Consider the following 57,671-nt stretch of genomic DNA (forward strand, 5'->3'; position numbering starts at 1 on the left):
CTATACACAAATATATTTAGATGAGGTTTGAATTTGATTACCTAGCGTATTGGTGTGAACTTGTACAAAATGTTAAATTTTCCAACATTAAGTTTATAGAATTTGAACTTTTTTGAGGTTAAGTAAACAATGGAAATGTCCCCCTATATATAGATGTAGGTGTCAAAACGTTCTTCTAAGCGGCAATCTGGTGCAAAAAAATCTAAACAGAAACAAAAAGCTTACAAGCGTCTGATTAAAACTTTGTTTCAGAACGCCGATGATGCGGGATGCTCTGCTGCACCTTTAGCGATCGCACTCATTGATGATCAGGGCTATTTCCTAAAAATCAACACTGCTGCTTGTGATTTGCTGGGTTTAACGCCAAAAAAACTCAAAAAGCAAACCTTATCTAATTTCATCGCTGCGGGATGTAATTGTAACAACCACTCTGGTAGTTTTCTCTTACAACAATCATTGATGGGAGAACTCTTAGTCTCATCTGCTAGTCAGGTGCAGCGAGAGGTGGAGTATACTTTAACACCGAATGTCTTACCGCACCGTCATTTGCTGCTATTACGAGATATTAGTCAGCGTCGGGAAGCAATGCAGGCGGAATTAAGACAACAACAGCAGCGAGTAGAATTATTTTCAGAAGTCACTCTCAAAATTCGTCAGTCATTACAACTCAAAGAAATTCTCCATACCACCGTGACGGAAGTGCAACGAATTTTGCAAGCCGATCGCGTGTTAATTTATCACGTATTACCAGATGGTACAGGTAAAACCATTAGTGAAGCGGTGTTACCAGAATATCCCACACTCATGGATCTGGAATTTCCCCAGGAAGTATTTCCAGAAGATTATCAACAACTGTATGCTCAGGGCAGGGTAAGAGCGATCGCTAATGTCCATGATCCGATGGCTGGCTTGGCAGATTGTTTGGTGGAATTTGTCGATCAATTTCAGATCAAAGCCAAACTGATTGTTCCGATTGTGCAAACTCTCAAGACTCATTCCCAGAATAAGTTATGGGGATTGTTAATCGCCCACCAATGTAACAGCGATCGCCATTGGGTAGATTTTGAGTTGGAATTGATGCAACAATTGGCAGATCAAATCAGTATTGCTTTGTCTCAAGCTCAACTTTTAGAACACTTAGAAGAAGTAGTGGAAGCCCGTACCGCACAACTGCAAGATGCTAATTACAACTTGCAACAGGAAATCAATGTACGGATGCACGCCGAAGCTACTCTGCGACAGAGAGAGGAGCAATTGCGCTTAATTACCAATGCCTTACCAGTGCTGATTGCCTATGTAGACGAGCAACAACAATATCGCTTTAATAATCAAGCCTACCATGATTGGTTAGGGCAATCACCGGGGGAAATTTATGGTTGTCATCTGCGGCAAGTGTGGGGAGAAGATTGCTATCAAAGGATGCAGGTTTATGTAAAAATCGCCTTATCTGGTCAATCCGTCACCTATGAAAATGAGATTGTACTACAGGATGGGAGTTGTCGATCAGTTGATGTTACTTACATCCCCCATCTAGATGAACACAATACAGTCAAGGGATTTTTTGCCTTAACTAATGATATTAGCGATCGCAAAGCCATTGAACGGATGAAAGATGAGTTCATTTCTGTCATCAGTCATGAACTGCGGACTCCGTTAACATCCTTACACAGTGCTTTGAAAATCTTAGCTACCGGGCGATTGGGCAATCTTTCCCAGGAAGGGCAGCAAATGCTAGGAATTGCTGATGAAAGTACCGAAAGGTTAGTGCGTTTAGTCAATAACGTTCTAGATTTACAACGCATTGAGTCTGGTAAAGTAATTATGGAGTGTCAAACTTGCAATGCTGCCAATTTAATGATTCAAGCAGCAGAGGCAATGGAAGCAATGGCACAGCAACACGAAATCACTTTAGTTAAACAACCACAGGATATTTTAGTCTGGGCAGATGCAGATTATATCTTGCAAGCGTTAACAAATTTAATCAGTAATGCCATCAAGTTTTCATCACCAGGGAGAACAGTGTGGCTAACAGTTGAAGAAGATACTTCTACTCAAAATTTCCCCAAACAAATAGTATTTCGGGTGCGAGATGAAGGACAAGGAATCCCATCTGATCAACTCGAACGCATCTTTGAACGGTTTCAACAAGTGGATTCTTCAGATTCCCGCAAAAAAGGTGGTACTGGCTTAGGCTTAACCATTTGTCGCAAAATTATCGAGCAACATAACGGTAGAATTTGGGCTGAGAGTAATCCGGGGTGTGGAAGTACCTTTGCCTTCACATTACCGAACTCAGCTTTAAGTGAGTCTTATTGAACTGTGTGTAGGGTACGGTTAGATGAACTTTGAATCCTCATCTAAACGATCTTGGTCAATCATACCAATTCTGCAAAATCGACCAACAGATCCAACCGCAAAACCGAGATTAAATTTTGAATTTTGAATTGGTATGAGGGGGAATGTATGCCGACTAAACGAATTTTAATTATTGATGACGAAGAAACCATTCAAACCGTTGTGCAGTTTGGCATCAAAATGGCGGCGGGATGGGAAGTGTTCACGGCTAGTTCTGGTTCGGAAGGCATCCAGACAGCCCAAACAGAAAAACCTGATGTGATTTTGTTGGATGTAATGATGCCAGAAATGGATGGTATTGCTACCTTTAAAGAACTCCAGTCTCATTCTGAGACGGAACAAATTCCGGTGATTCTGTTAACTGCCAAAGCACAAACAGCAGAAAAGCGTCAGTTTAATGATTTGGGAGTTAGTGGTGTGATTACCAAACCCTTTAACTCTTTGGATTTGCCGGAGCAAATTACTAGGATTCTCCATTGGTAACTCCATCATGAAAATCTTGCTTGTGGAAGATGATGATGTCTTAATCAAAGTTCTGACTAGGAATCTAGCAACCCATCACTATATTGTAGATGTGGTGAAAGATGGGGAAATGGGATGGACTTATGGTTCTACGTTTGAGTATGACTTGATCGTCTTAGATATCATGTTGCCAAAATTAGATGGCATCAGTCTATGCAAGCGGTTTCGCACAGAGGGGTATGTTACTCCTATTCTCTTACTCACTGCCCAAGACACCATCACCGCCAAAGTGCAGGGATTAGATGCCGGCGCAGATGATTATATGGTTAAACCCTTCGATACCATAGAATTGATCGCCAGGGTGCGGGCATTGTTGAGGCGAGGTAGTGCTAATCCTTTTCCTTTGTTGAGTTGGGGCGATTTGCTACTGAACCCTAGCACTTGTGAAGTCACCTATAATGGCTTGCCCTTAAACCTGACAACAATGGAATATGATTTACTAGAACTGATGCTGCGGGACTGTCAGCACGTATTCAGCACTGAAGAATTGTTAGACAGATTATGGTCGTCTGAAGAATTTCCCTCCCAAGCAACAGTCCGTTCTCATATCCGGCGGGTGCGACATAAGTTAGTAGCAGCAGGTGCGCCTCATGACTTTATTGCTACTATGCACGGACGGGGTTACTATCTCAAAGCTCCTATTACAGAAGAATCGACAGCTTTATCTAAAACACCTCTAGAGCAAAATGATACTGCTGCTCCCAAACAGATTAATACATCTCAAGAAACCGAGAAAAATTCCTCACACCATCCGATTTCAGCAGATTCTCAGCAACAATACTTAGCTTTTCTGAATGAAACGTGGACAAATACGAAATCGAAAAGCCTCGACCAAATGAGAATTTTGTTACAAACTGTGACAGAATTACAAAGCGATCGCCTGCTTCCCCAACAACAAGCACAAGCACAACAAGTAGCTCATAAACTAGCGGGTACTCTGGGAATCTTTGGGTTAAACAAGACAATGCACATTGCCCGGCAATTGGAGTATTGGTTAGGGAGTCGAGAGCCATTACAACCGAAACACGCCCCATTGATGAAAACTCTGGTTACAGCTCTTCAGCAGGATATTGACCATACTACACTGATCCAAATGTCTCAGATTCCCAATGGACAGTTACCCCTATTGCTCATTGTCAGTTCTGATACTGAGTTCAATCAGTCTCTAGTAAGTGTCGCTGCTAGTCGAGGTATTCGGATAGAAACTACTCCAGTAGTGAATGTAGCTAAAACCTGGCAGGAAATAGAGTCTATTTGCGATGTTTTAGGTCAAGAACCCAATTTCATGTTGTTACGTTTGCCTCCTAAAATTTCATCTAATTCGGAAAGCACTGATCAAGTTAGTATCGAGGAAAACAAATTTTGGGAAACATTGCAGACATTTGCCCAGCGTTACCCTGATGTGCCAATTGTCGTGATCAGCGATCGGGATCAATTAAGCGATCGCCTAGAAGCCATGCGCCGGGGTGGAAAATTGTTTCTGTTAGCATCCACTCCACCAGAGCAAATAATTGAGGCGGTAGTCAATCTATTACGAGATCCAGAAACTCCCAACAAAGTAATGATCATGGATGATGATCAAGACTGGTTACGCACTCTCCCCACCTTGCTGAAACCCTGGGGATTTAAAGTCACAACCCTCGCCAACCCCCAACAATTTTGGACAGTACTGCAAGCTGTAACTCCCGATGCCCTAGTCTTAGATGTGAATATGCCCACGATCAACGGATTTGAACTCTGTCAGATTCTCCGCAGTGATCCCCATTGGCAGCGTTTGCCAGTATTATTTCTCAGCGTGCTAACAGACTCCGCCAGCCTCAATCAAGCCTTTACTGTCGGTGCTGATGATTATCTCTGTAAACCAGTCATGGGAGTCGAACTAGCCAACCGCATTCTGAGGCGGTTACAAAGAGTTAAATCAATTCAAAATTCAAAAATTTTGGGCATGGGGCATAGGGCATAGGGCAAGCAGGAAGTGTGGGAGGGGTGGGAGGTGTGGGAGGATAGGGAAGAAATCTTTCCCCCCTCTCTCCCCACACTCCCCACACTCCCCACACTTCCCCATCTTCCCAGTTTCCAATCCCCAATCCCCAATCCCCAATCTGCACATATTTTGCACGAACTATAGGTCAAGGTAAGTATTAATCATATACTCAAAGAGAAGCGTATGTTGAAGTCTATGGAAGCGTCGTTAAGAAGCCGTCAGCATCCTCTAATCCACAGGTTGGCGGATTCTATTGAAGAAATTTGGCAAGAGTATTTGGATCTGTCCCCTTATTCTGTTCCAGAAGGGTTAGGTTATGTTGAGGGACATTTGGAAGGTGAACGACTGATTATTGAAAATCATTGCTACCAAACACCCCAATTTCGGAAACTGCATTTAGAATTGGCGCAGGTGGGCAATGGTTTAGATATTCTGCATTGTGTGATGTTCCCTAATCCCGAATATGCGCTTCCCATCTTTGGCACAGATTTGGTAGGTGGGAGAGGTGGGGCTATTAGTGCAGCGATCGCGGATTTATCTCCAGTTAGTAGCGATCGCACTCTACCCCAACGCTACTATCAACAATTGTCTGTTTTGTCTGATGTCTCGTTTTCCCAGCCCCGAACTTTACCACCTTGGGGTGATATCTTTTCAGAATTTTGTCTGTTTGTACGTCCAGAAGGCACTCAAGAAGAAGATCAGTTTCTTAACCGGGTACGGGAATTTTTAACGATTCATTGTCAGATTGCTAGTACAGAGACACCCCTAACATCAAATCTTGACATCTCCAAGGTGTTGGCAGGACAACGCAATTATTGTACAAAGCAACAACAGAATGATAAAACCCGCCGAGTTCTAGAAAAATCCTTTGGTACAGAATGGGCAGATCGTTACATGAACACGATGCTGTTTGATTATGTGGCTTGAAGTTGTTGACTGTTAACTGTTGAGGACTCTAGATATTTGATTTTTGTCGTACCAGGGCAGCGATCGCAATCCTGGTCATTTTCTTTTATTCAATTAAACATAATATATCTCATTTCAGCAAAATCACTCGTGTAAAAATGTGACTTATCGCATCTAAATAGAGTCTGACTTTTCACGGGTTCTGGAAAACCCCTCTCCATAGCTTGCTTCTCTAACGAGACGCTACCGCGTTCGCCAAAGGCGTTCTCGCAGAGTACCCGCAGGGTACCTCTCCCCTACAAGGGCGTTAGAGGCTTTGAATTTTCCCCCTTCCCTACTAGGGAAGGGGGTTAGGGGGTTAGGTTTCATGTTCGTTTTTCCACATAATGTGAAAAGTCAGAAATAGGGTTAGTTAGCTAAAAAATAAAAATCCCCCTGAATTTCAGGGGGTGATTCACTTCTAGGAGGGCGTTTGATATTTATGTATCACCTGATAGAAGTGAATTTATGCAACCCAGGAAAAATATTTTAGAACTAGGGGAATTGTAGATAACAGAATATCCCAAAGGTATATTTACTGGTTACATTTTATTAAAATTTGTGGTGAATTATAGAAATTTGAGGTTTGTAAGATATGTTGCGGAAATTCCCCCTATTAACCCTAGGAAGTGTAGTTACTTTTTTATCTAGTACATTAATATTATCTACTGCCTGTAGATCACAAGCGAATTTAGATGTAGCACCAACAGCCACTCCGATACTGTTAAGCAAGGCTAGTTTTCTTTCACCTCTAGAACAGCAGGTAGTTCAAGAGATGAACAAAGTACGGACAAATCCCAAAGCATATATTCCCATCATAGAAAACTATCGCCAACGCTTTCAAGGCAATCGGGTAAGAATTGCTAGTAATACTTATCTTGTCACACAAGAAGGAGTCAAAGCTGTTGATGAAGCGATCGCTTTTCTCAAAAAAGTCCGTCCTGTGGGAACATTAAAAATATCCAAGGGAATGTCTCTAGGTGCTAAAGATCACGTTAAAGATCAGAGTCCAAAAGGCACAACTGGTCATAATGGTAGTGATGGTAGCACTCCTGCCAGTCGCATCAGTCGTTATGGCAAGTGGCAAACAACAGCAGGAGAAAATATTAGCTACGGCCCCAACACCGCCCAAGATATTGTCATGCAATTAATTATTGATGATGGCGTACCATCACGCGGACATCGCACCAATATTTTTAATGGTAATTTTAAAGTGACTGGTGTTGCCTATGGTACTCACAAAACCTATAGAACAATGTGTGTAATCACTTATGCAGGAGGCTACATAGAGAAATAGAGAAATATTTAACTCCCTTGTCTCCCTTGTCTCCCCAGTCCCCAGTCTCCAGTCCCCAGTCCCCATCCTCAGTATTTCCGAAAAATGTAACTGTGCCGTTGGAGCTAAATATATCTTGTTGATTTAGCTGCAAGTTATGAACTTACTGAAGCAGGGATTACAATTTTGGCAACTTGTACCGACAATTGCGCCAAAAAGTTCTGAGAAATTGGCACAAACATACAATATCTCACCATTAGAAAAGCTGGTGGTAGAAGAGACGAACAAAGTGCGTATGAATCCCCAAGCATACATCCCTGTCTTGGAAGATTATCGTCGGCGGTTTCAAGGAAATAAAGTTAAACTTGCTGATCATGTTTATTTACAAACCCAAGAAGGAGTGAAAGCAGTAGATGAGGCGATCGCTTTTCTCAAGTCTGCTCATTCAGTAAAATCATTAACTATATCTCAAGGTATGTGTTTGGCTGCTAGAGATCACGTCCAAGACCAAGGATCTAAAGGTGCTGTAGGTCATCATGGTAGCGATGGTAGCAACCCCTTCACTCGTATGAGTCGCTACGGCAATTGGCTGGTGACAGCTGGTGAAAACATTAGTTATGGCTCTCACACTGCCCAAGATATTGTCATGCAATTAATTATTGATGATGGCGTACCATCACGCGGTCATCGCGTTAATATTTTTAACCCAGCTTTTCAGGTGACAGGAGTAGCCTTTGGTATTCACTCCACATACAGACAAATGTGTGTAATTACTTACGCTGGAGGATACACAGATAATTAGCCATTAACCGTCAACCATCAACCCCAAAAAAATCTTATAATCAATTTGGCATTCAAACCCCAAAACTCAGACCATATCTGACTTTCTTAATTACGAATTACGTTAGCGTAGCGGGGCGCAGCCCATTACGAATTACCTCAATGGTTGATAGTTCTACGAAAGCTGTAAACCTAAAAGTTGATATTCAAGGAGAAGGATTTCCGATTTTGTGTTTACATGGTCATCCTGGCTCTGGTCGTAGTCTTGCTGTATTTACCAATCATTTATCAAAACGCTACCAAACTTTTGCTCCAGATTTACGTGGATATGGCAAAAGTCGTTTTCATGGCAATTTTGCTATGGAGGATCATTTAACTGACTTAGAAGCTCTCATAGACTATTTACAGATCGAAAAATGTCTGGTATTAGGATGGTCGTTAGGTGGCATTTTGGCGATGGAGTTGGCTTTGCGTTTACCACAACGTGTCACAGGATTAATTTTGGTGGCGACAGCCGCTAGACCCTGTGGAAATCATCCCCCGATTACTTGGCAAGATAATCTTTACACAGGTATTGCTGCACTGTTAAATTATCTTAAACCTGGCTGGCAGTGGAACATTGATACTTTTGGTAAGCGATCGCTGTTTCGTTACCTGATCCAACAACATACCTATACAGCCTATAATTACATTGCTAAAGCCGCCGTACCAGCTTACTTACAAACTTCCCCCTCTGCAACTCGCGCCCTTTACAATGCCCTACGTTTGGGATACAACCGACTCCCAGACTTGCAAAACATTCTTTGTCCTAGTTTGGTAATTGCCGCTTCTGATGACGTACACATTACAGCTGAGTCTAGCTTAGAAACGGCTCAACACCTCAAATATAGTCAATGGCAATGCTACCCTAACACAGCACATCTTTTCCCTTGGGAAGTACCCCAGCAGGTACTCAGTGATATTGACTGCTGGTTAGAAAATCATAGCAATTCGTAATTCGTAACGATGCTCCCCCCCGCTACGCTCTAAGCGCAGCTATGCCGCAGGCTTTACGTAATTCCTATAAGTTCTTAATTTTGAATTTTGAATTTTGAATTGATTAGCCCAATGCCCTTTGAATCAACCTTAAATATAAGTAAAACTTATAAAATATATTAATTTTATCTATGTCAAGTTGTGTTGACCAATTCGTTACAAATTCGTTACAATAATTTATATAAAGCAATAAGTTGATCTGACAAACTAAAAATTTACTTAACTGCTTATCATTACATCAAGCAGTGAGGTTGGCTAGCCTGAGAAGAAAGGGTTATCTACTCAGTTGTCACCAATATCAGAAATGTTTCTAGTACAGTTAGTTCATAAAGGCTTAATTTGGTATCGGTATCTTCCATTGACATTTGGACTTCTCCTAATCACCTCGGTTTAATTACCGAGGTTTTTTGTTGATTTAGTAAGTTATATATAGGACTGATATTTGATCTTTGTTGGCGTAGCCTGAACTAGCGCATAAAAAACTCAGTACACTTTTATTCCTTCTTGCCCCAAGCACCAACCCTTCCTACGCCAATGATTTCAGGAATAAAAGCGGATTGCTATATTTTAATAAGTTTTTATTTTTTTGGTAGGATACATTAAATTATCTTGCCTGCTGTATAAAAATAGGAAATATTTTGCTAAATAACTCTAAATAATTGCAAATAAAATATGTTTTTTTCTCTAGACAAAGTAAACATTTTTATGGTGATATTTAATGTTTGACAGGAGCGATCGCACTTCAATATCAAGATTATATTTCTCTCATTGTAGTATTTTGTTCAGCATCTTGCAACTAACTGGATCAATCAAATAGTCGTTTTTTTTAAAGAATTGGTAAATTATGCTGTTTTAGTCAGTATTTTTGACATATTCTAAGTTTATCCTGATCATTCTCCAGTATCAGTGAACCCATTATTTATAACTCTGTTGATGCGTAAATCTGAGAAAGTTTGAATAGAAACCAGGAGTTTTACATATAAATATATGCAAACAGAGACAGTTGCACTGATTCTAATTGTAGATGATAATCTGGATAATTCCAGAGTTTTATGTAACTTATTAACCGACTCAGGGTTTAGAGTTTTGGCAGCTATTAGTGGACAAGATGCCTTACAAAAATTAGATTATATTATCCCTGACTTAATTCTAGTAGACGGCATGATGTCTAGAACAGATGGTTTGGAACTTTGCCGTCAAATTAAAAATCAGCAAAGATTGCAAAAAATTCCACTCATTTTGATGCTCGCTAGTAATGAGATGGAAGGCAAATTTGCCCAATTGAATTTAGAATCTGCTGATTATATTAATAAACCATTTCTGCCAACAGAACTTTTAATCCGTGTACGTCTGAATTTGAACCTACTAAATTTAACTCGTTCTCTGAATGAGAAAAATAATCAACTTCATCAAGAAATCGTCGCTCGTCAGATAGCAGAAGCACAATCATACCAACTTAGGGAAGATTTAGAACAAAGAGTAATCGAACGAACGCAAGAACTGACTTTGGTAATCAATGAGCTACAAGCAAGAGACGAAAAATTAACCTATGCAGCTTTTCATGATTCCTTGACTGGTTTATTTAATCGTGCTTGGTTAATGCAATATCTATCAGAAATATTTGAACAAAAACCACCACTACAAGGATATGCAATTCTATTTTTGGATCTAGATCGCTTTAAGAGTGTCAATGATCATCTAGGGCATCTTATTGGAGATAAATTATTAAAAGAAGTTGCTAAACGGCTAAAAAATTGCATCTCTGATAGAGATAAAATTGTCCGATTGAGTGGAGATGAATTTTTAATTTTTCTTGTCAATCAAGATGGGATTCAATCTGTTGAGACAATTGCTAATCTAATTCTGCAACAATTACATATACCGTTTGAGATTGACACATATCAAGTTTCTATTGGTGTGAGTATTGGCATTTTACCTTCCACTCTCAGTTATCAACAACCAACTGATATCCTCAGAGATGCTGATGCGGCAATGTACCAAGCCAAACGAGCCGGAAAAGGTTGCCATATAGTTTTTACTTCCGAAATGCAGCAGCAAACATTGCAGCGCATTCAGCTAGAAAGTGAACTACGTCAAAGCATGGAAAAAAATGAATTTTGTCTTTACTATCAACCGATATTTTGTTTAGCTTCTCAAAAGTTAGTTGGTTTGGAAGCTCTCATTCAATGGCAACACCCGCAAAAGGGACTACTTTCACCAGATAAATTCATCACAATTGCGGAAGAGATGGGGATAATTCCCAACTTAGATTTATTAGCTTTACAGTTAGCTTGTCAGCAATTACATCATTGGCGACAAGAATTTACATCTGCTGATTCACTAGTTATACATATCAATATATCTGCTGTTCAATTACAACAGTTAGATTTAGTAGAACAAATTCAAAAAATTCTCCATGCAAATCGTATATCACCGTCAGCAATGAGGTTAGAAGTGACAGAAAATGCTTTCACTAAAGCATCAGTTATTGCTACTCAAATTCTGGATAAAATACATACTTTAGGGATAAAACTATGTATAGATGATTTTGGTACTGGATACTCTTGTTTTAGTCAGTTGCATACCTTGCCTGTTGATACCATCAAAATTGATCGGTCATTTACGAGTAGTTTAGGTACAAGTTCTAAAAGTACAGCTATTGTACAAACTATGATTTCTTTTGCTAATTCTCTAGGTATTGCTGTTGTAGCTGAAGGTATTGAAACTCAAACACAATTAGAAAAATTGCAGAAATTTGGCTGTAAATTTGGACAAGGATATTTGTTTTCTCGACCTGTGCCTAGTGAAGATGTAGTCAATTTTTTTAATGTAAGTTTTTAACAACGAACTGATACTTTATCAAAAAAAATCTACTAAAGATAATTTATATAATAAATCTATATTAATATACCCCAATTTCAGATTTAATTAATATACAAAATATCCAATATTTAGGGTGCGTCAGTCAGACAAATGATCGCTATACCAATAAAAATTTTATACTGACGCACCCTACTATCTATCTTTGCCTAATTCGATGATATTGGCGATGAATGTAAGTCTTTTGATCCTGGTGTTGTGAGGTAGTATTTAAACCATTGAGCGGCTAATCTTCCTACTTCTTCAATTGCACCAGGTTCTGCAAATTGGTGAGTTGCACCAGGAATAATCTGTAGTTGTTTATGTTGTGCAGAAATTTGGGCGATCGCATCTTCATTCATTGCTATGATGGGGTAGTCATTTTCGCCCACAATGAACAGAGTTGGTGCTTGTACACAGGGTAGGGCTGTACTTACTAAGTCAGTTTGTCCACTACGGGAAACAATTGCTTTCACTAGCATGGGACGGGCTGTAGCTGCTAATAATGCTGCCCCACTACCTGCGTTGACACCAAAATAGCCGATATTGAGATTGTGAGTAGTATTATTCTGTGATAGCCAGTCTGTGATAGCTACTACCCGTTTAGCTAAAAAGCTAAGATCAGAGCGCAAATGTTTGGTACGCTCATCTATTGCTTGTTCTTCTCTACTCAGTAAATCAATCAAAAAAGTTGCTAGTTTCTCTTCCTGACGCAAAATATGGGCAAGATAGTGGTTGTAAGTGCTGTAGCGACTACTGCCACTGCCTTGGGTAAATAGTATAATTCCCTCGGCATCTGTCGGTACAACTAACTCTCCTTGGAGATGGATTGAGTCTAGTTGCACAATGACAATTTGTTCTTCTACATTTAATAGTGAAATTTTATTCATGGCTATATCTTAAAATTGGATTTGTTGAAAATTGAAAGATTAATTTTGAGAGATTCTCACACCAGTTTTAATAATTAGTAGAGCCAGTTTTTTTTGGTGTAGATGTAGGGTGTGTGACGCTGCAAAAGTATTTCAACTTAATCATCAGACTTATAGCGTCACGCACCAACCATCAATTGTGATACTTGCGTAAGTTTTGTGAGCGTCAGCGTAACGCATCTTCTATCAAAGCTTGTGGTGCGTTACTAAAACTACATCTAAGTTAAGGAATGTAAAATTATGAGATCAGTTTATTCATCACTATTTTAGTTATCAAAGCAGGATTAACACCCTGACAAATAAAGTTGTGATTGCTAGTTACAGATGATTGCTGACTTAACAAAAATCAATCAAATACTTGTAAAATTTTTGCAGTTATTAATTCTACCAAGCGTTATCTTTATATATATTACCGTTGTCAGATTAATTAATTCAAGTATCAAATTTGAGAATAATCATGAGGAGATAGCTACAAATCATGAAGTTATATAGCAATGACTGGAACATAATCCTAAATTGTCATCTTGGTTGAAGAAAGCGATTAGCTCATCTATAGGATTAATATTTTATTTTTGAAAAGATAGGTAGCACCAAGGCTTTCGGTGCGTTACGGCTTACGCCTAACACAACGGCAATATTGCAGGAGGAAAATCCACACTGCAATTTGCCTCCCCTACATATAAGTAGAACGACTTGAAAAAAGCAAACTATGTAAAATAATGTAAACAAAATTGCATTTAGTTCGTAGTAAGGACTTTAGTCCTTATAAAAGGACTAAAGTCCTTACTACAAACCTTTAATTATTTACACCGTTCTATTTACTCAAAAAAATAAGTCACGTTAGGAGAAAATTTATGATGTATCAGCGAATTTTAGTGTCTATAGACCAATCCGAAATCAGCCAAGATATTTTTGATCAAGCTGTATTTTTAGCTAAAGCAACTAATGCAGAAATAATGTTGCTTCATGTCCTCTCCCCCTTGGAAGATCCTTATCTAAGTCCTATATTTATGCAGCCTGATACTATGTATCCCACTGTGCCATCAGAACCAATGGACAACTATATTAAACAGTGGGAAAAACTTAAACAAGAAAGGCTAGAATGGTTGCGATCGCTAATGAATCAAGCAATCAATGCAGGTGTAAAAACTGGGTTTGCTCAAAATATGGGTGATGCTGGACGGATTATTTGTGAAGTAGCTCGTAGTTGGCCAGCTGATTTAATTATGCTTGGTCGTCGTGGTCGGGCTGGACTGAGTGAGTTTTTCTTGGGTAGTGTGAGCAACTATGTAATTCACCATGCCTCTTGTTCGGTCATGGTCATTCAAGGCAGGATTCCTAGCACAACCTGAAATCTATAATCTCCACAGTAGACCCTTTATCAGTACAAGTGATACAATGAGTTCCAAATTTTACAATAACTAAGACGTGTCTTAGTTAATTTCTGATTATGGAAACACTTGCTTATTTGCATCTAGCCGATAGTTACCAAGCATCTACCAGTTTGGAACAGCAAAGTATTACTGAAGCTGATGTATACTTTCACGAACTAACATGGATAAAAAATCAGAGGGGAATTTTAATATTAGCTGTTTCCTTGGCTCTCGCTTCTTTAAGTGTATCGTATCCAGCGATCGCACTCAAAAGAGGTGATAGAAGTCCTCAAGTCACCTATCTTCAGCAAAAACTGCAAGAGGCTGGGTACTTTCAACACAAAGCTACAGGATATTTTGGCTCTGTCACACACACCGCAGTAGTGAAATTTCAGCAAGCTCATGGGTTAAAGGTTGATGGTATAGTTGGTTCTCAGACACTAGCGGCTCTAGAGTCTAGTGTGGGGTTAGCTGTGTCAGTGTCGTTAAATACTCAACCTACTACCTCTGGTTCAGTTGTCAACGAGCAGCAACCCCAGGTAACATCAAAGCGATCGCTCAAAAGAGGCGACAATAGTTATCGGGTGATGTCCCTACAACAAAAATTGCAAGCTTCTGGATACTTTAATGCACCCATCACAGGTTATTTTGATGAAACTACCCAAGCAGCCGTCATCAAATTTCAACAAAACAACAAACTGATTGTTGATGGTATCGCCGGCAAACAAACATTATCAGCTCTAGAATCTCATGGAGGAGCGTTCAACTCAACACCTTTTTTAGCAACTTCTCCAGAGCCTACAATTATAGATCAGCCTCCACCATCTAACAATCAAGTTAAAACTGCACCACCACCAGCAAAAGTTGCTCCTCGCTCTCCAGGGATGAAATTGGTGAAAACCATTTCTTCGGCTAAAATTTCGCCTAAATCTGTGGTTTATTCCGGTAATGGCCTATTTTTCGCCCAGAATATGATGTATAACCACTCCATCACTGTTTATAACCGGGATTATCAGTTAGTAAAAGTGATTCCCGATGCAGTCGATTTATCTAAACATGGTTACGCGAAAAAACCAGGTAAATACAGAGGCGCGCCAGTGGAGGCGAGTTTTTCCCACAATGGAAAATATGCTTGGGTGTCTAACTATCAAATGTATGGCCCCGGTTTTAACAACCCTGGTAGTGATAAATGTCATCCATCTCAAAAAACCGACAAGAGTTTTTTATATAGAATTAACACAGAGAACCTAGAGATTGATAGAGTCATTCAAGTTGGTTCAGTTCCTAAATTTGTCGCCACTTCACCTGATGAGCAACTAATATTAGTCAGCAATTGGTGTTCTTGGGATGTCAGCATTGTAGATGCGAATCAAAATAGGGAAATTAAACGGATTAAACTCGGAGCATACCCTCGCGGAATTGCCGTCAATGCCAATTCCGAAAAAGCTTATGTCGCCGTCATGGGTTCTTATAATATTGCTGAAGTTGATTTGAGAGACTTTTCAGTCAAATGGCTGAAAAATATAGGCAGTTCACCACGTCATTTAAATATAGATCCTACAGGTAAATATCTCTATGCTTCTTTAAATGGTGAGGGAAAAATTGCCAAAATCAGTTTATTGCAAAGAAAAGTTGTAGATAAAGTCACCACAGGCAAAACACCCCGAAGTATGGTGTTATCTGATGATGGTCAGTTACTTTATGTTGTTAATTATAAAGAACACACAGTCAGTAAAGTTCGCACTAGTGACATGAAAGTGTTACAAAAAGTCCATGTAGAGTCTCATCCCATTGGAATTACTTACGATCCCCAAACTAGGGAAATTTGGGTAGCTTGCTATTCTGGCAATATTATGATTTTTCAAGATTAGTAAACCGCAAATGCTAACGTTCAAAGATATTGCAAATATCAAGCTACAACGACAGTAATTATAGATATAAAAAGATCAAAATGTAGGGTGCATGAGTATAAGAAATCCTAAGTATCTTCAGCATCCTACTAAGTTCCTTCATGCTTCCTGGCTGACTTTGACTATCAATAGTCATATAAACCTAGTGATAAACTTGGGTAAAATATATAAATTTTGTAACTAAAAGTTATTTTTTTTAACTCTTTTATAAAACTAATTAAAAATATTGACTGATGGGGTTTTTATTATCAATAAAAATCAGAATTTCCACGGATATAAATCAAATTAACAGCCCCTAAAATAGTTACATCTAATAAAAGTATCTTAATGTTGGAGTATATACTGAGGTGTAGCAATTTAATTTAATTCCTGAAAAGTTGACATTTAATTTACAGTAGGTTGAGAAAATTTTTGATTTCATATACTCAACTGATGTAATTTTATAATTTTTAAACTTACCTGATTATTTCAGGATCGAATTGATTTTGTTACCTTCACAAAATCAAAAATTAAAAGTCTACTCTGAAAAAAGCACCATAAATAAATTTTTAAACTTTATCAACATTAAGAAGCTTGAACAGGGTATCTCAATAGATTTACTGTTGAAAAAGCTGGCTTGTCAATGAAAGACACAAAATTATGAACACCTACAACAGATGGTATCAAATAACATTTTAGATGAATTTAAAGTTTGCACGCAACTGCAATACAATGGCCAGTTAATTCTAACGAGTCCAAAGGGACATCAATGGACTTTCTATTATCGACTAGGGCGGATAGTTTGGGCAACAGGAGGAACACATCCGTTTCGGCGATGGCGTAGACTGATGGCTCAACATTGTCCACAAATTGATGTTGATAAAATTCAGTTACGCCAGCAAGACGTAGCTATGAATTACTGGGACTATCGTCTTTTGGAAATTTTGTATAAAAAACAAAAAATTCAAAGAGAACAAATTCATGCTATTGTGGAGAACACTTTAGCTGAACTTTTATTTGACTTAGCCCAGAAGACAAAGTTTGTGGCAGTCAAATGCGATCGCAATCAACAGGTGATTTTAGAAACACCCATGAGTTTCACGAGTGCAGATGTCTCACTCAAACAAATGCAAGACTCATGGAATCTTTGGACACAAGCTGGTTTAGCTAATCTTTTTCCTGACTTAGCACCAGTCATTAGAAGACCAGAACAACTACAAGAGTTAGTCAGTCCCCCAGTATACAAAAACTTTGTAAATTTGATTAATGGCAAACTGACACTGCGAGAGTTAGCCAGCAAAACAAAACAGAATGTTTTACCTGTTTCTCGTTCCTTGCTTCCTTACATTCTCAAAGGCATCATTGAATTAGTCGAAGTACCTGATTTACCTCTAGTTTTGATACAGCAGCCAAATAAATCTATCTCTGCACAACCAAAAACAGATCCTTCTCTATTAATAGCTTGTGTAGATGATAGTCCTCAAGTCTGTAAAATGCTGGAGGAGATTATTACTTCACATGGACTCAGGTTTATCAAAATTCAAGATGCTGTACAGGCTTTGCCAATTTTGATTCAGGAAAAACCAGACCTGATTTTTTTAGATTTGATTATGCCTGTCGCTAGTGGTTACGAAATCTGCGCTCAGTTACGACGGATTTCTGCTTTTGCCAATACTCCCATAATTATTTTAACAGGTAATGATGGATTATTAGATAGAGTGCGCGCTAAGGTAGTCGGCTCTACGGATTTTCTTGCTAAACCTGTGGTGACAGATAAAGTGATGAGCATTGTACGTAAATACTTGCCTGTAACTTCTTCATCTACAGTTAACAGTAAATCAGATTTTGAAGTTTTTCATCAAGGTATGGCTTGAGTGATGAGCAACGGAATATTTGCATGAGATTGGGCATATTTTTACCTGAAAATTAAGTTTTAAATTTTACATTTTTTTTATTATTATCAATAATAAAAAATGTAACATTAAGTAATTTCTCTGAACCAGTTTTATCAATAAACAATGACAATAACAACAAACTAGCAACTTCGTGAGAAATTGCTTAAATTGTTGAACAGTCAACAGAAATCAGCAACAGATAGATGTTGGCAAGGTGACTCTTACCAACTACCAACGCCTACAATTAATGATTTAACTGCTAACTGTTCAATAACTATTGAATTGATGTTGGGTAATTTATCAAATCTATCTAAGGAATTGCTATGGCTACTGTTTTAGTTATTGAAGATGGCTTGACGGATATGGAAATCCTCACACGTTATTTACAACAAGCAGGTTGTTCTGTCATTAGTGCCACAAGTAGTGAAGAAGCGAAAGTTAAAATAGATAATACTAAACCAGATTTAATATTGCTGGATGTAATTTTACCTGGTAAAAGTGGCTTTGAAATTTGTCGAGAACTCAAAAGTAACCCCGATACTAGCACAATTCCTGTAGTATTTTGTTCTACTAAAAATAGCGATGTAGATAAAATTTGGGGAAATATGCTAGGTGCAGAAGCTTATCTTTCTAAACCAATTAATCAGGAAGAATTAGCACTAACTTTAAAGAAGTTTGTTAATTAAGCATTGTAATTAAAGGACTAATTACTTTGGAGAAGCAGCAAAAATTTTTAAGTTTTAATTTGGGAGTTGGAGATACAGCAGTAATTTCCTTAGACCAAATCACAGAAGTTTTACAAATATCTTTGGGAGATATATGTGGCGTGCCGCAAATGCCTAGTTATATTCTGGGCGTTTATAACTGGCGCGATGAAATGCTGTGGTTAGTTGATTTAGATGAAATGCTTGGTTATCCACCACTATCACAAGCAGCAAATATGGTGGTGAAAATGATGGCAATTGTACTAGAAGAGAATGGTAAATATTTAGGTTTATTAGTCAGGCAGTTGATGGATATTGAGTGGTTAGATACCCAGCAAATGAAAGCAGCATCTGCCGAATTATTTTCGCCATTAATAGTTCCTTTTTTACAAGGATATTTCATGAACGATGACGAGAAAATGATCTTAAATCTTGATGCTGAGGCTATTATACATTCTCCTGCATATGCTCATCATAATTAAGTATAAATAACGGGTTATTTGAGATTTATTGTTGACTCATAACTGTGGTAATACCTGATTAATTAATTCAGGCTTAATATCTTCAATCGATAATTATTTGAGGTTCAAGGCATGGCAATTACATATCAGAAAAATAATGTCAATGACAATTCATTAGCTAAAGTAGAGGCAATAGAAAACACAAAAGATAATGTTACTTTAAATAATAATTATCAAGAAGAAATATCTCAGGCGATCGCACAGGAATTTAAAGCTTGGCGGCAGCAGTTACAAGACATTATAATTCGTATGCGTCAAGCGGTTGATTTTGATACAGTCTTGCAGGTGACTGTGGAGAAAATCAGAGAACATCTGAATTGCGATCGCGCTTTTATTTATCAATTTAATTCTCCTGAATCTGGCACAGTTTTAGCAGAATCTAGAGCCTTCGGTTGGACACCTACTTTGGGTGAAAAAATCCCAGGTATTATGTTTGGTTTACATAATAATCATGAATATGTCGAGCCAATAGCAATTGATGAAGGTAATCAAGTACAACTCACTGCCTATCAAAAACAACTGCTGGATAAATTTCAAATTCAAACTAACTTAAGTGTACCAATTCTTGTTAAAGGTCAGGTTTGGGGGATACTAGCTATTAATAGTTGTAGTGAGGCTAGGCAATGGCAAGAAGTAGAAATCACGCTAGTATTCCAAGTTACCACAGAATTAACTTACAGATTACAAGCATTTGAAGTTTATAGAGAATCGCACCTACAGGAACAGTCTAAAAAGTCATTAAGCAAAGTCATTGATAAGATTTTACGGATATCCAACATCGAGAAAATATTTCAAATTGCCACTCTAGAAGTCCGGCAATTATTGAAATGCGATCGCGTCAGTCTTTATCGTTTTCATCCTGATTGGAGTGGGGAATATATAGCTGAATCTGTGGGTAATAATTGGGTAAAACTAGTAGGGCCAGGCATCAAAACAATTTGGGAAGATACTTACCTCCAAGAAACCCAAGGTGGACGTTATCGCCATAATGAATGCTCTGTGATTCATGATGTTTACAAATCAGTTCATTCTCCCTGCCATTTAGATGTTATAGAACAGTTTGAAATCAAAGCTTATATCATTGTTCCTGTATTTACGGGTGAAAAATTATGGGGTTTATTGGCAGCTTATCAAAATTCTGGTCCTCGTAATTGGCAAGACTGGGAAGTCAACTTTTTGAGTCAGATTGGTTTGCAAGTAGGTGTTTCTATAGCTTATGCAGAATACCTAGAACAAATGCGGATGCAATCTGAACAGCTAGTGCAAATTGCTGAAAAAGAAAAAGCTTTTACCAAGATAGTTAACCGCATCCGTCAAGCTCAAGATGTAGAAACTATTTTCAAAACTACTACCCAAGAAGTGCGGCAATTTCTCAAATGCGATCGCATGGGTGTTTATCAGTTTATCTCAAAAGAGAGCGGCAAATTTATCGCTGAATCAGTTGGTCAAGGTTGGACACCATTTATCGGCACTGAAATTAGTGATACTTTTCTCAAAGATACGGAGTCCTGTGATTATTTTACAGGCAGAAATTGCGTCGTTAATGATATTAATAAGGCTGGTTTCAATCCTTGTCATCTAGAATTATTAAACTCATTGGAAGCTAAAGCTTACATCATAGTTCCCATTATGTTTAAGGAGGAATTATGGGGTTTACTAGCACTTTATCAAAACTCTGGCCCCCGTGAATGGCAAGACTGGGAAATCAACTTTTTAAACCAAATTGCCTCACAATTAAGCATAGCTAAAGCACAATTAGATTATTTAGAACAATTACAGTTCAAATCTCAACAACTTGCTCAAGTTGCGGAAAAAGAAAAATCCTTCACTAAAATAGTTAGCCGCATCCGCCAAGCCCAAGATGTAGATAGTATCTTTAGAAATACCACTCAAGAAATCCGTCAATTCCTCAAATGCGATCGCGCTGCGGTTTATCAGTTTAATGCTGATTGGGGTGGCAAATTTGTCGCTGAGTCTGTTGGACAAGGTTGGACAAGGTTAGTCACATCTGAGGAAAAAACTATTCTTAACGATAGCTTCCTCCAAGATCATCAAGGCGGGAAGTTTATCCGAGGTGAGCATTCTGTTGTCAATAATATCTATCAAGCAGGTTTTCAACCTTGTCATATAGAAATATTAGAAGCATTCGATGCGAAGGCTTACATTATAGTCCCCATTTTCTTTAGTGAAAAATTATGGGGTTTATTGGCAGTTTATCAAAATTCTAGCCCTCGGGAATGGCAAGACTGGGAAACTAGTTTCTTAAATCAAATTGCCTCACAATTTAGCCTAGCTAAATCCCAGTTAGATTATCTAGAAGAAGTCAGACTAAAAACTGAAAAATTAACTCAAATAGCAGAACAAGAAAAAGCCTTTACCAAGATAGTCAACCGTATTCGGCAAGCTTTAGAGTTAGAGGAAATTTTCAAGATTAGTACCCAGGATGTACGGCAATTATTGAAATGCGATCGCGTAGTTATTTTTCAGTTTAACCCTGATTGGAGTGGCTTATTTGTTGCGGAATCTGTGGGTAGTAATTGGGTGAAATTAGTCGGCCCCGATATCAAAACTGTTTGGGAAGATACCTACCTGCAAGAAACTGAAGGGGGTCGCTATGTCAAGGGCGAAAGCTTGGTGGTGAATGATATCCATCAAACAGGTCATGCTGCCTGCCACATCGAGATTTTAGAGCAGTTTGAAGCTAAAGCCTATGTGATAGTGCCGATTTTCTTTGGGGAAAAATTGTGGGGACTCTTGGCAGCCTATCAAAATTCTGATGTGCGTGAATGGGAAGAATCAGAAGTAGCCTTGTTAGCCAGAATTGGCGACCAACTAGGACTAGCATTACAGCAAACTGAATACTTGCAAAAACTCCAAACCCAATCAGCTCAACTAGCAGAAGCTGCGGCACGGGATAAAGCCGCTAAAGAATTACTGCAACAGCGTTCTATTCAACTGCTGACAGCCGTTAGACCGGCTCTCAACGGTGATTTAACAGTACGTGCGCCGATTACGGAAGATGAACTAGGCACAATTGCAGATGCTTATAACAATACCCTGCAAGCACTACGGCAGATTGTATTGCAAGTACAAACTTCTTCCCAAAAAGTCGCCGAAACTTCTAGTACAAGTAATGCTTCCCTCGCCGGCTTAAATAATTTAGCTCAACAACAGTCTGACGAAATCAACATGGCTTTAAGTGAGATTGAACAGATGGTTAATGCTACTCAAGCCGTGGTTAGTAGTGCAGAGTTGGTACAAGTAGCAGTCAAGCAAGCCAACCAAACTGTTGAAGTTGGTGATGCAGCAATGAACCAGACAGTGCAAGCTATCCAAGCCATTCGTGAAACTGTGGCTCAAACGAGTAAAAAGATTAAACGCTTGGGTGAGTCTTCCCAGAAAATTTCTAAAGTCGTGAATTTGATTAGTAACTTTGCTACACAGACAAACGTACTAGCATTGAATGCTGCCATTGAAGCTACACGCGCCGGGGAATATGGCAAAGGCTTTGCTGTGGTAGCCGATGAAGTCCGTTCCTTATCCCGCCAGTCAGCCGCCGCCACCATTGAAATTGAAAAATTAGTCCAAGAAATTCAAGAGGAAACTGGGGAAGTGGCGGTAGCAATGGAAACAGGGATTCAGCAGGTGGTAGAAGGTACAAATTTTGTCAATGAAACCAGACAAAACTTAAATGCGATCGTTTCTGCCACTGCGGAAATTAGTCAATTAATTCATCAAATTACTGATGCTACACAAAAGCAAATGGGGCAATCGGTATCTGTTACTAATTCCATGAAAGATGTTGCAGAAATCGCTAACAAAACTTTTGGTGAATCTCAAGAAATTGCTGCTGTATTCCAAGATTTATCAAATATGGCACAAGATTTGTTAACAACTGCTAGTAAGTTCAAAGTGAGTTAAATGAGGTAGTAAGCACAAGGGGATAGATATTTAAGAGGGGATATAATTCTCCTCTTAATTACTGAAACTAGGGTGTAGGGGGTAGGGTGTAGTGGGGAAAGTAGAAATCCCTGAGTTTTGAATTTATTCATTCCTACACTATATACCCCATTCCCCACACCCTGATTAATGAAAACCCTACACCCTCATAACTTATATCCTTAAACCATTAAAATTATGATTACCGACGCTGAAATCCGTGAACAGGGCTATATTTATTTCCTCGCAGAAGCACCTGAATTACTACAAACTATTGAACAAGAACTATTGAGTTTATCTGAAACTCATAGTACAGCCACCGTGCATAATTTAATGCGGGCAACTCATACAATTAAAGGAGGTGCTGCTACTGTTGGCTTAGAAGTAATTAATAAGATAGCTCACTCTTTAGAGGATATATTTAAATCTCTATATAAACCTGAAATTGTTCTAGATTTTGAATTACATAACCTGTTGTATCAAGGGTATGAATGCTTAAAATTAGCATTAAATTCTGAACTAACTGATAGTGTAATAAATGATGATGAACTCTTGCAAAGAGCAAATTCAGTGTTTACACAAATTCAAAGCAAATTAGGGGATAATTTTGGCAAGGACACATATATTCCTACTTCCCAAGAATTAGGATTTGATATAGTCAAATCCATCTTTGAATCTGGTATAAACCAACGTTTAGAAAGCATTCAAGATGCGATTTATAATTTAGAGGATTTAACTGAATTTGCCGAATTTTTGAAATCTCAAGCTGAAGTTTTTTCGGGATTAGCTGAATCGTTGAATTTACCTGGCTTTGGTGAAATTTCTCAAGCAATTTTAGCTGCTTTAGAAACTAATCCTACTCAAGTACGCCAGATTGCAGAAATTGCCCTAGTAGATTTACAGCAAGCACAAGCCGATGTCCTAGCAGGCGATCGCACTTGTGGTGGTAGCCCTTCTACTGCTTTACTAGAACTGGGAATTGCTACAACAGATCAATTATCTCCAGACACATTGACTGAATTTTTAGATTCACAAAATGAATTTTACCAATTTTTAATTACATCAACAAATAATATCAATCAGGGAATTAAACCAGAAACCGCTAAATTTTATCTTAAAGTAATTCGTTACATATTTGGTTGGTTTCATCATGAAACGGAAATTCCTATATCAGAAATGTGTCTAGATATATTAATTTCCAATCACGAAGATGAAAATTACTTGAGTTATGTTGAGAATTGGTTAAATAAGTTTTTACAATTCATTCATGAGGATGGTGATAGTGAAAGCCTGTGTCTTTATCGTCAAGGCTTGATTTTAATTATGCTGCTGGCGGTGGCTAAATTTCAATATTATCATCAAAAAACTGACAATCGGATTGCTTTTATTAAAGCCCTACAAAATAAAATTACTGCACTAGCAACAGCATATAAAAAACACCCTCCTGTGACTGCCCAGGAAAAAAATTGGGCAGAAAGTCCCAAGTTACAAGAATTGCTAATCTCTAAATATACATCAAAAACCACTGCGGTGGTAGATAATCATCTTTTAGAATCAATCTGGGGGGGAACTACAAACGAAGATTCAGCAGATGAATTAGTAAATCCTGCAATTACAGAAAGTAAAGAACTAAATCATCATTCCCACCCAGAACAATCTTTATCTGTGATTGAACAAGCCAGTACAAATATTGCAGAAAAAGTAATTGATGTTGGTAATGGGCAAATAGAAGAAAAATATCAGTCTTCTTTCACTAAGAAAAATCAAGTTACTTCATCTGTGCGTGTAGATGTAGAGGGACTGCAAAAAATTAATTACTTGGCTGGGGAGTTATTAGTTTATCAAAAAAGGCGGGGGTTAAATGATGAACAAGTTCAAGAAATTATCGAGAGATTATCTCAACAACTGATTAGACATCAAGAAACCTTAAACCAATTACGTGATTTACCCCTAAAAATACACCATGCTCAATCACAGCATACACAAGACTTTGCTTCGGTCAAATTTGATTCTTTGGAGATGGATGTTTATACAGAGTTTCATTTGACATTACATGAAGCTATAGAAGAAAGCCTGCAACTACAAGAAACAACAGAATCAATTGACTTCTTGTTAAAACAAGCTAGTCAAATTAGTGATAAACAACAACATTTAGCTTTAAATCTGTTAGATAATTTAGTTGAAGCGAGAATGTTACCGTTAGGTAATATATTAAATCTTTTTCCCCAGATGGTTAAACAACTGGGTAATGTTTATCAAAAACGGGTAGAATTGCGCCTGACTGGTACAGGATTACTCATAGATAAAGCGATCGCTGAAAAAATCTACGACCCTATTCTACAATTAGTACGTAATGCCTTTGATCACGGGATTGAGTCGCCCCACGTTCGTAGGGAACGAGGTAAACCAGAAACAGGTATCATCGAAATTTGTGCCTACCATCAAGGTAGTAAAACGGTGATTGAAGTTCGAGATGATGGACAGGGATTAAATTTAGAGAAGATTCGCCAAAAAGCTATTGCACTAAATCTGCATCCAGAAAATACTCATTGGGATGAATCTGATTTATTAGATGTGATGTTTACACCGGGATTTTCTACGGTTGATCAGGTGAGTGAAATTTCCGGGCGGGGAATGGGATTAGATATTGTGCGTTCTCAACTACAAACACTTAACGGCTCAATTTCCGTGCAATCTCAACCGAATCAAGGTACAACTTTTATATTTAAAATTCCTTTTTCTATGACTACCGACCAATTAATGCTAGTTCAAGCTGGTGGTGTTGTTTACGCTTTACTATTAGATAGTATCGAAAAAATATTGATTCCATCGCGGCAGCAAATCAGAGAATTTGAAGGTAAAAAAGTTTTGCATTGTCATATAGATAATGATGAAACTATGGTTAGCCTTTATCAATTTTCTGATTTGATGTCTTATAATAATTCCTTGGCTACCGATCTCAATAATAATAATTTACTAGCTGAACATAACACAGAAATCATGAATAACCCTGTGTTATTGCTGAGGCACAATCACGGAGTATTTGCCTTAGAAGTTGACCAAATTATCGGTGAACAAGAACTAGTAATTAGACCTTTAGGAAATGCGATCGCTCCACCAAAATATATTTATGGTTGTAGTAGTTTGCCCAATGGCACTCTGATCTTAGTTATTGATGGTACTTTGTTGCTACAATCTATTGAAATGCAAGCCACCCTAGATTTAAGCACATTACCAGCAGCTAATTCTGCCCATAATTCATCATTACCAGTAGCAGACTCTCACATCAAATCAATACCTTTATTAACTGCTGCCCATAACTCCAGAGAAATACAATCTAGTCAACCTCTAGAAGTAAATCCCAAAGCACCCAGAGTAGTTTTAGTAGTAGATGATGCCATAAGTCTGCGTCAAACAGTTTCTCTGACTCTACAAAAATCTGGCTATCAAGTCATACAAGCCCAAAATGGCATAGAAGCTTTAGAACAGTTACAACGGCATCCCCAAATTCAAGTTGTCATTTCTGACTTAGAAATGCCTCGGATGAATGGCTTTGAATTATTAACCCATATCCGACAAAACCCAAATTTAGCAAAATCGGCTGTAGTTATTCTCACTTCCCGCAGTGCCGAAAAACATCGTCAACTTGCCGAGGAATTAGGCGCACAGGGCTACTTAACTAAGCCCTATTTAGAACATGAATTGCTAGCCATTGTTGAGCAATTAATCAATACAGAAAACAAGAATTTAAATCAGTTTATCACTGTTTAATTTTTTTAATTATTGTTCCCCCCTTTTTGAAGGCTACGATGTACACACAAGTCATCTGATCCCCCTAAATCCCCCTTAAAAAGGGGGACTTTGATTCTTTTGATTCTTGTTCCCCCTTTTTTAAGGGGGGCTAGGGGGGATCAAGTCACATTTTGCCTCAGCACAAAGATGTGTGTACACAGTAGTTTTTTAAGGGGGGTTAGGGGGGATCTGAATGTACTTAAAGTCACAGCCACAAACTTTTCAAACATCCTCTTAGGGAACACCAAAAAATAAACAAGACTTACGCAAGTGTCACAATTAATGGTAGGTGCGTGACGCTATTAAGTCTTATTACTACGTTCAAATCTTTTCGCTGCGTCACACACCCTACAGACTACAAGCAAAACATTGTAGGGACTGTCTGAAAGTTCAAATTAGTATAAAAAATGAAAAAGTGACGAATAATTCAGATTTTCATTGACTACGAACACAAAATTATGAGCAGGGGTTGCTATAGCATTCCTTGATGATTCCAGTTTTGACTCATTGCAATAGCTGGTATCTAATGTTGTGTCTAAATCTTGATGGTTGCAGATGAATTTAGGAATAATTGAGCCTTATAGTAGTGGGTTTTTAGAAGTTTTACCAGAGGGCGAAGAGAGCGACTACTGGCAAATTGCAGCTATACATATTGATGGACAAGCCTATTGTCCTACTCCTCAGCTTTATAGATCAGAACAGGTGGCATTGACAAGGGCGGCACGAATTTATGATTGGCTAGCTGAACATCAACCAGAGATCAATAATGGCTCTTGCTACTGCTCTCAATTGAACCTGATCCTATGGCAACAACCAAAAGGATCTTAGGCAACACTTATCCCCAGTTGAGGGGTTGATAGGGTGCGTCAGTATGAATAACTTCTGGGTATAGTTAAGCTTTCTCAAACTGATGCACCCTTATCTACAATCCATTACCAATTAAAATAAAAGATGCCCAATAGTATGGGTGGGTAAATTGACTGTTAGCTGTTGTTAATAAATTAATTTGTGCTGCTCTTAAAGCTTCTGCTTTAGTGACTTTCGCTGTATTTAATGTTGTGTAAAAATTATTCATTAAAGCTTGTGTACCACCATCAGAAACAGCCCATAAAGAAGCAATGGATGCTTTTGCACCTGTGAGTTGAATTTGATATCCTAAACCGAGAATTTCTTGTCCGTTGCCTAATTGTTTACCTAAACCAGTTTGACAAGCACTTAAAACTACTAAATCTACATTCGGTAAAGACCAATTTTCTATATCTTTGAGGGTGACACGTTCCCCATCACCAAAGAGAATAAATGAATCTTCAGGATTACCACTAACTAACATTCCGTGTGTTGCTAAATGTAGAACTTTGTAATCATTCATTTGGGGAATAATTACTTTAGTGCTAAAGTCTTGATCAAATAGAATTTTTGTATTTTTTATTGTCTTGGCTAAGTTTTCTACTTCGGTTTTGGCAAACTCTAATCCGCTTAATACTTCTTTTCTTTCACCTATAGCTACTTGATAATCACCTTTGGTAAAAGCTGCGGCTAGAGTGGGTAGTGATGCTGGGGGTTTATTATTTAATTTAGTTAAACTAGCAGCAGTAATATTATTGATGATAAATTTCTCAATTAACCAATTTTTACCATCGTATAATGCAGCTAAAGGTATATATCTGAGTTTGCTATCTGGAGCATAGATAATTGCTTTAGCATCAGCTTGCTTGAGGTCATTTTCTATGGGTTTAATCAGCCAATTATATAATTTATTGGCAGGGGTTTTACTATCTTTATAGGGAACGACTATGGCTTGGCGAAATTCAGTAATTGTTTGATTTAATTCGGCTGCTTTAACGTCAACGGGACGATGAATTGGGGGTGAGTCAGCAGTAACTAAAACTAACTCTAATCTGTCTGGTAAAACTAAGGGATATAATAGGACTGCTTTTTGATTTAACTGGCGTAAGTTATCTCGCAGTGAGTTAAGTTGACGTAAGCTGAGATTTTCTTGTCCTGAGTTGGCAGATAATTGCTGTACTAAGGCGACTACCGCCGGATTTTTGGTAAATTTATTAAATTCTGCCGTAATTGTTTGTTCAAGTTTGACTAATTCGGCAATGCGTTTTTCTTGTGTGGGTGTGCGGGAACTTTGGGGAATTTTGCGGAGATTTGTGAGTTCTTGTCCGAGAGCGATCGCTTTGTCTTGAATCGCGCTATATTTTTGAGTAATATCAGTTTCCTGTGGCTTTAAAGGTAAGTTTTGCGGTGCTGGTGTTTCTGTATTTGTTCCTCGTTGTCTATTATTAATTACGGTTGTTTTTTTGGTTGTACCTCGCTGATTTCCGATAAAATCATTCATTTCTTGAATTTTGAGTAAATCTAAAACCTGTTGTGCTTCACTCGGACGATTTTGTTTCAGTAATAAATCAGCTAAACGGCGATATCTTTCAGCAACGGTTTCTGTGTAAGATTGTTGAATTGCTGTTGGTAGAATACGTAAATTTTGGCGGATATTTTCAGTTAAATTGACTGATTGTTTATAAAATGCAATGGCTAGCTGTGGTTGATTTTGGGTAGTTAAGGTATCAGCTAAGAATTTGAGGGTTGTAGCTTCACTGACTTGATCATTCACTTGCCGATGTATAGCTAAAGCTTGTTGATATAATTCCCCAGCTTTGGCGGCTTGATTTTGCTGTTGATAGATTTGTCCTAAGTTACTAATTGTCACACCTTCCCCGGTGCGATCGCCTATTTGTTTATAAATAGCTAAAGCCTGTTGATTTAACTCAATTGCTGTCGGATATTTACCGAGATTACTATGAATCCGAGCTATATTATTCAGGGTGACAGCTACCCCTGATTTATAGTTATTTTGTTGATAAATATTTAAAGCTTGTTGATATAATTTTAGTGCTTGGTCAAATTTGCCTAAACTAGCATAAATTTGCCCAATATTATTTAAGTTAAGTGCTTTACCTTGGAATTGAAAAGAGTCTTTCCCAAAGGCATCACCAACAATAGCACGACTGGTAATTTGTTGTATAGCTTGGGAGTTCTGCCCAAGATAATCATATAGTAATTTAATATCTTGTTTGTTAATTTCCTCAGTGTTAGTGTTACCAAGTCGTTTATATATATTTGCAGATTTTTCTGCTAGTTCCAAAGACTTTTGATATTGTCCTAAGCTAAAATAAACACCAGATAAATTATTAATGGTTGCTGCTTGTGTACCGAGATAATTTGAGCAGCATTTTTCTAAACTATTTAAAGCTTGTTGATAGGAATCTACGGCTTGGCTGTAGTTGCCTAAGTTAACGTAAACTACACCAAGATTGTTGAGAGTTTGAATAACTCCAATTTTATCATCACTCGCTGTTTGCAGAGCTAAACTTTGTTGATAAAAATCTAAGGCTTTCGTGTAGTTTCCCATACGAAAATTAATTGCACCTATATCACCCAGGATGATTTTTTCACTGTTGGGATAGCTAGAATCTTTGGGGTTAGCTGCTTTGAGTTCTTTGAGAATAGTTACAGCATTTTGATATGCTTGCAAGGCTTGAGAATTTTGTCCTAAATTGACATACACTTCACCTATGTAGGAAAGGGGTATCCATTCATTTTGTTTGTCGCGGGTTTTTCTGCGAATATTTAAAGATGACTGAAAATACTCTAGTGCTTGAGAATATTTACCTTTACGAAAATATACATAGCCAATATTAACAAGGCTGTTAGCTTCTCCGGCTGACGCGCCGTGTTTTTTGAAGATAGCTAACGCTTGTTGGAATTGCGTTAAGGCTGTTTCTAATTCGTTTAAGCCAACGAAGTCTTTGTAAATTAAGCCTTCACCGTTGTTGTTGAGGATGACTGCTTCTGTAATTTGTTCTTGTGCTGTTGGCGTTGGTGCTTGTGCTAGAGAGGGGGAAGCTAAGGTGAGGAGGAGTGTTAGGGGAATGATAGAAAGCCGCATAGATGTATTAATAATGACAAGCTGCTTCCTATGATAGTGGGAGTGATTGTAAATGTAAGGTAGGCGATCGCATAGTTTATACGAAAACTGCAAAATTATTCATAAATTTTCTTAAATACTAATTGACAAGTATAATTTTATACAATAATATATAAGCATGATCAAAAGCGATCGCCTCATCCCGCAAAGAAGACAGCGATCGGTTTTATCTAACATCCAAAATAAAAGCGATCGCCTCATCCCGCAAAGAAGAACGCGATCGCTTTTATCTAACATCCAAAAGTGGAGTATGTTACCATCATGGCACAATCAAAAAGTTTCGACCAGTCAAAATTAGAACAGTATCTACCGAGGGAAGAAAGCAATTCACCCATCCGTAATCAATCATCGGAAAACGCAACTCCCCAACGAGAACCAATCAAACATATATTGAGGGGTTCACCCAAAGCCGTCATCAGTACTATTCACCACCTACAAATTATTGGTTACGCCAGCGTTGGTGATTGGAGTCCCCTATTACCAACTACCGACTCAGATGAAGTCATGAGTATTTTAATCCGTCACATTCTCATGCAATAACTAAAATATAGAGACATTGCACTGTAATGTCTCTATATAATTCCTATTTTCTCATTAATCATAGTTAAAGAATAGTTATTTTTTAATTCCTGCTATAAACTCTTTTCTAGCCTCCATAATTGAAGGCATGACAACACATTTTGCTAATAGTTCTATATCTAAATCTGGCAATAATTCACTTTGACTAATTTGCTCATAGCTATCATTTCTGAGGTGAAATAGTGAAAATTGATTATTTTCCCAAAACCAAACTTCAGTAATATTAAACCGTTTGTATTTCTCTAGTTTGTCAATGCTGCCACTAGTAATATTCACTTCAATGGCTAAATCTGGATTTTCCTTTTTCTCTCCTATATAGTACGATTCGTCTGGTTCAAAGGATGCACTTTTTTCTTTGGCGCGACGAGTAGCACTACCTACTGGGATAAAGTTTATACCTTTTTCAAAAAAGTATAATGCGAGTAATATCCCAATCACGCTTTTAATCATTTCGTGTTGTTCACCTAGCGTCATAAATTCAATGCACCCATCAAAATAAGTTATCCGCAACCCTGCTGCATCTGCGGTTAAGTTTTCTATTGTCTCCAATTCTTCCCAGGTGTAATAACCAGGTAGGAGAAATCGCTGTTCTGGAATTGAGGTATTTTTATCTAAGGCTTGGAGAGTCATAGTTAAATGATGGTTATGACTTTATTTTGATTATAGGGCTTGTGGTTGGTTATGTTTGATTTTGAAACGCAGAGGGACGCGGTGAACCAGCGTTGTAGGAGGGTTTCCCTCCGTAGACGACTGGTGAACCCGAAGGGAGGTTTACGCGGAGGGGCGCAGAGGGTTTATGAGAGATAGTTTAAGGATGGTATGATCGTGATGGCGATCGCGTTTTATGTAGAGTAGGCGATCGCAGGTATTTTTTAACTATAAAATCAGCAATTATCTTGGATATTATGATAAGAGCCAATTGTCTAGCTTCAGTCCAGTTATACGGCTGTAATGACGAGTATTGTTAGTCACTAAAATATAATCTCTAGTCATTGCAACGCTAGCAATTAGTAAATCAAATTCTGCGACTGCTTGTCCTATTTTACGGAGTTCAGCTTTTAGTTTACCAAAAGTTTTCAAAGTATTTTGTTCTAAAGGTATGACAGTTATATTGTTTATGAAATCTTCTGCACGAGTTAAATTTTCTGCTACTTTTTGAGAATTGTAAGCACCAAAATACAACTCAGCAATAGTAATACTACAAATACAGATTCGTTCCCATCCTATTTCTTTAACTTTATTTCTGACTGGTTCAATATTTTTAATCCAGTAAATGCAAGTGTCAGTATCTAATAAATAAGTCATAAACTAATATCATACCTAGAAATAGTACGGCTATCATAAATTTCTTTAACTATTTCCTCCGCAGTACGTTCATCTTCCCAAGCACCAAGTCTTTCCATAAATGTATCTAGTGGATGAGGCTCTGACTTTTTATCAGTTGAGAATACTATTTCATTTGCTATAAGTTGATTAGCTTCAGGTATTCCTAATTTCTGAGTTTCTTCTTTTGCTTTTACCATTACTTGCATTAATGTAATGGCTTGCCGTAAAACATCACTTTTACTTACACCTATTTTCTTTGATAGCTCTTCTAGTATTTGATTGAGTTCTGGTGACAAATCTAGGTTTAAATGAATCATTTCTTGGCTATGAGTCATAGTTATCTTTTTCTACAGATGATTAATTAATTACCACAGAAGATGGTATCAGCGATGCGATAAAAGCCATTATTGATTGTATTAATGGATGTTGTTGCAATATTTTGATTTCTTGCTCTGTGATATTGTCAAATATTATTTTATTTATTTGTTCACCCTTACCAAATAATATCTCTAAAAATTCTCTAGGTTTACTTTGAGCCAATTGCCATTCTAAATCATTAAATTGCCGTTGTGCTATTTTTTCGATTAATGATTTATCTTGCAAAAATATAATTTCTATTTCGGGAACTGCAAAAAAGATTTGATAAGGAATCCCAGGTGATGCTTGATTTAGTGCATAGTTAATTAAATCATGCCTTTCCCATATTTGAGATTCGTTATCTGTATCTGCATCTAAGACAAGAGCAACAGGTGTGTTTCGAGTAGCAAGCAGTGAACTAGTTAAAGAACGCGCTCTATAAGAACTTTCACCTGCTATAAATTGGATATTTTGAGTCAGATTTTTTGGCAGTAATTTTTGTAAAATTTCTATATCTTTATTGCCTACTGTAATTATGTATACCAATGTCATATAAAAAGCTCCGTTGTTATCTTGTGCTATGTAGGTTGCTAAGTCTATTAAATCCCTGATAACTTGAGGTATCTTTTTAATGGTAAACATTACAGCTAATTTGCACCTTGACGTTTATTAATTCTTTCACGTAGTGCTTGGTGTATATCTTCCCAATCTTGAGCAGTCATTTCTGTTGCATTTCCAGAGTTTAATCCTTCCAGAAGCATTGTTTGTAAACGTTCTTTCGCTTTCTGTTTTTGGTCTTGTCGCACTAATTCACGAAAATATTCGCTGACACTACTGTAACCACCTTGAGCAACCTGTTCTTCTATATAAGCTCGCATGGTGTCAGGTAAGGAAATATTGATACTTTTCATCAGGGTTAGTTCCTCCATCTGCTTTTCTATATCGTGGCAATTTTTGTCATTTTTTGCCATTGCAAGACAAGGAACTATTTATGCTGGTGATGCTTGTCAAGCTTATAATTCGGGTATCTGAATTGTTATAGAACCACCTGATCAATTTTCTCTATCTCCTGATTTTTCTGCTGTTGATTAAATTCTTCAAATAAAGTAAAAAATCTATCCACAGCACTTTTTTCGTCTGCTGAATGGAAAAGAATAATACTTGACCATAACTGACCTGTTTCTACATTAAATCTGTGTCTTATCCATTGTAGAAAATTTTGGAATTGTATTTCTTCTTCTGTTAAGCTAATGCCAATTTCTCGACGGGCAAAGTAGTAGCCGTCTAAAAATGCTTGCAGGCTAAAAATAGAATTTTTACCTAAATACATTGCAGGTCTTTTTTTGATTTTTTGCAGTAAGTTGTAGAAATCATTCATACTTGACTCACTAATTCTCTAAGTTAAAAGTAACTTTCTGTGATTTGAAACTCTAATCCTGCATCTAGAATAGGTGAATAGAGATTCTGTATCCATTCTAATCGCGTTATTCCTTGATGGTGGATGTTATCAAAAACAATTTCTAAGCCATTTACCTCAATTATAACACCTTCATGATGACCTGTAGTAGCAATCAATTCTCCAATGCTATCATCATAAATTCTGCCATAAATTGGATCTTGAGAATTTGTATCTATTTTAATATGCTTGCCATGAATACTTTGTCTAATCAAAAATTCTTTGATTGCTCTAGCACAGGGAATGCAATCAAAAATCCCGTAACTACTAGCAATTGCTATAACTTGTTGATAGATTATATCCTCTTTATTCAAAATTGCCCTTGTTGCTAAATTTTAATATTTCTACCCTAATTACTATTTATCAGGACTGGGTGTTGGTTTACGGCGCAAAGTTTAACTTTTTATGCAGCAAGTATCGAAGCGTACATCTCCAGCCAACTTACCTCTTATAACTAACTTTGTTCCCTGCTATATTCCACAATCTTTGAACTTCTTTTTCTAAGCCTTGTGAACCATAATCTTCCCATCCGTCTGTAAAGCTAATTATTCCTGGTGAGTGTCTAGGTGCGCCACCAAAAGTAATTTTTTTGTATTTATCAAGAGTAAAGACCACTTCAAACCAATTATCGTAAACTGGCTCAACTAGATCAGAGGATTCCAAGAAGAAGGCTTCTTCAGAGTCCACGACTCTTTTCCAACCAATCTGAACTCCATAATATGAGCTATTTTTCGATGAATCCAGAGTCATTCCAACAATTAGACAATCTTCTGAACAACCTGAATTTTCTATTTCATCAGCAATATCTTGTGGAAAATTATAAACGGGCTTAACTTCAACAAAAACAGGAGAATCAAACTTCAGTAAAAAATCGGGAATCCATCCGTTAAAGTCACAAGGTTCATACTCCCATTCCCATTCTAGTCCATCAAAGAAAGCAGCCCATTTTGCCTCTAATCTAGAACGAAACTGAACATCATTATATTTGGTTGGTATGGGTTTAATCATAGCTTTTTATGTCAAATGCCAAACTATACAGCTTTTAATTTATATGTCATAAGATTTTGCTTTATCAAATAATCCCCACCCAAGTAAAAACCTAGATGGGGTATTACATAATCTTAATGCACCAATTCAATAGCCCGCTTTGTCAACGCCTCAGCAGTCAAACCATTGAAAGCCATCAACTCACCAGCACTAGCTGTAGTTTCCCCACGCTTCCATGCGAAAGTATCGCGCTTGCTGTTACTCCGCAACATGATGGGTTCTAACATCGAAGCCACACCACCAGTTACACCAATTAACGCATCACCATCAAATAATTCAGCAAATTTCGCATCATCAATGAAACCACCATCAGCTTCAGAACAGGTATCCCAAGCTACATCATGAGGACGATATAAACGACGGGGATTAATTACAGAAACTATCTTCACACCGATACCTTCAGTTTCTAAGAAAGCGGCGGCTTCAAATACGGGAATTAATGTCATGTCGCCAATGACAGCAAACACAACTTGCTTACCACCAGGAATTTCATGCAACACTACTGCACCTTCCTCTAAACCTTGGCGAGTTTGTTCTAAGGTGGCGCGAATTGGTAAGGGTGATTTACTGGCGGTGATGACAATTCCTTTATTCTTAGTTGTTAACGCCCAGTCATAACAAACTTGGATACTGTTAGCATCAGGGGGGAATACTGGAAATACATTACCGTTCCGCATCATGGATGCAAAGTAAGCTTCAATTTCTGGACGTTGGTGTGTCCAACCGTTGCGTCCTTGCTCTAATGCGCCTGCGGTGAATAAGGTAATAGTTGAGGGTGTTTGACGGCGTAATTCTGCCATTGCTTGGGTGACGGTTTGCCAAATGGGTAAACCGTTGATGGCAAAAGATTCATAGGAACACCATAAGGTTCTTGCACCCATCAAACACAAACCAGCCGCTAAACCTGCACAAGCATCTTCACTCAAGGGTTCGTAAACTTGCCCGTTGGGTGCTTGGTTATATAATTCGTCGGTGGTGGGGTGGATAATCTTTAAGGCTTGGTTGATGTTACCTATACCTGATGCTTCGTTACCGTCGGCGTTGGTGACGAGGAAATTTTGGTCTTTCTGTCCGACTACACCGACTAGTCGTCCCATTGCGGTGGTTGAAACTTTGGGTTCGCCGCCTACTGCATATTCTTCTAATGGTAATGTACCTAAATCTGGTAATGGGAACTCAGATTCTGTCACCACTGTTTTAGCGGCGGGGCCACCTCCGGCGCGTTCGGCGTTGGTTCTGACAATTTGCCAAGCTTCTGGAGATAATGCACGGGTTTGCAATGCGCTGACAATGTGGGGCGCGTCTAAGGTATCTTTCGGATAGAGGTTGTGAGATTTCGCACCTCTGGCGTGAACACCTGCACCTTTGAGCTGTTTGATAATAAAGACTGTGAGTTTTCCACTGAGGGCGGAACGGGCGGCTTTATCCATCGCTACGAGTACAGCTTTGGTGAAGGCTAGGCGTTGCTCAAAGGAAAAGGCGGTACTATCTACATAGTCTCCTGGTTGGTTTTGGTCGTCAAATTGTTTGGCATCAACTAAGATGACTTCCTCAAAACCGTTACCTTGCCAGTAGGCTGTCATCTGTGCGTTGGTTTTCAGGGAAACCATGCTGTGATGTTCTTGGCTGTAACCGTTCCACACCAACACGGGTAAGAAGTTAGTAGCGTTGGGATAGGCGGTGTTAAAGTGCGCCATTGAACTCATGATGTAGGGTTCACCTAGTCCACCGTCGCCGAGGGTGAAGGGGAAAAGTTTATCACGGTGGAGGAGTGCAGCCGCCATTGCAAAGTGCTGTCCTTGTCCCAAGGGGCCGGCAGGTGCGAGAATACCGGGGATGTAACCGGAAAGGTGTCCTAAAAGTCCATGCTTTTCGCGGAAGCGATCGCGCAATTGTTGTACTGTAAATATGCCCATGTCCTCTAAAGAACGGTCAAGGAACATGGCACTATAAAACCCTGGTGCGTGATGTCCGACTTCAGTAATAATATTTTTATACCCCAGCATGACCAAAGCTGCGTAAGCTTCCGCTTGGCTAGCAAATCCGCCGGGGTGTCCAGATGCCTTACTACCAGTGATTTGTAGTGTTAGGTAGCGCAGAGCATCAGCAGCGAGTAAGGTTTGATACACAGCTTGAGGGTCTTGAGGATCTGCGATCGCTACTTGTCCTGATTCTATTGCAGGAGTCGCACCATAAGTTTCAAAACTTGGTAGCACTTCCCCAAAATATTGAATCCCTTCGCAAAAATGTGGAAGTGCCGAAGATGCCTTTGGTGTGATTGCAGTCATGCTGAGTCCCTTGTAAGAATTACGAGTAAATATAAATGCTCGTTGAATTTAACAGAAATTTTACATCTTTAGGGATGTTAACAATTATCAGTGTTTCGTGATGTTAAGGATAAGTAGTTTAAATGGCAGGGTGTAGGGATGTGGGGGGCAGGGTGTGGGGGGCAGGGGGCAGGGGGCAGGGGGCAGGGGGCAGGGAGCAGGGGAGACAAGGGAGATAAGGGGGTTAAATTTGCATATTAATCGGGTGAACGAAATTTTGTGTGGGATTTTTAGCTCAGTATCCAAAAAATTACCCTCCACACTCCCGACGCTCCCCAACTCCCCACACTCCCCACACTCCCCACACTCCCCACACTCCCCACACTCCCCACACCTTTTTTCTCTCACCTATATTAATCTGGTTAACTTGCGGCTAATCTACCCCAACTGATATAAGGTAACTTTTTAGACGTTCCGCTAATTTTCTCACTGTTGGCAACTAACTGACCACAAGCGTCCCAAGCACCGGAAACAAAGGCGGTTCTAGTACCTTCGCTCATAGTAACCAGCGCAGTGAAATCACTGACTTGCACTTGTAAATTTTGCAAATCAACTGTAACAGGGGCTTGGGGGTTAGCAGTGACTAATTCTTGTAGTTGTTTAACTGTTGCTGCTTCGGCTATCAAACAAGGTACACCGATCGCTACACAATTACCAAAGAAAATTTCCGCAAAACTTTCACCAATTAAGGCTTGAATCCCCCATTTAGATAAAGCTTGGGGTGCGTGTTCCCGTGATGAACCACAGCCAAAATTACGGTTAACGATTAAGATATTCGCCCCTTGATATTGGGGTTGATCAAAGGGATGCTGACCATTTAAAGCAGTGCGATCGTCTATAAAAGCGGCTTCACCTAATCCATCAAAGGTAACAGCTTTCAAAAACCGTGCAGGAATGATCCGATCTGTGTCGATATCATCACCAACTAAAGGTATACCACGTCCAGAAACTTGTTTAACTTCGCTTACCATATTTTTTTATTTGGGGCATGGGGCATGGGGCATGGGGCATGGGGCATGGGGCATGGGGCATGGGGCAGGGAGCAGGGGGCAGGGAGCAGGGGGCATGGGATTTTTCTTTCCCTTACACCCTTACACCCCTACACCCTTACACCCCTTACACCCCTAAAATTTCTCTGACATCAGCGACTTCACCTTTAATTGCAGCCGTTGCAACCATTGCGGGACTCATTAACAATGTGCGTCCAGAGGCTGAACCTTGGCGGCCTTTAAAGTTGCGGTTGGAGGAGGAAGCACTAATTTGTCTACCTTCTAGTTTGTCGGGGTTCATGGCTAAACACATGGAACAACCGGGTTCACGCCATTCAAAGCCGGCTTCTAGGAAGATTTTGTCTAATCCTTCGGCTTCGGCGGCTTGTTTGACTCTTTCTGAACCGGGAACGACAAAAGCTTTAATTCCCGCAGCTACACGGCGACCTTGGGCAATTTTGGCGGCTTCTCTCAGGTCGCTAATTCTGCCGTTGGTGCAGCTACCAATAAAGCAGACATCAATTTTAGTGCCTTTAATTGGTTGACCGGGATATAAATCCATGTAGCGGTAGGCTTCTTCGGCAACAAAGCGGTCTTCTTCTGCTAATTCTTCGGGTTTGGGAATAAATTGATCTACTCCAATACCTTGTCCGGGGGTAATTCCCCAAGTCACTGTCGGGGGAATATCTGCGGCGTTGAAGACTACGACATCATCATATTCGGCATCAGCATCACTTTTAATTGATTCCCACCAAGCCACGGCTTGATCCCAGTCTGCACCTTGGGGGGCGAAGTCTCTACCTTTGAGGTAATCATAGGTGATTTGATCAGGATTGACATAACCGCATCTGGCACCGCCTTCAATGGCCATGTTGCAGACTGTCATTCTCTCTTCCATGCTCATCTGTTCAAAGGTCGTACCGGCGTATTCGTAGGCGTAACCGACACCACCTTTCACGCCCAGGGTGCGAATGATATGTAAAATCACGTCTTTGGCGTAAACACCGGGGTTGAGTGTGCCGTTAACTTCTATGCGGCGGACTTTGAGTTTAGATAATGCTAGAGTTTGGGAAGCGAGAACATCGCGGACTTGACTTGTACCGATACCAAAAGCGATCGCACCAAATGCACCATGACTAGAGGTGTGACTGTCTCCACAAGCAATAGTCATGCCTGGCTGGGTGAGTCCTAATTCTGGGGCGATAACGTGGACTATCCCTTGATTACCAGAGCCAATATTATAAAAGGTGATGCCATTTTCTTGACAGTTGGTTTCCAAAGCCTTGATCATTTCTTCCGCCATGCGATCGCTAAAAGGACGCGCTTGACTATCTGTAGGTACAATATGATCTACAGTGGCGACCGTGCGGTTGGGAAACAAAACTTTTAAACCTCTTTCCCGTAACATAGCAAAGGCTTGGGGACTGGTAACTTCATGGATGAGGTGTAGTCCAATAAATAGCTGTGTCAGCCCGGAAGAAAGTGTACCAACAGTATGTAAGTCCCAAACTTTATCAAACAGCGTTCCTTTGCTCATAGGTCAATAGTGAGGTTACGAGTCAGAGTTTTTATCGTATCAAAAAAAGAGGATGTCGGTTGTTGGAGTTGAGGGAGAATTTCAACGCCGGCAGGGGGGCAGGGGGCAGGGGAGCAGGGGGCAGGGAGTAGGGGGCAGGGGAGACAAGGGAGACAAGGGAGACAGGGGAGACAAGGGAGACAGGGGAGACAAGGAGCAGGGGGAGTAAAACTCTTAAATTTTGAATTTTGAATTTTGAATTGATATGCCCCATGCCCAATGCCCACTAATTTACGTAAAAATAATGATATTTACTCACACCAGTTTTTATGCAGCTACCACAAATCCCTAACACGCCAGTAGTTCTACAACTGCTGAATTGGATCTTTCGTCCTATGGCTTATATGGAGGAATGTCGTCAACGCTACGGTGACATTTTTGCCCTGAAATTGCAAAAAAACTCTCCTCCGTTGGTTTTTGTTAACCACCCCGATGACCTACAGCAAATTTTGAGTCATGATACTAAAGAATTAGAAGCCCCAGGGGATTTAAATGATTTATTTGAGGGTTTGCTGGGTAAGCGTTCTGTCATTACTCTCTCTGGTACAGAACACCAACGCCAACGGCAATTACTCATGCCTCCTCTGCATGGCGAAAGAATGCGCCACTATAGTCAGATAATTAATGATATTACTGCTAAAGTGATCAGCCAATACCCCCAAGGACAACCTTTTAATATTCGTACTGTCAGCCAAGAAATTACCCTACGAGTGATTATGCAGGCTGTGTTTGGTCTAGATGAAGGAGTGCGCGCCCAAAAACTGCAACAGCTTTTAGGGGAAATTTTAGAAAATGGTAGTTCGGTGTGGCTGATAACTTTGCTATATTTCCCAGCACTGCAACGAGATTTTGGGCCGATTAAAATCTGGGGAAGACAAGGACAACTCCAGGAAGAAGCCGACCAACTCATCTATGATGAAATTCAAGAACGGCGGGAACATCCAGACGCATCACGGACAGATATTCTTAGTTTACTTATGGATGCTAAGGATGCAGCCGGGCAACCCATGACTGATGTAGAATTGCGGGATGAACTGATAACGTTGTTAACCGCAGGTCACGAAACTACAGCCACCGCTATAGCCTGGGCAATGTACTGGATTCATAAATTACCACAGGTTAAGGAAAAACTTTTACAAGAATTAGATAGTTTGGGTGATAATCCCGACCCCACCACAATTTACAAGCTACCTTATCTGAGTGCTGTGTGCGCGGAAACTTTGCGAATTTACCCTGTAGGGATGCTGACTTTTGCTAGAAGGGTGAAAACACCTATGACTGTGGGAGGTTGTGAACTTGCGCCAGGAACACCAATTGTAGGTTCAATTTACTTAACCCACCAACGGGAAGATTTATATCCCCAACCAAAGCAGTTTAAACCAGAACGCTTTTTAGAAAGACAGTTTTCACCCTATGAATACTTACCCTTTGGCGGAGGTGCTAGACGCTGTATTGGTTTAGCCTTTGCTCAATGGGAAATGAAATTGGCGATCGCTAAAATCTTAACCATGCGAGAATTAGAACTGGTTAATCGTCAAGAGGTGAAACCTCAACGTCGTGGTTTAGTCACTGGGCCAGACCATCCCATCCAAATGATTGTGAAAACTCAGCGTCAAGTCTCATCTCGCATTCTACAAACCACCAGTATTTGAATTAATCATAATATATAAAATATCCAAAATGTAGGGTGCGTCAGTATGAATAACTTCTGGGTATACTTAGGTTTTCTCACACTGACGCACCTAATACCAATTCTGCAAAAATAAGCAACAGATGCAAAGCTTGAAATCGAGATGGTATCTGACTTTTTTAATTGCGTAAAGCCTGGGGCATAACTGCGCCTAGAGTCTAGCGGGATGTTATTCCATTGCCAATTGCTTTAATTCTATTCCTGCTTGTATATACCAGGATATAGATTACCTTTTAACGCTTGAGAGTCTACATTAACAGATGACATTCCCAACAAAAAATGTGACTTCATGCCCGAACAACAAAACAAGTTAGAAGCACAGATAGTATCCCAAGCGGCTGAAAAAAGAGTATCTGATGAACTAGCTGCCGCAGAACAAATTGATATATATGTACAAACTGATTTATTAAAGATAGTTCAAGGACAAGCCGATGCCGTTACAGTTGCCGGTCAAGGCTTAATCACAAAACAAAATCTTCGGGTGCAAGAAATCAAGCTGAAAACAGATGACATAGCTATCAATCCTATGAAAGCTATTTTCGGCCAAATTCAACTCCACAAACCAGTCAATTTAATTGCTCGCATTATCTTGCATGAGGCAGATATTAACTCTAACATCAATTCTGATTTCTCCCAACAACTAGTAAGTGATTTTCAATTAAATGTAGATGGAGTTATCTTCAAATTCGCACTCGAAAATTTACGTATACTTTTACATGAAAAGCAAGAAATTGAACTTTGGGGCAAAGTTCAGGTAAAAGCAGAAAATAATAGCTATACGCTAGGATTTAATACTCTTTTTCTCCCCCGCAATGATTCCCATCCTATTATGCTTAAAAGATTTAACTGTACTGAAGGAGAAGGAATTTCCTTAGAATTTATTTTGTCTTTTATCCAAAAGGTCAAACAATTGGTAAATTTACCCTATTTACAATGGGAAGACATGAAATTCCGCATCAAAAATATGCACATTCAAGATAAAAATTTAATACTTTTAGTAGAAGCTAATTTAAATCAAGTTCCTAATTCACTAACCTAATTTAAATAATGATAAAGTCAACATTTATACAGGAAGTATAAAATTTTATTCTTGAAAAAATGCCAGTTGAAAAAACCATGCGCTATCAATACGCAAATCAAGAACAGTTTACTTATTTAGGTTATAATCTTCGGTTACGCTTTGTAATATTATCAGGTCACTCTTAATCTCATGACTAATATGCAAGAATATGATGTAGTAATTATTGGTGCAGGACATAACGGGCTAGTTTGTGCAGCTTATTTGCTCAAAGCTGGCTATAGTGTTCTACTACTAGAAAAACGTTCCGTTCCTGGTGGTGCAGCTACAACTGAAGAATGTTTACCCAAAGAAGCACCAGGATTTAAATTTAATTTGTGTGCAATTGACCATGAATTTATTCATTTAGGGCCAGTTGTCGAAGAATTAGAATTAAAAAAATACGGGTTAGAATACCTAGAATGTGACCCCGTTGTTTTCTGTCCTCATCCTGACGGTAAATATTTCTTAGGTCATAAATCCCTAGAAAAGACCTGTGCTGAGATTGCCCGTTATAATGAACGCGATGCCAAAAAATATGCCGAATTTACTAACTATTGGCAACGGGCTATAGGTGCAATGATTCCCATGTTTAATGCACCGCCAAAATCCATTATGGATATTGCCGGTAACTACGACATTACCAAATTAAAAGATTTATTTTCGGTCATTGGTTCGCCTAACAAAACACTGGACTTTGTACGTAATATGATGACCAGTGCTGAAGATATACTCAATGAGTGGTTTGATTCCGAATTTCTCAAAGCACCCCTCGCCAGACTGGCATCAGAATTAGGCGCGCCACCCTCCCAAAAAACCATCGCCATTGGGGCAATTATGATGGCTATGCGTCATAACCCCGGTATGGCTAGACCACGGGGAGGTACTGGGGCGTTAGTGCAAGCTTTAGTTAATTTAGTTACCTCTAAAGGTGGTGTAATTCTCACAGACCAACACGTAGAAAAAGTTTTAATTGATAACGGTAAAGCTGTTGGTGTGCGGGTGGCAGGTGGGAGAGAATATCGTGCTAAATATGGGGTAATTTCTAATATTGATGCCAAGCGGTTATTTTTACAAATGACTGATAAAAGCGATGTGGATGCAGCCGACCCCGATTTATGGGAAAGATTAGAACGGCGTATTGTCAATAACAATGAAACTATCCTGAAAATTGACTTGGCTTTAAATGAACCCCTACGCTTTCCCTACCACGCCCACAAAGATGAATATCTTATTGGCTCAATTTTAATTGCAGACTCCGTTGCCCATGTAGAACAAGCCCACAGCAAATGTACTTGGGGAGAAATTCCTGATGCTGACCCATCTATGTATGTAGTTATGCCCAGTTTCCTTGACCCCACCCTTGCACCCCCAGGTAAACATACAGTATGGATTGAATTTTTCGCCCCCTATCAAATTGCTGGCGCGGAAGGTACAGGTTTGAAAGGAACTGGTTGGACGGATGAATTGAAAAACAAAGTCGCAGATAGGGTAGTGGATAAATTAGCCACCTATGCACCCAACGTCAAAACTGCAACTATTGCCCGTCGTGTCGAAAGTCCCGCAGAATTAGGGGAAAGATTAGGCGCGTATAAAGGTAATTACTACCACGTTGATATGACATTAGATCAAATGGTGTTTTTCCGTCCTTTGCCTGAGTTAGCTAATTACAAAACCCCCATTGATAATCTCTTTTTAACTGGTGCGGGGACACATCCAGGTGGTTCTATTTCAGGAATGCCCGGACGTAATTGTGCGCGGGTATTTTTGCAAACCAAACATCCGTTAAGCCAGACTTTAAAAGATGCACGGGATTCAATTAAATCTACTGTTGGGTCTGTGTTTGGCATTGGTTAGAGATGCGATATTGGGAATTTTGTAGTAGGCGTAAGCCTACTTCACCAAAATACCTAATACCACGTCAGTTCTACGAATTTGAACTTCTTGTGCTATCCTTCCTCAATCCGCTTTGCTGAGATTGGGGAAGGATAGCACGGTGATTTTAGAGGCATCGAACCTCTAAAATCACCAATTAACTTTTTGGGGTGTACTGTAACCTTGTAGGGGACTCTACAAGAAAAGTTTCGCTCTATGGAGAGGGGTTTTTCAGATACAGTGAACAGTGATTAGAGGTTATTTACCTTTAGAATGTGAAATTGATCATTCTGAACATTAAGATTTTAGTTCTGAATTACAATATTCTCATTTAGAACAAGAATTTTTTCACCTAAAACAGCAATATTCTCACTTAAAACTAAAACCTTCCCACTTAAAACAGCAATATTCCCACTTAAAACTAAAACCTTCTCACTTAAAATAAGAACATTCTCCCTCGATTCTCTATTACTCCCATCTTCCCCTACTCCCTATCAATGAAACTTGTCCATGATCCTACAATAGCCAAGAAAATCCGTAAGATGCAGCAACGGGTACGCTGGCAAGATGCGTTAATTTTAGAACGGAATATTGATCAAACTCGGCTGGTGCTGGAAGATGGACAAGCAGATGAGAGAGAATTTTCTTTTTTAGTCGTGGGTGATAGTGGTTCGGGAAAACATAAGGGACATAACCCCCAGCGACAAGTTGCAGAATTAATGTTACCCCATCATCAAGACTGTCGTTTTTTGCTGCACACGGGGGATGTGATTTATTTGGTGGGTTCAAGTGAATATTATCACCAAAATTTTATTAAACCTTACCGGGAATTAATTGTAGGTGGCGAGTATCCTAAACAGATTGCTTACGATCGCATGGTGTTTAAGTTACCAGTTCTCCCCGTTCCCGGCAATCATGATTACTATGAATTACCCCTAGTTTTAAGTTTACTGTCCCTGACAACTTTACCGATTCGCTATATATTGCGATCGCGCTTAGATATTGATGTCGGTTTACATGGTTCTGGTGTGGGGGATGCTTATGCTAAGGCATTTATTGATTATCTGCAAAGGTTGCGTTTACCTGGAGAATTACCCCGTCATTTAGATCAACATTACACCGCTACCACTGACACAGGACGAGCTTTGGTTTATCAACCGGGAAATTTCACCCGCATCCCCAATCGTTATTACACTTTTCGCTACGGTGGTATAGATTTTTTCGCCCTCGACTCTAATACATTCAACGCACCCCAACCTTTACCCCACACTAAAAAAGGAGAGCGCGATCGCCAAGTTTTAGCCAGTCTTCGGCAAGACTTAGAACGGGAGAAGATGCAAATTATTGAAGCTTCCGCGAAATTAAATCCCGAAAATCCCAATGAAGCCGAACAATTAGACGATTTTCACTACAAGTTATCCCAAATTGAGGAAATTATTGTTGATATCGGCAAACAATTAACTAATGATCAACCCCAAACCCCTGATACCACCCAATTAGACTGGCTCAAACAAAGATTAATTGCATCTTGGCATAATCCCGAAGTGCGGGGGAGAGTCATTTATTTTCATCATCCCCCCTACGTGACTGAGGCAACAAAATGGCAACAGGCGCAGACTTTAGCGATTCGCAGCCATTTGCGGGAAGTATTCAATGCAGTGGCGCAAGCTATCGGCACACTCAATCAAGGCAGACCTTTGGTAGATTTAGTATTAAACGGTCATGCTCATTGTTTAGAATATCTGCAAACCCTAGACACCGGACACGCCGACGCAAACATTCATTGGTTAGTTTGTGGTGGTAGTGGTTATAGTTTACGTCGCCAACGCACAGAAGGCGCAGATTTAACCGAAACTTGGGGAAATGCAGAAAGATTAATAGCGCGATCGCATCTTTTTATCGGACGTAATGGACACGGTTCACAAAAACGCCGTCCCTATTCCTGTGTACGCATCGATGTCACAGGAGAAGACAAACCCCAATTTACCATTCGTCCCCTAGTCGCCGAATGGTATCAGCGTCAGTGGCATAATTATCAGCTAGACCCGATTATTATCTAAGAGGCAGGGGGCAGGGGGCAGGGGGCGGGGGAGACAAGGTAGACAAGGTAGACAAGGTAGAGATGTTTACCCCAATGCCCAATGCCCAATGCCCCATTCCCAATGCCCCATACCCCATGCCCAATTGATAGTATTTAACCAAATCTGCCGCTAACGTAATCTCTCGTATCTTCTTGTTTGGGGTTGTTGAATATGACTTCTGTGGCATCATACTCTACTAGATAGCCAATGCGACCTCCGTTATCTGTGGAACGCACATTAAAAAAGGCTGTTCGATCAGAAACTCGCGCGGCTTGCTGCATATTGTGAGTTACAATCACAATCGTGTATTGCTCTTTCAATTCATGAATTAATTCTTCAACCCGTAATGTAGAGATGGGGTCTAAAGCTGAACACGGTTCATCCATGAGGATAATTTCTGGTTGTACTGCGATCGCTCTGGCAATACACAATCTTTGCTGTTGTCCACCAGATAAAGATGCACCACTCTGGCGCAGTTTATCTTTGACTTCATCCCATAATGCTGCCTGACGCAAGCTTTTCTCTACCAATTCATCCATATTGCCTTTGTAACCATTGATTTTCGCGCCAAAAGCAATGTTGTCATAAATTGATTTGGGGAAGGGATTTGGTCTTTGAAATACCATCCCAATCCGGCGGCGCACTTCTACAGGGTCGATGTTGGGTGCGTATAAGTTATTGTTATAATAAAAAATCTTCCCTTCTGCCCGAAATGATTCAATCAGGTCATTTAGACGGTTGTAGCATCGCAGTAAGGTACTTTTACCACAACCAGAAGGGCCAATAAAAGCTGTAACTTGATTTTTAGGAATGTCTAGCCAAATATTCTGCAAAGCTAGAAATTTGCCATAATAGACATTCAGGTTTTCCGTTTTTAAAACGGTTTCTGTACTATTCACTGTCGTAATGTTAGTAGACATAAATTTTTTTGTGTACGTTTTTAAGAAAGCCAAGCCATCTGTTCCAAACTCTAGAAAAATATTGACTAAGCTTTCTGGCGAGTTGCCCAGCGAGCAATGATACTAGTAATCAACACCATCAATACCAAAATTAATGATGCTGCCCAGGCTAAAGATTGCCAGTTTTTGAAGGGAGAAATGGCAAAGTTGTAAACCAAAACAGCCAGGGATGCTGTAGGTTTAAACAGGCTATCAGGCCAAAATGGCGAGAATAAAGCCGTAAATAATAGCGGTGCGGTTTCTCCAGCCGCCCGTGCGATCGCTAATGTTGCTCCAGTGACAATGGCTGGTAAGGCAGCAGGTAATACCACTTGCACTACAGTTTGAAAATTAGTCGCCCCTAAACCTACTGAAGCTTGTCTCAAATCTTGTGATACTAACTGCAATGCTTCATCAGTAGTTCTCACAATAATTGGCAGCATCAATATTGACAGGGCAAATCCCCCACCAATTGCTGAATATGAGCCGAGATTCAGTTTTACTAAGGTTAAAACTACAATCCCATAGGCAAATACACCAGCAATAATCGAAGGAACACCACTCAGCACGTTAGTAGCAAAACGTATCCACCTCGCCAATTTACCAGAACTAAATTCTGTTAAATAAATAGCTGCAATCACACCAACGGGAATACTAATTAATCCCCCAATACCTACCATTAATAGTGTACCTAAAATGGCATTACCAAAACCGCCTCCTTCCCTCAAAGGTGCTGGAGGTAATTCCGTAAAAATGCTCAAATTCAGGCTACTAAAACCTTGAATCAAAACATAAGAAAGCACTGCCAATAAAGGCAAAAGTGCCAATCCTCCACAAATAAATGTTAATACCGTCATTAGGGTATTAAACATAGTTCTAGGAGAACTGGAGGCACGAATTAAGCTCCTTTCAGGAAAATGAGCAGTCATAATTTAACTCACAACTAAGTTATATTCGTTTGACTCGAATTACTATAAATTCGGCCAAAACATTGACTGCAAGAGTCAAAAAGAACAAAACTAAAGCAGCATACATTAAGGCCGCAACTTGCAGACCACTAGCTTCTGAAAACTGGTTAGCCAATAGAGATGAAATTGTATTGGCTGGTGCTAACAATGAAATGTTGACATTATTAGAATTACCAATCAACATGGTGACAGCCATCGTTTCTCCCATCGCTCGACCTAGTGCTAACATCACAGCACTGACAATCCCGGAAAAAGCAGCAGGAATCAAAACTTGGATGATGGTTTCCCACCGTGTTGCTCCCAGTCCCAAAGATGCTTGACGGAAGCTAGGAGGTACAGAGATTAAGGCATCACGAGAAATAGCAGTGATAATTGGCAAAGTCATAATTGCCAAAATTACCCCCGCAGGTAACATTCCTGGCCCGGTGGGAGGAGTACTAAAAATTGGCAACCACCCTAGGGTGCTGTGTAGCCATCTTCCCAAGTCAGTTAAAATCGGCACTAAGACGAAAATACCCCAGACACCATAAACAACGCTGGGAATAGCTGCGAGTAATTCGACTAAAAATACTAAAACAGTTCGTACTTTGCCAGGTAGAAAATCTTCACTTAATAAAATAGCAGTGCCAACACCAATCGGTATTGCTAGGAGTAGTCCTAAAAAGGAACTAACTAGCGTGCCGTAAATTTGCGGCAACACGCCATAATTATCATTGACTGGATTCCAAACGCTATTAGCTAAAAAGCCAGCACCAAATTGTTGGATAGCTGGCCAAGCTGCAATTGTAACTTGTACGGCAATCCATAATAAAGTACCAGCGATCGCTAAGGCAAAGATACGAGTCAGCCAAATAAAACCCCGGTCTAAAGATTGTTCTATTTCAGACCGACTTTTAATTGCTGCCGGCAGATTCTGGGAGTTTGTAGCCATGAGGACTGACTGTAAAGAGGAAATCAAAAATAAATGTGAGAAGCAAACGGAGTTTTTTGGTGTTTCGGGAATTAACTAATCCACAATCTAGCTTTGATGGCTATTTGCTAGCTCTTGTGTTATCACCAACGGCAATTTTATAATCTGGGCTGATTTGGTCAGCAGCAGCAGCCACTTTCTGCACTACATTTGCTGGTAGAGGCACATATCCCAATTGAGGAGCAATTTTTTGCCCTTCGGTTAAACCATACTCAATCATCGCTTCTATGGCTTTGGCTTTAGCTGCATCAGGATATTTGGTGTACACCATAATCCAGGAGTAAGTGACTACTGGGTAGGATTCTTCACCTTCAGGATCAGTAATAAAGGCACGGAAGTTTTCTGGGAGAGTTACTGCTTCTAGTGTCTTAGAAGCTGATTCGTCTGTAGGTACGACAAATTTACCACTCTTGTTTTCTAAAGCAGCATACTTGAGGTTATTTTGTTTGGCGTAGCCATATTCAACATAACCAATTGATCCTTGTGTTTGCTGAATTTGAGCAGTTACGCCTTCGTTACCTTTAGCACCTACCCCTACAGGCCAGTTCACAGTTTTACCATCGCCTACTTTGCTTTTCCAATCTGGACTAACTGCGCTCAGGTGTTTAGTAAATACTCCTGTCGTACCACTACCATCAGAACGATGCACAACTGTAATAGCTTGATCGGGAAGGGTGACATCTGGGTTAGCAGCCGCAATCTTAGGATCGTTCCAGTTTTTAATGTTACCTAGGAGAATATCCAGATAAACAGCCCGTGGTAACTTGATTTCAGGATTACCAGGTAGGTTATAAGCTAGAACAATACTACCAGCCGTCATTGGTAACAACAGCACTCCTTTATCTGCTGGCACTTTCTGGATTTCATCATCCTTCATTGCCACGTCGCTGGCCCCAAAGTCTACAGTACCTTTGATAAATTGCTCAACTCCAGCACCACTACCTACTGACTGGTAGTTGATTTGTAAACTAGGATACTTTTTGTTTAAGTCTGTGAACCAACTTTGATATAAAGGGGCAGGAAAAGATGCGCCAGCACCAGTTAATGAAACATTGCCACCAAGATCCAATTTCGCAGGGCTAGAGGCTGTCGCATCTGTAGCAGTACCAGGAGCAGCTTCATTAGTTCCTGTGTTCTCTGAGGCTTGCTGTCCACCACAAGCAGCTAAACTAACTGTTAGTGCTAATACTGAGACAATCGCCGGAATACGGTTAATTTTTTTTGTCTGTAGACGTGAAAGCATAGCTATCAGTTTTGGGTAAATTTCCACATGGGCGATTCTAAAGTACTCCTTATAGGTAGGTTGAAAGGTTAAGCTTCGGTTAATAAAGGCAAAAAAATATATTTTTTTTAGACTCATATCCTGAGTTGTTGTAGCCGAAACAAAGCTAAGATTTATACCATTCCAGGGATTATGACTGTGAGATGTTGCTGCTGATATCTATGACTAGTATTCACCAAAGTCTATGAGTCAATTTTATGCAGAATTTTTGCTTTAATGAGCGAGTTGTCCACAAAAAAATCAACTTTCTCTAGCCAAGGTTGATCAAGTAGCGATCGCACTCATTGGCGATCGCTTCATTGCCAGTGATTTCAAGTATTTATACTTAAAATTAAAAATACCTTTATCCCATCAGGAATATATAAATATTTAGTAAAGCCTAGAGCGATCGATCAACCCGCTAACCACCACGCATAAATACCATAATTGTTGTTAGCTATTTTACCATTATATTCGAGAAAATAGTATCAGACAACATCTAGAAGACCACGCACAAAAACCAATTCCCAAAATTCATCACACTGAAAAATATGATACTCCTAGAGCGGTAATCAATAGATATAACGATGAGAGCAGAAAGCCCACATCTTCAAGGTATAGAACGGGCAGGTTGCATAATTAATGCCTATACTGGTTGCTATTGGTTTTTCCTTTCGCCTAATCATCAATGTTTGCCGCGTCCAATCAATTATTATGGTCTATGATTGGCTTACTCTTGACAATAGGTGGTACTTTTCTAGAAGCATATAGTATCACCTCACCTTGGAGTTGGAGTCAGCATGGAGTTCAAACTGTTTCTTTAGGTGTCACCTATCAAATTGGTGCGGTGCTGTTAATAGGCTGCCTAGGAGGACAAAATGCTGGTGCTTTATCACAGATTGCTTACTTAGTTATGGGTTTAACTCTACACCCCGTATTTGATGGAGGTGGGGGCGTTGGCTACATTAAGTTATCTCAATTTGGCTATCTACTAGGATTTATTCCTGGTGCATGGATTTGTGGATTTGTTGCTTTTCAAGCTAGACCAAGGCTAGAAACGCTAGCATTTAGCTGTATTTGTGGCTTATTAACTATCCATATATGTGGAGTTATTTATTTAATCATTAGTCATGCTTTTCAGGGACAAGGTATAGACAGCCCATTATTAACACAAGCTATTCTCAGATATTCTTGGTTTGCGATACCTAGCCAGCTAGGTGTAGTTTGTGCCGTTACCGTAGTAGCATATGTGTTGCGGCACTTAATGTTTTATTAGTGATCAAAACCATCAAAGCTGTCAAGCCCTGCTGCCTTACCTCCTGCTTTTTCATTTCTCCCCAATTTCTATTTTCATGCGTGTAAAAAATCACATTTTCTTGATTGTTGCCTTTGTAGCAGTTATTTTAGATCAACTGACAAAATACTGGGTAGTAGAAGCATCTTCGTTTTGGCCGCTAGAAACGATCCGCGACCCCAAAACCGGGATAACATATGATAGACATACCCTATCACTTCTACAAGGTATATTTCATTTCACCTATGTCAAAAATGATGGTGCAGCTTTTAGTATCCTGAGCGGACAAGTAGATTTATTGCGCTGGCTATCTTTGGGAGTAAGTTTAATCCTCATCGCAGTAGCATTATTTGGACCAGCATTAGATCGTTGGGATCAGTTAGGATATGGTTGTATCTTGGGCGGTGCTATTGGTAATGGTATTGATAGATTCGCTTTAGGCTATGTAGTTGATTTTCTCGATTTTCGGTTGATTAACTTTGCTGTATTTAATGTTGCCGATTCATTCATTAGCATAGGTATTGTTTGTCTTTTGATTGCTTCTTTACAAAAAACACCTAATTCTCATCGTAGAGTACGATAAATCTCTATACATAGTACAAAAAGAAAGGAACAAGGGTTAAACTTCTTGTTCCTCTCTTTTTAAGTCAAAATTAGTTAACTACTAGTTACCAGTACTGGGAAGTAAAGGTAGAGCAGAGTCTGGAGATGTATTAGGAGAAATATTCCCTGGTGCTGGAGTCGTGCTTTCGGGAGTGCTAGACTCAGGTGCAGTGATGTCTCCTGGTGCTGGAGTTGTGCTTTCAGGACTGGTAGACTCAGGTACGGTGATATTTCCTGGTGCTGGAGTTGTGCTTTCAGGACTGGTAGACTCAGGTACGGTGATATTTCCTGGTGCTGGAGTTGTGCTTTCGGGAGTGGTAGACTCAGGTGCAGTGATGTCTCCTGGTGCTGGAGTCGTGTTTTCAGGAGTGGTAGACTCAGGTGCAGTCATATTTCCTGGTGCTGGAGTGATGGTTTCAGTAGGTTGAGTTTCTACTGGAGTACTATCAGAAGCATTAGGTGTGACAGATTGATTATTTGCACAACGGGAATTGAGAGGGAAACGCTCACACAGAATTTTAAATCCTTCTGGGGATAACTTAACTTCCGTTGATGAACTAGTGGAGCTATCAGATTGAGCAATAGGGGATTTACTAGATTGAGCAACAGCAACATTAGCTGTAATTGCCAAAGTCAGGACTGTACCAATCAGGGTCAGAGATTTTCCCATAATTCTGAACTTAACCTTAACGGAAACGGAACACTCGCACTATTAAAACAGACAATAGATATTTAGAAAATATTCCTAAATGAAGATGTTTTCTTTTGTTGTAATGTATGTGGATATGTAAAAGTAGCCAAAGTTTAACCATCAATTTATAGATAGGAGGTTTTCAGGAATACAAAAGCGAAATTATGCCGTCTAGTGATTCTAGAAATTAACCTTAGCTAAAATCAGTATTGTAGCTACGGCTAAAAAATATTGATCTGTATTAACCAATACCCCAAGTTACAAAGTAAATTTACTAGATAGCTAGTCTATTGATGTAATATTGAATCGGCAATAATTCCGTATAGCCAATTAAATTTTTGGCTTAGGAGTAAAATGGTGTAAAACCAATATAGAGACTGCAATTAGCCCGATTCTTCACTCTTCACCGTGATGTAAACAGCCGATGAACTCTCCCCAACCTCCTCACAAATCACAAACTTTACTTGGTCAACTGACTCAAGCAGTACATACGATTCAAGCTAGGGTTGATTTTTCTAAACTGGCTCTGAAGCCTAACGCCAAAGTACCAGAACTGTGGGTGCAGGATGCAGGGGCAGATAAGGCGGAAGTTTATCCATTGTTGGGCGATCGCTATATACTAGGTCGCAGTTCCAAATCCTGTGATATAGTCATCCGCAACCCAGTTGTCAGTCAAATTCACCTATCCTTATCGCGGGATTCTTCCCAGCGTACCCCAGTCTTTATTATCAAAGATGAAAACTCCACTAATGGCATTTATCGTGGCAAACGGCGAGTTAACACCTTAGAACTCCGTCATGGCGATATTCTTACCCTCGGCCCACCAGAATTAGCAGCTTCGGTGCGATTGCAATATGTCGATCCGCCACCTTTCTACATCAAGGCTGCAACCTGGACAGGCTATGGTATCGCTGGGGTAAGTGCCTTGTTAGGATTGGTCATAGGGGTTGAGTCCTTTAAGTTTAAAGTCAGACCTTTACCCACAGCTACCCGCGCTCCTGTGGTAGTTTACGCCCGTGATGGTAGTACCCCCTTACGTGAACCTCGGACAGTAGCTCACGTAGACATGAAGCGTCTAGAAGATTTTGGCCCTTATTTACCGTCAGCAGTCATAGCTTCTGAAGATAGCCGCTATCATTGGCATATTGGAGTTGACCCCTTGGGTGTTTTACGGGCTGTGTTGATTAATACCCGTAGTGGAGATGTACAGCAAGGAGCTAGTACCATTACCCAGCAGGTGTCCCGGAGTCTATTTCGAGATTATGTCGGCGCACAAGATTCTCTAGGACGGAAAATTAGGGAGGCAATTGTTTCCCTAAAATTAGAAGCCTTTTACAGCAAAGATGAAATTTTGCTGACTTACTTAAATCGGGTATTTTTGGGAGCAAATACCTCTGGTTTTGAGGATGCTGCTAAGTATTACTTTGAAAAGTCGGCTAAAGACTTATCCCTAGCTGAAGCTGCAACTTTGGTAGGGATTTTACCCGCTCCCAATGCCTTTAATTTCTGTGGAGATGGCCAAAGAAAACTTGACGCTGCTGACTACCGCAATCGTGTAATTAAGCGGATGTTAGAAATGGGCAAAGTCAGCCAGGAGGAAGCAAACCGAGCTAGAAGATCAACAGTACAAGTCAGTCCGAAAGTATGTGAGCAACAAGCTAAGACGATAGCTCCTTATTTTTATGACTATGTTTTTCAGGAACTAGAAAATATCTTAGGTGAAGGTGCAGCTAGAGAAGGCAACTATATCATTGAAACCCAGCTAGATCCCAGCATTCAAGCTCAAGCCGAAACATCTCTCCAAAATTCAGTTAGAACATCTGGTTCGGCTTTTCGCTTTTCCCAAGGCGGACTGGTGACACTAGACACGAGAACCGGTAGTATTCTAGCAATGGTGGGAGGAACTGACTATCGCCAAAGTCAGTTTAATCGGGCTGTGCAAGCTAAAAGACAGCCAGGTTCTACCTTTAAAATTTTTGCTTACACCCAGGCACTTGTACAGGGTATACCAGCATCTAGAAGTTATTCCTGCGCTCCTTTAACCTGGCAAGGTTTTACGTATAAACCCTGTCGTATCGGTGCAAATACAAGTTTAGATATTGCTACTGGACTAGCACTTTCAGAAAACCCTATTGCTTTGCGAATAGGGCAGCAAGTGGGTTTAGATAGGGTGGTGGCGATGGCACATCGTTTGGGTGTGAAGTCATCACTTGACCCTGTGCCTGGGTTGATTTTAGGTCAAAGTGTGGTCAATGTTTTAGAAATGACTGGTGCTTTTGGCGCAATTGCCAATCGGGGAGTGTGGAATCCTCCCCATGCAATTAGTAGAATTTTAGACAGTAGTGATTGTAGAGATCGCAATGATTTGAAAACCTGCCGTGTTATCTATTCCTTTGACCAAGATCGAAATGCTAATCAGCGCGTCTTATCAACAGCCGTAGCTGACCAAATGACTAATTTAATGCAGCAGGTGGTGACACGAGGTACAGGCCGCAGTGCTGCTATTGGACTGGGGGAAGCAGGCAAAACCGGGACAACTGATAAAAACGTAGACTTGTGGTTTATCGGCTTTATTCCTAATCGGCGGCTAGTCACAGGTATTTGGTTGGGTAATGATAATAACTCTCCTACCAATGGTAGCAGCGCACAAGCTGCTCAGTTGTGGGGTAATTATATGAGGAGAATTACAAGATAAATTCGTAATTCGTAATTCGTAATTCGTAATTCGTAATTGTTTCTGATGTGAATTAGAAACGTCTGTATTATGGTACTACATATGAAATAATAAGGTTTTTAACACTTAATTCACATTAAACGCAATTCGTAATTACGAATTACGAATTAGTAATTACGAATTATTATTGTATCCCTGCCAAGGGGTAACTTCTAATTGACCGCTAGGTTTAAATGTTACTTGGAAGTGGGCTAAGGCCTCCTTGTTGTTGGGAGCGGCTGTATTTGAACCGTATACGGCTTGGAACATTTTTGGTAAGGGTGTTTCTCGAAAATAATCAAAAGCTACTTGATTGAGGGGTTCATAATCGGCAATTATGCCATCTTTATTGATGGCAACGCGATACTTCAAATCTTGTTTAAAGCTAGGAGTTCCACCCCAATTTTGCCGGACTGTATTATAAAGCTTTTGGTTTAAAGTTTTGATTGTATTACTATCAGAAATTTTTACGCCGACTACTTCCGGGGTTCTGGCATAGCCCCGCCACGGGCTAACTTCTAGTATGCCTCTGTTAGTAAAAACGACTTTAAATTGGGCAATTGGTTCATTGGCAATGGGAGTACGGTTAGCAGGATTATAAAGTAAGTTAGGCAGAGGTGTTGATTCTATACCTTCGTTTGCCCCTTGATTAACTGCTTTGTAACCGACAATTGAACCATCAGCAGCCACACCTACGCGATAAACTAAATCTTGTTTAACGCCTGTGCGATTATTCCAAGCAGGATCGATTTGATTCCAAACTTGCCGATTTAAAACACGTAATTGTGATGGATCAGTAATTTCATTAACGTTATTTAAAAGTGCCTCTAAGTCTTTAATTGCAGGCTTAGTTGCAGTTTCTGTCGGTGTGGGTGTAGCAGTTGGTGGGGTGGTAGCGGCTGTAGGTGTGGGTGTAGGAGTTGCTGTTGTTATGGGTGTTGTTGTTGGTGAGGCGATGGAATTGGTAGTAGAACTCTGTTCTTCTGGTTTGGTTTCTGGTGGACGCATTTCTGGGGCAGGAATCAAGCTAAAAGCGATCGCTGCCACTGCTAAACTAGAAACACCAATAGTTGCGGGTACT

Annotated in this window: 48 protein-coding genes (1 of these 48 running past the window's edge); 27 read left to right on the plus strand and 21 right to left on the minus strand. The window is 39.6% G+C overall.

Annotated features, from left to right (window positions below; translation table 11 throughout):
* Positions 1-159: 159 nt before the first annotated feature.
* The 3 genes from ACPZ3T_RS06450 to ACPZ3T_RS06460 all read left to right on the plus strand — a co-directional run bounded on the left by ACPZ3T_RS06450 (position 160) and on the right by ACPZ3T_RS06460 (position 4,840).
* Positions 160-2,316 (plus strand): ATP-binding protein, encoded by a 2,157-nt coding sequence (locus tag ACPZ3T_RS06450; RefSeq protein WP_490274488.1) that lies wholly within the window; start codon positions 160-162, stop codon positions 2,314-2,316.
* Between the two features lie 147 nt (positions 2,317-2,463).
* Positions 2,464-2,838, plus strand: coding sequence for a response regulator (locus ACPZ3T_RS06455; RefSeq protein WP_490274490.1), 375 nt, complete (start codon positions 2,464-2,466; stop codon positions 2,836-2,838).
* 7 nt (positions 2,839-2,845) lie between these two features.
* Positions 2,846-4,840 carry a response regulator gene (locus ACPZ3T_RS06460; protein ID WP_490274491.1) on the plus strand — a complete coding sequence of 665 codons (1,995 nt, stop codon included), beginning with the start codon at positions 2,846-2,848 and terminating at the stop codon, positions 4,838-4,840.
* Here the strand turns inward: ACPZ3T_RS06460 and ACPZ3T_RS06465 are convergent.
* Positions 4,791-4,985, minus strand: coding sequence for a hypothetical protein (locus ACPZ3T_RS06465; RefSeq protein WP_490274493.1), 195 nt, complete (start codon positions 4,983-4,985; stop codon positions 4,791-4,793). The two genes, ACPZ3T_RS06460 and ACPZ3T_RS06465, sit on opposite strands and share 50 nt — an antisense overlap.
* Positions 4,986-5,044: 59 nt before the next feature.
* Here ACPZ3T_RS06465 and ACPZ3T_RS06470 point away from each other — a divergent pair, with 59 nt between their 5' ends.
* Together ACPZ3T_RS06470 and ACPZ3T_RS06475 are read left to right on the plus strand one after the other, a co-directional pair.
* On the plus strand, positions 5,045-5,788 hold the full coding sequence (locus ACPZ3T_RS06470; protein WP_490274495.1) for a phycocyanobilin:ferredoxin oxidoreductase: 744 nt from the start codon (positions 5,045-5,047) through the stop codon (positions 5,786-5,788).
* A gap of 613 nt (positions 5,789-6,401) precedes the next feature.
* Complete coding sequence (locus tag ACPZ3T_RS06475) at positions 6,402-7,103, plus strand: CAP domain-containing protein (RefSeq protein WP_490274497.1); 702 nt, start codon at positions 6,402-6,404, stop codon at positions 7,101-7,103.
* On the opposite strand, the gene ACPZ3T_RS06480 is transcribed toward ACPZ3T_RS06475, so the two are convergent.
* Positions 7,072-7,236 carry a hypothetical protein gene (locus tag ACPZ3T_RS06480; RefSeq protein ID WP_490274499.1) on the minus strand — a complete coding sequence of 55 codons (165 nt, stop codon included), beginning with the start codon at positions 7,234-7,236 and terminating at the stop codon, positions 7,072-7,074. The two genes, ACPZ3T_RS06475 and ACPZ3T_RS06480, sit on opposite strands and share 32 nt — an antisense overlap.
* A gap of 3 nt (positions 7,237-7,239) precedes the next feature.
* Between ACPZ3T_RS06480 and ACPZ3T_RS06485 the strand changes: the two genes are divergently transcribed.
* The 3 genes from ACPZ3T_RS06485 (at position 7,240) to ACPZ3T_RS06495 (ending at position 11,738) form a co-directional block, all read left to right on the plus strand.
* Entirely contained in the window at positions 7,240-7,884 is a 645-nt protein-coding gene (locus tag ACPZ3T_RS06485; RefSeq protein WP_490274501.1) for a CAP domain-containing protein, read from the plus strand.
* Positions 7,885-8,024: 140 nt separating this feature from the next.
* Positions 8,025-8,858: an alpha/beta fold hydrolase gene (locus ACPZ3T_RS06490; protein WP_490274503.1), complete on the plus strand. Its 834-nt coding sequence runs from the start codon at positions 8,025-8,027 to the stop codon at positions 8,856-8,858.
* 1,026 nt (positions 8,859-9,884) lie between these two features.
* Positions 9,885-11,738 (plus strand): GGDEF/EAL domain-containing response regulator, encoded by a 1,854-nt coding sequence (locus ACPZ3T_RS06495; RefSeq protein ID WP_490274505.1) that lies wholly within the window; start codon positions 9,885-9,887, stop codon positions 11,736-11,738.
* 188 nt (positions 11,739-11,926) lie between these two features.
* On the opposite strand, the gene ACPZ3T_RS06500 is transcribed toward ACPZ3T_RS06495, so the two are convergent.
* Complete coding sequence (locus ACPZ3T_RS06500; RefSeq protein WP_490274507.1) at positions 11,927-12,646, minus strand: dienelactone hydrolase family protein; 720 nt, start codon at positions 12,644-12,646, stop codon at positions 11,927-11,929.
* Between the two features lie 896 nt (positions 12,647-13,542).
* Between ACPZ3T_RS06500 and ACPZ3T_RS06505 the strand changes: the two genes are divergently transcribed.
* From ACPZ3T_RS06505 to ACPZ3T_RS06545, 9 genes are all read left to right on the plus strand, one after another.
* The gene (locus tag ACPZ3T_RS06505) at positions 13,543-14,037 is read left to right on the plus strand and encodes a universal stress protein (protein WP_490277140.1); all 495 of its coding nucleotides are present in this window, start codon (positions 13,543-13,545) and stop codon (positions 14,035-14,037) included.
* A 98-nt stretch (positions 14,038-14,135) separates the two neighbouring features.
* Positions 14,136-15,929, plus strand: a complete 1,794-nt coding sequence (locus ACPZ3T_RS06510) for a peptidoglycan-binding protein (protein WP_490274509.1) — start codon at positions 14,136-14,138, stop codon at positions 15,927-15,929.
* Positions 15,930-16,624: 695 nt separating this feature from the next.
* Positions 16,625-17,821: a response regulator gene (locus tag ACPZ3T_RS06515; protein ID WP_490274511.1), complete on the plus strand. Its 1,197-nt coding sequence runs from the start codon at positions 16,625-16,627 to the stop codon at positions 17,819-17,821.
* A gap of 189 nt (positions 17,822-18,010) precedes the next feature.
* Positions 18,011-18,181: a hypothetical protein gene (locus tag ACPZ3T_RS06520; RefSeq protein ID WP_490274513.1), complete on the plus strand. Its 171-nt coding sequence runs from the start codon at positions 18,011-18,013 to the stop codon at positions 18,179-18,181.
* The gene (locus ACPZ3T_RS06525) at positions 18,166-18,528 is read left to right on the plus strand and encodes a response regulator transcription factor (RefSeq protein ID WP_490274515.1); all 363 of its coding nucleotides are present in this window, start codon (positions 18,166-18,168) and stop codon (positions 18,526-18,528) included. The genes ACPZ3T_RS06520 and ACPZ3T_RS06525 overlap by 16 nt, the downstream gene beginning before the upstream one ends.
* 26 nt (positions 18,529-18,554) lie before the next feature.
* Complete coding sequence (locus ACPZ3T_RS06530) at positions 18,555-19,028, plus strand: chemotaxis protein CheW (RefSeq protein WP_490274517.1); 474 nt, start codon at positions 18,555-18,557, stop codon at positions 19,026-19,028.
* Positions 19,029-19,139: 111 nt separating this feature from the next.
* Complete coding sequence (locus ACPZ3T_RS06535) at positions 19,140-22,988, plus strand: GAF domain-containing protein (RefSeq protein WP_490274519.1); 3,849 nt, start codon at positions 19,140-19,142, stop codon at positions 22,986-22,988.
* Positions 22,989-23,204: 216 nt separating this feature from the next.
* The gene (locus tag ACPZ3T_RS06540; RefSeq protein WP_490274521.1) at positions 23,205-26,777 is read left to right on the plus strand and encodes a hybrid sensor histidine kinase/response regulator; all 3,573 of its coding nucleotides are present in this window, start codon (positions 23,205-23,207) and stop codon (positions 26,775-26,777) included.
* A 576-nt stretch (positions 26,778-27,353) separates the two neighbouring features.
* Positions 27,354-27,626, plus strand: coding sequence for a hypothetical protein (locus ACPZ3T_RS06545; protein WP_490274523.1), 273 nt, complete (start codon positions 27,354-27,356; stop codon positions 27,624-27,626).
* A gap of 94 nt (positions 27,627-27,720) precedes the next feature.
* On the opposite strand, the gene ACPZ3T_RS06550 is transcribed toward ACPZ3T_RS06545, so the two are convergent.
* Positions 27,721-30,753: a CHAT domain-containing protein gene (locus tag ACPZ3T_RS06550; protein WP_490274525.1), complete on the minus strand. Its 3,033-nt coding sequence runs from the start codon at positions 30,751-30,753 to the stop codon at positions 27,721-27,723.
* 157 nt (positions 30,754-30,910) lie between these two features.
* On the opposite strand from ACPZ3T_RS06550, the gene ACPZ3T_RS06555 reads away from it, so the two are divergent.
* The gene (locus tag ACPZ3T_RS06555; protein WP_490274527.1) at positions 30,911-31,090 is read left to right on the plus strand and encodes a hypothetical protein; all 180 of its coding nucleotides are present in this window, start codon (positions 30,911-30,913) and stop codon (positions 31,088-31,090) included.
* Positions 31,054-31,332 (plus strand): hypothetical protein, encoded by a 279-nt coding sequence (locus tag ACPZ3T_RS06560; RefSeq protein WP_490274529.1) that lies wholly within the window; start codon positions 31,054-31,056, stop codon positions 31,330-31,332. The genes ACPZ3T_RS06555 and ACPZ3T_RS06560 overlap by 37 nt, the downstream gene beginning before the upstream one ends.
* A gap of 75 nt (positions 31,333-31,407) precedes the next feature.
* On the opposite strand, the gene ACPZ3T_RS06565 is transcribed toward ACPZ3T_RS06560, so the two are convergent.
* The 11 genes from ACPZ3T_RS06565 to leuC form a co-directional block, all read right to left on the minus strand.
* Entirely contained in the window at positions 31,408-32,001 is a 594-nt protein-coding gene (locus ACPZ3T_RS06565; protein ID WP_490274531.1) for a Uma2 family endonuclease, read from the minus strand.
* Between the two features lie 273 nt (positions 32,002-32,274).
* A complete protein-coding gene (locus ACPZ3T_RS06570; protein ID WP_490274533.1) occupies positions 32,275-32,676 on the minus strand; it encodes a type II toxin-antitoxin system VapC family toxin in 402 nt (133 codons plus the stop codon).
* Entirely contained in the window at positions 32,673-33,032 is a 360-nt protein-coding gene (locus tag ACPZ3T_RS06575; protein WP_490274535.1) for a ribbon-helix-helix domain-containing protein, read from the minus strand. Before ACPZ3T_RS06575 ends, ACPZ3T_RS06570 begins: the two co-directional genes overlap by 4 nt.
* Before the next feature lie 22 nt (positions 33,033-33,054).
* Positions 33,055-33,606 carry a hypothetical protein gene (locus ACPZ3T_RS06580; protein WP_490277141.1) on the minus strand — a complete coding sequence of 184 codons (552 nt, stop codon included), beginning with the start codon at positions 33,604-33,606 and terminating at the stop codon, positions 33,055-33,057.
* A gap of 95 nt (positions 33,607-33,701) precedes the next feature.
* On the minus strand, positions 33,702-33,965 hold the full coding sequence (locus tag ACPZ3T_RS06585; RefSeq protein ID WP_490274537.1) for a type II toxin-antitoxin system ParD family antitoxin: 264 nt from the start codon (positions 33,963-33,965) through the stop codon (positions 33,702-33,704).
* Between the two features lie 125 nt (positions 33,966-34,090).
* On the minus strand, positions 34,091-34,432 hold the full coding sequence (locus ACPZ3T_RS06590; RefSeq protein ID WP_490274539.1) for a hypothetical protein: 342 nt from the start codon (positions 34,430-34,432) through the stop codon (positions 34,091-34,093).
* 23 nt (positions 34,433-34,455) lie between these two features.
* On the minus strand, positions 34,456-34,824 hold the full coding sequence (locus ACPZ3T_RS06595) for a papain fold toxin domain-containing protein (RefSeq protein ID WP_490274541.1): 369 nt from the start codon (positions 34,822-34,824) through the stop codon (positions 34,456-34,458).
* A gap of 127 nt (positions 34,825-34,951) precedes the next feature.
* A complete protein-coding gene (locus tag ACPZ3T_RS06600; protein WP_490274543.1) occupies positions 34,952-35,518 on the minus strand; it encodes a PDDEXK family nuclease in 567 nt (188 codons plus the stop codon).
* A 113-nt stretch (positions 35,519-35,631) separates the two neighbouring features.
* Complete coding sequence (locus ACPZ3T_RS06605; RefSeq protein WP_490274545.1) at positions 35,632-37,845, minus strand: phosphoketolase family protein; 2,214 nt, start codon at positions 37,843-37,845, stop codon at positions 35,632-35,634.
* 401 nt (positions 37,846-38,246) lie between these two features.
* Positions 38,247-38,855: a 3-isopropylmalate dehydratase small subunit gene (gene leuD / locus ACPZ3T_RS06610; RefSeq protein ID WP_490274547.1), complete on the minus strand. Its 609-nt coding sequence runs from the start codon at positions 38,853-38,855 to the stop codon at positions 38,247-38,249.
* 145 nt (positions 38,856-39,000) lie between these two features.
* Positions 39,001-40,410, minus strand: a complete 1,410-nt coding sequence (gene leuC, locus ACPZ3T_RS06615; protein WP_490274549.1) for a 3-isopropylmalate dehydratase large subunit — start codon at positions 40,408-40,410, stop codon at positions 39,001-39,003.
* Between the two features lie 52 nt (positions 40,411-40,462).
* Between leuC and ACPZ3T_RS06620 the strand changes: the two genes are divergently transcribed.
* The 5 genes from ACPZ3T_RS06620 to ACPZ3T_RS06640 all read left to right on the plus strand — a co-directional run bounded on the left by ACPZ3T_RS06620 (position 40,463) and on the right by ACPZ3T_RS06640 (position 47,131).
* Positions 40,463-40,618 (plus strand): hypothetical protein, encoded by a 156-nt coding sequence (locus ACPZ3T_RS06620; protein ID WP_490274551.1) that lies wholly within the window; start codon positions 40,463-40,465, stop codon positions 40,616-40,618.
* A 100-nt stretch (positions 40,619-40,718) separates the two neighbouring features.
* On the plus strand, positions 40,719-42,101 hold the full coding sequence (locus tag ACPZ3T_RS06625; RefSeq protein ID WP_490274553.1) for a cytochrome P450: 1,383 nt from the start codon (positions 40,719-40,721) through the stop codon (positions 42,099-42,101).
* 327 nt (positions 42,102-42,428) lie between these two features.
* Positions 42,429-43,178: an LmeA family phospholipid-binding protein gene (locus tag ACPZ3T_RS06630; RefSeq protein WP_490274555.1), complete on the plus strand. Its 750-nt coding sequence runs from the start codon at positions 42,429-42,431 to the stop codon at positions 43,176-43,178.
* A 180-nt stretch (positions 43,179-43,358) separates the two neighbouring features.
* Positions 43,359-45,053 (plus strand): beta-carotene ketolase CrtO, encoded by a 1,695-nt coding sequence (crtO, locus tag ACPZ3T_RS06635; protein ID WP_490277142.1) that lies wholly within the window; start codon positions 43,359-43,361, stop codon positions 45,051-45,053.
* Positions 45,054-45,568: 515 nt separating this feature from the next.
* Positions 45,569-47,131 (plus strand): metallophosphoesterase family protein, encoded by a 1,563-nt coding sequence (locus tag ACPZ3T_RS06640; protein WP_490274557.1) that lies wholly within the window; start codon positions 45,569-45,571, stop codon positions 47,129-47,131.
* A 134-nt stretch (positions 47,132-47,265) separates the two neighbouring features.
* Here the strand turns inward: ACPZ3T_RS06640 and pstB are convergent, their stop codons facing one another.
* The 4 genes from pstB to pstS all read right to left on the minus strand — a co-directional run bounded on the left by pstB (position 47,266) and on the right by pstS (position 51,271).
* Complete coding sequence (gene pstB, locus ACPZ3T_RS06645; RefSeq protein ID WP_490274559.1) at positions 47,266-48,072, minus strand: phosphate ABC transporter ATP-binding protein PstB; 807 nt, start codon at positions 48,070-48,072, stop codon at positions 47,266-47,268.
* Positions 48,073-48,137: 65 nt separating this feature from the next.
* Positions 48,138-49,019, minus strand: a complete 882-nt coding sequence (gene pstA / locus ACPZ3T_RS06650) for a phosphate ABC transporter permease PstA (protein ID WP_490274561.1) — start codon at positions 49,017-49,019, stop codon at positions 48,138-48,140.
* A gap of 19 nt (positions 49,020-49,038) precedes the next feature.
* Positions 49,039-49,989 carry a phosphate ABC transporter permease subunit PstC gene (gene pstC / locus ACPZ3T_RS06655; RefSeq protein WP_490274563.1) on the minus strand — a complete coding sequence of 317 codons (951 nt, stop codon included), beginning with the start codon at positions 49,987-49,989 and terminating at the stop codon, positions 49,039-49,041.
* A 100-nt stretch (positions 49,990-50,089) separates the two neighbouring features.
* Positions 50,090-51,271 (minus strand): phosphate ABC transporter substrate-binding protein PstS, encoded by a 1,182-nt coding sequence (gene pstS, locus ACPZ3T_RS06660; protein ID WP_490274565.1) that lies wholly within the window; start codon positions 51,269-51,271, stop codon positions 50,090-50,092.
* A 706-nt stretch (positions 51,272-51,977) separates the two neighbouring features.
* Between pstS and ACPZ3T_RS06665 the strand changes: the two genes are divergently transcribed.
* Together ACPZ3T_RS06665 and lspA are read left to right on the plus strand one after the other, a co-directional pair.
* On the plus strand, positions 51,978-52,565 hold the full coding sequence (locus ACPZ3T_RS06665) for a biotin transporter BioY (protein WP_490274567.1): 588 nt from the start codon (positions 51,978-51,980) through the stop codon (positions 52,563-52,565).
* 76 nt (positions 52,566-52,641) lie between these two features.
* The gene (gene lspA / locus ACPZ3T_RS06670) at positions 52,642-53,166 is read left to right on the plus strand and encodes a signal peptidase II (RefSeq protein ID WP_490274569.1); all 525 of its coding nucleotides are present in this window, start codon (positions 52,642-52,644) and stop codon (positions 53,164-53,166) included.
* Positions 53,167-53,247: 81 nt separating this feature from the next.
* Here the strand turns inward: lspA and ACPZ3T_RS06675 are convergent, their stop codons facing one another.
* Positions 53,248-53,856 (minus strand): hypothetical protein, encoded by a 609-nt coding sequence (locus ACPZ3T_RS06675; protein ID WP_490274571.1) that lies wholly within the window; start codon positions 53,854-53,856, stop codon positions 53,248-53,250.
* 445 nt (positions 53,857-54,301) lie between these two features.
* Between ACPZ3T_RS06675 and ACPZ3T_RS06680 the strand changes: the two genes are divergently transcribed.
* Positions 54,302-56,572, plus strand: a complete 2,271-nt coding sequence (locus tag ACPZ3T_RS06680; RefSeq protein ID WP_490274573.1) for a transglycosylase domain-containing protein — start codon at positions 54,302-54,304, stop codon at positions 56,570-56,572.
* Positions 56,573-56,725: 153 nt separating this feature from the next.
* Here ACPZ3T_RS06680 and ACPZ3T_RS06685 read toward each other — a convergent pair whose 3' ends face one another.
* Positions 56,726-57,671 carry the 3' portion of a DUF4335 domain-containing protein gene (locus ACPZ3T_RS06685; RefSeq protein WP_490274575.1) on the minus strand. Its footprint extends 524 nt past the window's final position, so 946 of the gene's 1,470 nt are visible here — the last part of the coding sequence; the start codon falls outside the window, past its right edge — the gene reads right to left on this strand; its stop codon occupies positions 56,726-56,728.

It is taken from the genome of Aliinostoc maniaoense, assembly GCF_058172895.1.

Coding starts and splice junctions, on each gene's coding strand:
- ACPZ3T_RS06455 (WP_490274490.1), top strand. CDS start 2,464: ATGCCGACTAAACGAATTTTAATTATTGATGACGAAGAAACCATTCAA.
- ACPZ3T_RS06460 (WP_490274491.1), top strand. CDS start 2,846: ATGAAAATCTTGCTTGTGGAAGATGATGATGTCTTAATCAAAGTTCTG.
- ACPZ3T_RS06470 (WP_490274495.1), top strand. CDS start 5,045: ATGTTGAAGTCTATGGAAGCGTCGTTAAGAAGCCGTCAGCATCCTCTA.
- ACPZ3T_RS06475 (WP_490274497.1), top strand. CDS start 6,402: ATGTTGCGGAAATTCCCCCTATTAACCCTAGGAAGTGTAGTTACTTTT.
- ACPZ3T_RS06485 (WP_490274501.1), top strand. CDS start 7,240: ATGAACTTACTGAAGCAGGGATTACAATTTTGGCAACTTGTACCGACA.
- ACPZ3T_RS06490 (WP_490274503.1), top strand. CDS start 8,025: ATGGTTGATAGTTCTACGAAAGCTGTAAACCTAAAAGTTGATATTCAA.
- ACPZ3T_RS06495 (WP_490274505.1), top strand. CDS start 9,885: ATGCAAACAGAGACAGTTGCACTGATTCTAATTGTAGATGATAATCTG.
- ACPZ3T_RS06500 (WP_490274507.1), bottom strand. CDS start 12,646: ATGAATAAAATTTCACTATTAAATGTAGAAGAACAAATTGTCATTGTG.
- ACPZ3T_RS06505 (WP_490277140.1), top strand. CDS start 13,543: ATGTATCAGCGAATTTTAGTGTCTATAGACCAATCCGAAATCAGCCAA.
- ACPZ3T_RS06510 (WP_490274509.1), top strand. CDS start 14,136: ATGGAAACACTTGCTTATTTGCATCTAGCCGATAGTTACCAAGCATCT.
- ACPZ3T_RS06515 (WP_490274511.1), top strand. CDS start 16,625: ATGGTATCAAATAACATTTTAGATGAATTTAAAGTTTGCACGCAACTG.
- ACPZ3T_RS06525 (WP_490274515.1), top strand. CDS start 18,166: ATGGCTACTGTTTTAGTTATTGAAGATGGCTTGACGGATATGGAAATC.
- ACPZ3T_RS06535 (WP_490274519.1), top strand. CDS start 19,140: ATGGCAATTACATATCAGAAAAATAATGTCAATGACAATTCATTAGCT.
- ACPZ3T_RS06540 (WP_490274521.1), top strand. CDS start 23,205: ATGATTACCGACGCTGAAATCCGTGAACAGGGCTATATTTATTTCCTC.
- ACPZ3T_RS06545 (WP_490274523.1), top strand. CDS start 27,354: ATGAATTTAGGAATAATTGAGCCTTATAGTAGTGGGTTTTTAGAAGTT.
- ACPZ3T_RS06550 (WP_490274525.1), bottom strand. CDS start 30,753: ATGCGGCTTTCTATCATTCCCCTAACACTCCTCCTCACCTTAGCTTCC.
- ACPZ3T_RS06555 (WP_490274527.1), top strand. CDS start 30,911: ATGATCAAAAGCGATCGCCTCATCCCGCAAAGAAGACAGCGATCGGTT.
- ACPZ3T_RS06560 (WP_490274529.1), top strand. CDS start 31,054: ATGGCACAATCAAAAAGTTTCGACCAGTCAAAATTAGAACAGTATCTA.
- ACPZ3T_RS06565 (WP_490274531.1), bottom strand. CDS start 32,001: ATGACTCTCCAAGCCTTAGATAAAAATACCTCAATTCCAGAACAGCGA.
- ACPZ3T_RS06570 (WP_490274533.1), bottom strand. CDS start 32,676: ATGACTTATTTATTAGATACTGACACTTGCATTTACTGGATTAAAAAT.
- ACPZ3T_RS06575 (WP_490274535.1), bottom strand. CDS start 33,032: ATGACTCATAGCCAAGAAATGATTCATTTAAACCTAGATTTGTCACCA.
- ACPZ3T_RS06580 (WP_490277141.1), bottom strand. CDS start 33,606: ATGACATTGGTATACATAATTACAGTAGGCAATAAAGATATAGAAATT.
- ACPZ3T_RS06585 (WP_490274537.1), bottom strand. CDS start 33,965: ATGAAAAGTATCAATATTTCCTTACCTGACACCATGCGAGCTTATATA.
- ACPZ3T_RS06590 (WP_490274539.1), bottom strand. CDS start 34,432: ATGAATGATTTCTACAACTTACTGCAAAAAATCAAAAAAAGACCTGCA.
- ACPZ3T_RS06600 (WP_490274543.1), bottom strand. CDS start 35,518: ATGATTAAACCCATACCAACCAAATATAATGATGTTCAGTTTCGTTCT.
- ACPZ3T_RS06605 (WP_490274545.1), bottom strand. CDS start 37,845: ATGACTGCAATCACACCAAAGGCATCTTCGGCACTTCCACATTTTTGC.
- leuD (WP_490274547.1), bottom strand. CDS start 38,855: ATGGTAAGCGAAGTTAAACAAGTTTCTGGACGTGGTATACCTTTAGTT.
- leuC (WP_490274549.1), bottom strand. CDS start 40,410: ATGAGCAAAGGAACGCTGTTTGATAAAGTTTGGGACTTACATACTGTT.
- ACPZ3T_RS06620 (WP_490274551.1), top strand. CDS start 40,463: ATGTCGGTTGTTGGAGTTGAGGGAGAATTTCAACGCCGGCAGGGGGGC.
- ACPZ3T_RS06625 (WP_490274553.1), top strand. CDS start 40,719: ATGCAGCTACCACAAATCCCTAACACGCCAGTAGTTCTACAACTGCTG.
- ACPZ3T_RS06630 (WP_490274555.1), top strand. CDS start 42,429: ATGCCCGAACAACAAAACAAGTTAGAAGCACAGATAGTATCCCAAGCG.
- crtO (WP_490277142.1), top strand. CDS start 43,359: ATGCAAGAATATGATGTAGTAATTATTGGTGCAGGACATAACGGGCTA.
- ACPZ3T_RS06640 (WP_490274557.1), top strand. CDS start 45,569: ATGAAACTTGTCCATGATCCTACAATAGCCAAGAAAATCCGTAAGATG.
- pstB (WP_490274559.1), bottom strand. CDS start 48,072: ATGTCTACTAACATTACGACAGTGAATAGTACAGAAACCGTTTTAAAA.
- pstA (WP_490274561.1), bottom strand. CDS start 49,019: ATGACTGCTCATTTTCCTGAAAGGAGCTTAATTCGTGCCTCCAGTTCT.
- pstC (WP_490274563.1), bottom strand. CDS start 49,989: ATGGCTACAAACTCCCAGAATCTGCCGGCAGCAATTAAAAGTCGGTCT.
- pstS (WP_490274565.1), bottom strand. CDS start 51,271: ATGCTTTCACGTCTACAGACAAAAAAAATTAACCGTATTCCGGCGATT.
- ACPZ3T_RS06665 (WP_490274567.1), top strand. CDS start 51,978: ATGTTTGCCGCGTCCAATCAATTATTATGGTCTATGATTGGCTTACTC.
- lspA (WP_490274569.1), top strand. CDS start 52,642: ATGCGTGTAAAAAATCACATTTTCTTGATTGTTGCCTTTGTAGCAGTT.
- ACPZ3T_RS06675 (WP_490274571.1), bottom strand. CDS start 53,856: ATGGGAAAATCTCTGACCCTGATTGGTACAGTCCTGACTTTGGCAATT.
- ACPZ3T_RS06680 (WP_490274573.1), top strand. CDS start 54,302: ATGAACTCTCCCCAACCTCCTCACAAATCACAAACTTTACTTGGTCAA.